Annotated in this window: 42 protein-coding genes and 2 tRNA genes; 11 read left to right on the top strand and 33 right to left on the bottom strand. The window is 60.1% G+C overall.

All coding sequences use genetic code 11. The annotated features are described in order from the left end of the window. Positions 1–201 precede the first annotated feature (201 nt). The 3 genes from AB5Z14_RS07180 to AB5Z14_RS07170 are packed head-to-tail and all read right to left on the bottom strand — an operon-like array spanning position 202 to position 3,450. The gene (locus AB5Z14_RS07180; protein ID WP_117800062.1) at positions 202–915 is read right to left on the bottom strand and encodes a DUF6580 family putative transport protein; all 714 of its coding nucleotides are present in this window, start codon (positions 913–915) and stop codon (positions 202–204) included. A gap of 4 nt (positions 916–919) precedes the next feature. Beyond that, the gene (locus AB5Z14_RS07175) at positions 920–2,563 is read right to left on the bottom strand and encodes an ABC transporter ATP-binding protein (RefSeq protein ID WP_368130890.1); all 1,644 of its coding nucleotides are present in this window, start codon (positions 2,561–2,563) and stop codon (positions 920–922) included. Then, positions 2,563–3,450, bottom strand: a complete 888-nt coding sequence (locus AB5Z14_RS07170) for an energy-coupling factor transporter transmembrane component T (RefSeq protein WP_368130889.1) — start codon at positions 3,448–3,450, stop codon at positions 2,563–2,565. Before AB5Z14_RS07170 ends, AB5Z14_RS07175 begins: the two co-directional genes overlap by 1 nt. Positions 3,451–3,649: 199 nt before the next feature. Here AB5Z14_RS07170 and glmU point away from each other — a divergent pair, with 199 nt between their 5' ends. The 5 genes from glmU to gltA all read left to right on the top strand — a co-directional run bounded on the left by glmU (position 3,650) and on the right by gltA (position 9,698). Beyond that, the gene (gene glmU, locus AB5Z14_RS07165; RefSeq protein ID WP_117640980.1) at positions 3,650–5,062 is read left to right on the top strand and encodes a bifunctional UDP-N-acetylglucosamine diphosphorylase/glucosamine-1-phosphate N-acetyltransferase GlmU; all 1,413 of its coding nucleotides are present in this window, start codon (positions 3,650–3,652) and stop codon (positions 5,060–5,062) included. A 196-nt stretch (positions 5,063–5,258) separates the two neighbouring features. Next, a complete protein-coding gene (locus AB5Z14_RS07160) occupies positions 5,259–6,245 on the top strand; it encodes a ribose-phosphate diphosphokinase (RefSeq protein WP_022094252.1) in 987 nt (328 codons plus the stop codon). 223 nt (positions 6,246–6,468) lie between these two features. Beyond that, positions 6,469–7,098: an aminoacyl-tRNA hydrolase gene (gene pth / locus AB5Z14_RS07155; RefSeq protein WP_368130888.1), complete on the top strand. Its 630-nt coding sequence runs from the start codon at positions 6,469–6,471 to the stop codon at positions 7,096–7,098. A gap of 360 nt (positions 7,099–7,458) precedes the next feature. Beyond that, positions 7,459–8,298, top strand: a complete 840-nt coding sequence (locus AB5Z14_RS07150; protein ID WP_006235793.1) for a sulfide/dihydroorotate dehydrogenase-like FAD/NAD-binding protein — start codon at positions 7,459–7,461, stop codon at positions 8,296–8,298. Beyond that, positions 8,289–9,698: an NADPH-dependent glutamate synthase gene (gltA, locus tag AB5Z14_RS07145; protein WP_089572633.1), complete on the top strand. Its 1,410-nt coding sequence runs from the start codon at positions 8,289–8,291 to the stop codon at positions 9,696–9,698. Before AB5Z14_RS07150 ends, gltA begins: the two co-directional genes overlap by 10 nt. 394 nt (positions 9,699–10,092) lie before the next feature. Here gltA and AB5Z14_RS07140 read toward each other — a convergent pair whose 3' ends face one another. Beyond that, positions 10,093–12,450 carry an LPXTG cell wall anchor domain-containing protein gene (locus AB5Z14_RS07140; protein WP_368130887.1) on the bottom strand — a complete coding sequence of 786 codons (2,358 nt, stop codon included), beginning with the start codon at positions 12,448–12,450 and terminating at the stop codon, positions 10,093–10,095. Between the two features lie 226 nt (positions 12,451–12,676). Between AB5Z14_RS07140 and AB5Z14_RS07135 the strand changes: the two genes are divergently transcribed. Next, positions 12,677–14,080, top strand: a complete 1,404-nt coding sequence (locus tag AB5Z14_RS07135) for a helix-turn-helix transcriptional regulator (protein ID WP_368130886.1) — start codon at positions 12,677–12,679, stop codon at positions 14,078–14,080. Between the two features lie 60 nt (positions 14,081–14,140). Here AB5Z14_RS07135 and AB5Z14_RS07130 read toward each other — a convergent pair whose 3' ends face one another. The 11 genes from AB5Z14_RS07130 to AB5Z14_RS07080 all read right to left on the bottom strand — a co-directional run bounded on the left by AB5Z14_RS07130 (position 14,141) and on the right by AB5Z14_RS07080 (position 24,378). Then, positions 14,141–14,764 carry a cytidylate kinase-like family protein gene (locus AB5Z14_RS07130; RefSeq protein ID WP_118335718.1) on the bottom strand — a complete coding sequence of 208 codons (624 nt, stop codon included), beginning with the start codon at positions 14,762–14,764 and terminating at the stop codon, positions 14,141–14,143. Between the two features lie 48 nt (positions 14,765–14,812). After that, positions 14,813–15,451 carry an amino acid ABC transporter permease gene (locus tag AB5Z14_RS07125; RefSeq protein WP_006235796.1) on the bottom strand — a complete coding sequence of 213 codons (639 nt, stop codon included), beginning with the start codon at positions 15,449–15,451 and terminating at the stop codon, positions 14,813–14,815. A gap of 3 nt (positions 15,452–15,454) precedes the next feature. Next, complete coding sequence (locus tag AB5Z14_RS07120; RefSeq protein ID WP_035136546.1) at positions 15,455–16,201, bottom strand: amino acid ABC transporter permease; 747 nt, start codon at positions 16,199–16,201, stop codon at positions 15,455–15,457. A gap of 24 nt (positions 16,202–16,225) precedes the next feature. After that, positions 16,226–17,101 carry a transporter substrate-binding domain-containing protein gene (locus AB5Z14_RS07115; RefSeq protein WP_368130885.1) on the bottom strand — a complete coding sequence of 292 codons (876 nt, stop codon included), beginning with the start codon at positions 17,099–17,101 and terminating at the stop codon, positions 16,226–16,228. A 9-nt stretch (positions 17,102–17,110) separates the two neighbouring features. Further along, positions 17,111–17,842 (bottom strand): amino acid ABC transporter ATP-binding protein, encoded by a 732-nt coding sequence (locus AB5Z14_RS07110; RefSeq protein WP_271741618.1) that lies wholly within the window; start codon positions 17,840–17,842, stop codon positions 17,111–17,113. A 350-nt stretch (positions 17,843–18,192) separates the two neighbouring features. Next, positions 18,193–18,636: a GatB/YqeY domain-containing protein gene (locus tag AB5Z14_RS07105; RefSeq protein WP_006235801.1), complete on the bottom strand. Its 444-nt coding sequence runs from the start codon at positions 18,634–18,636 to the stop codon at positions 18,193–18,195. Between the two features lie 54 nt (positions 18,637–18,690). Further along, on the bottom strand, positions 18,691–19,914 hold the full coding sequence (locus AB5Z14_RS07100; protein WP_368130884.1) for a peptidylprolyl isomerase: 1,224 nt from the start codon (positions 19,912–19,914) through the stop codon (positions 18,691–18,693). Positions 19,915–20,138: 224 nt separating this feature from the next. Next, positions 20,139–20,603: a PTS sugar transporter subunit IIA gene (locus AB5Z14_RS07095; RefSeq protein ID WP_368130883.1), complete on the bottom strand. Its 465-nt coding sequence runs from the start codon at positions 20,601–20,603 to the stop codon at positions 20,139–20,141. A 152-nt stretch (positions 20,604–20,755) separates the two neighbouring features. Further along, entirely contained in the window at positions 20,756–21,457 is a 702-nt protein-coding gene (purN, locus tag AB5Z14_RS07090) for a phosphoribosylglycinamide formyltransferase (RefSeq protein ID WP_368130882.1), read from the bottom strand. Beyond that, entirely contained in the window at positions 21,447–22,550 is a 1,104-nt protein-coding gene (gene purM, locus AB5Z14_RS07085; RefSeq protein ID WP_055251557.1) for a phosphoribosylformylglycinamidine cyclo-ligase, read from the bottom strand. Before purM ends, purN begins: the two co-directional genes overlap by 11 nt. A 157-nt stretch (positions 22,551–22,707) precedes the next feature. Next, positions 22,708–24,378: an amidophosphoribosyltransferase gene (locus AB5Z14_RS07080; RefSeq protein WP_148331751.1), complete on the bottom strand. Its 1,671-nt coding sequence runs from the start codon at positions 24,376–24,378 to the stop codon at positions 22,708–22,710. A 296-nt stretch (positions 24,379–24,674) separates the two neighbouring features. Here AB5Z14_RS07080 and AB5Z14_RS07075 point away from each other — a divergent pair, with 296 nt between their 5' ends. Continuing rightward, positions 24,675–25,904 carry a putative ABC transporter permease gene (locus tag AB5Z14_RS07075; RefSeq protein WP_148331752.1) on the top strand — a complete coding sequence of 410 codons (1,230 nt, stop codon included), beginning with the start codon at positions 24,675–24,677 and terminating at the stop codon, positions 25,902–25,904. Between the two features lie 90 nt (positions 25,905–25,994). Here AB5Z14_RS07075 and AB5Z14_RS07070 read toward each other — a convergent pair whose 3' ends face one another. From AB5Z14_RS07070 to rpsF, 15 genes are all read right to left on the bottom strand, one after another. Continuing rightward, positions 25,995–26,414, bottom strand: coding sequence for a molybdenum cofactor biosynthesis protein MoaE (locus AB5Z14_RS07070; protein ID WP_233542722.1), 420 nt, complete (start codon positions 26,412–26,414; stop codon positions 25,995–25,997). A 64-nt stretch (positions 26,415–26,478) separates the two neighbouring features. Beyond that, a complete protein-coding gene (locus AB5Z14_RS07065) occupies positions 26,479–27,477 on the bottom strand; it encodes a class B sortase (protein WP_368130881.1) in 999 nt (332 codons plus the stop codon). A 35-nt stretch (positions 27,478–27,512) separates the two neighbouring features. Then, positions 27,513–27,977: a 5-(carboxyamino)imidazole ribonucleotide mutase gene (gene purE / locus AB5Z14_RS07060; RefSeq protein ID WP_006235810.1), complete on the bottom strand. Its 465-nt coding sequence runs from the start codon at positions 27,975–27,977 to the stop codon at positions 27,513–27,515. A gap of 480 nt (positions 27,978–28,457) precedes the next feature. Then, entirely contained in the window at positions 28,458–31,772 is a 3,315-nt protein-coding gene (gene carB / locus AB5Z14_RS07055; RefSeq protein WP_368130880.1) for a carbamoyl-phosphate synthase large subunit, read from the bottom strand. A gap of 1 nt (position 31,773) precedes the next feature. Continuing rightward, complete coding sequence (carA, locus tag AB5Z14_RS07050; RefSeq protein ID WP_368130879.1) at positions 31,774–33,213, bottom strand: glutamine-hydrolyzing carbamoyl-phosphate synthase small subunit; 1,440 nt, start codon at positions 33,211–33,213, stop codon at positions 31,774–31,776. 207 nt (positions 33,214–33,420) lie between these two features. Continuing rightward, positions 33,421–34,380: a hypothetical protein gene (locus AB5Z14_RS07045; RefSeq protein WP_368130878.1), complete on the bottom strand. Its 960-nt coding sequence runs from the start codon at positions 34,378–34,380 to the stop codon at positions 33,421–33,423. Positions 34,381–34,399: 19 nt separating this feature from the next. Then, positions 34,400–36,172 carry an ABC transporter ATP-binding protein gene (locus AB5Z14_RS07040; protein ID WP_368130877.1) on the bottom strand — a complete coding sequence of 591 codons (1,773 nt, stop codon included), beginning with the start codon at positions 36,170–36,172 and terminating at the stop codon, positions 34,400–34,402. Between the two features lie 151 nt (positions 36,173–36,323). After that, complete coding sequence (locus tag AB5Z14_RS07035; protein ID WP_368130876.1) at positions 36,324–37,019, bottom strand: NUDIX domain-containing protein; 696 nt, start codon at positions 37,017–37,019, stop codon at positions 36,324–36,326. Positions 37,020–37,040: 21 nt separating this feature from the next. Beyond that, positions 37,041–38,345 (bottom strand): phosphoribosylamine--glycine ligase, encoded by a 1,305-nt coding sequence (gene purD, locus AB5Z14_RS07030; RefSeq protein WP_368130875.1) that lies wholly within the window; start codon positions 38,343–38,345, stop codon positions 37,041–37,043. Between the two features lie 121 nt (positions 38,346–38,466). Continuing rightward, a complete protein-coding gene (locus tag AB5Z14_RS07025; RefSeq protein ID WP_368130874.1) occupies positions 38,467–39,753 on the bottom strand; it encodes an adenylosuccinate synthase in 1,287 nt (428 codons plus the stop codon). Between the two features lie 93 nt (positions 39,754–39,846). Beyond that, entirely contained in the window at positions 39,847–41,244 is a 1,398-nt protein-coding gene (dnaB, locus tag AB5Z14_RS07020) for a replicative DNA helicase (protein ID WP_195362310.1), read from the bottom strand. A gap of 220 nt (positions 41,245–41,464) precedes the next feature. After that, entirely contained in the window at positions 41,465–42,004 is a 540-nt protein-coding gene (rplI, locus tag AB5Z14_RS07015; protein WP_346964947.1) for a 50S ribosomal protein L9, read from the bottom strand. Positions 42,005–42,019: 15 nt separating this feature from the next. Beyond that, positions 42,020–42,286: a 30S ribosomal protein S18 gene (gene rpsR, locus AB5Z14_RS07010; RefSeq protein ID WP_006235829.1), complete on the bottom strand. Its 267-nt coding sequence runs from the start codon at positions 42,284–42,286 to the stop codon at positions 42,020–42,022. Between the two features lie 72 nt (positions 42,287–42,358). After that, positions 42,359–42,811: a single-stranded DNA-binding protein gene (locus AB5Z14_RS07005; RefSeq protein WP_055310294.1), complete on the bottom strand. Its 453-nt coding sequence runs from the start codon at positions 42,809–42,811 to the stop codon at positions 42,359–42,361. Positions 42,812–42,859: 48 nt separating this feature from the next. Next, entirely contained in the window at positions 42,860–43,153 is a 294-nt protein-coding gene (gene rpsF, locus AB5Z14_RS07000; RefSeq protein ID WP_006235831.1) for a 30S ribosomal protein S6, read from the bottom strand. A 493-nt stretch (positions 43,154–43,646) separates the two neighbouring features. Here rpsF and AB5Z14_RS06995 point away from each other — a divergent pair. The 4 genes from AB5Z14_RS06995 (at position 43,647) to AB5Z14_RS06980 (ending at position 46,246) form a co-directional block, all read left to right on the top strand. Then, positions 43,647–43,737, top strand: a tRNA-Ser gene (locus AB5Z14_RS06995). A gap of 48 nt (positions 43,738–43,785) precedes the next feature. Then, positions 43,786–43,876, top strand: a tRNA-Ser gene (locus tag AB5Z14_RS06990). Between the two features lie 428 nt (positions 43,877–44,304). Beyond that, on the top strand, positions 44,305–44,994 hold the full coding sequence (locus AB5Z14_RS06985) for a trimeric intracellular cation channel family protein (RefSeq protein ID WP_368130873.1): 690 nt from the start codon (positions 44,305–44,307) through the stop codon (positions 44,992–44,994). A gap of 106 nt (positions 44,995–45,100) precedes the next feature. Beyond that, positions 45,101–46,246, top strand: coding sequence for a DUF8173 domain-containing protein (locus tag AB5Z14_RS06980; protein WP_368130872.1), 1,146 nt, complete (start codon positions 45,101–45,103; stop codon positions 46,244–46,246). Positions 46,247–46,398: 152 nt separating this feature from the next. Here AB5Z14_RS06980 and AB5Z14_RS06975 read toward each other — a convergent pair whose 3' ends face one another. From AB5Z14_RS06975 to AB5Z14_RS06965, 3 genes are all read right to left on the bottom strand, one after another. Continuing rightward, positions 46,399–48,165 (bottom strand): isopeptide-forming domain-containing fimbrial protein, encoded by a 1,767-nt coding sequence (locus tag AB5Z14_RS06975; RefSeq protein WP_368130871.1) that lies wholly within the window; start codon positions 48,163–48,165, stop codon positions 46,399–46,401. 126 nt (positions 48,166–48,291) lie between these two features. Continuing rightward, entirely contained in the window at positions 48,292–49,941 is a 1,650-nt protein-coding gene (locus AB5Z14_RS06970) for a SpaA isopeptide-forming pilin-related protein (protein ID WP_368130870.1), read from the bottom strand. Continuing rightward, entirely contained in the window at positions 49,934–53,653 is a 3,720-nt protein-coding gene (locus AB5Z14_RS06965; protein WP_368130869.1) for a Spy0128 family protein, read from the bottom strand. The genes AB5Z14_RS06970 and AB5Z14_RS06965 overlap by 8 nt, the downstream gene beginning before the upstream one ends. Between the last annotated feature and the right edge of the window lie 438 nt (positions 53,654–54,091).

Below are 54,091 nucleotides of genomic sequence, written 5' to 3'. Positions count from 1 at the left end.
GCTGCGACGCGGAAATCGCGCGCCGTTGCCGCGCCCCGCAGTGCCCGCTTCCCCCGAGAACAATTATCAGTGCAGGTAGACGGTGTGCCCTATTTCAAAAATAGCCGGCATGGTCTGCTTGTGCCGATCTGGCCCCGTAAACCGGCATAGTTTTGAAATGGCGCTTCGGCAGTATTGATTCCCGCCCCGGCGTAACCAACCCTACAGCCCGTATTTCACGACGACTCGGTTGATGCGGCGACACCAAGGCTTGTACAGGGCGACCAAAAACACGCAGGTCGCAAGGCCGTGCGTGATATCGAACGGTACGGCGGTGGCAAGACGCGCCATGGCACCCGCCCACGTGAGCGGTTGAACAAAACCGATAATGTCGTAGGCGTTGATCACAACGCCGTACAGCAAACCCGAAGCAAAGCCGTAGGTCAGCAGCGCCGGCATACGCACGGTGCCATCGGCGCGATCAAAAGCACCCGCATACGCCAGCGCACCGCCAACGTATCCCACGAGCCCCCAGGCATACATCTGCCACGGCGTCCACATGCCCTGTCCAAAAAAGAAATTGCTGGTCAGCGCCGCCAGCGCGCCAACCATAAAACCATTGCGGCGGCCAAGCGTCGCCCCCGCGATAATGGCGATGGCGCTCACCGGTTTAAAGTCGGGAATGGGGCCAAACAGAATGCGCCCCGCCGCAGCCAACGCCGCCAGAACCAGCGTTGGCATAATCTGGCGTAAGCCCGGGCGCGACGCCTCGTAGCCCGCAAAGAACAGCGCGAGCACCAGCGCCACCACGACAAGCATGGCAAGTGCCGCCTGTTCAACGCCCGCCAGCAACGCCGCAGCCATCACGGCTGGCACCGCCAGCAGCAGCGGGATCTCCAGTTTTGCGAGCAGGCGCGCGACGCGATAATCCGTCATCCCATCACGCCCTATAAAACACGTTGTCGGCAAAGAAGTCGGCCGGCGGCTCCATGCAGGCAATCTCACCGTCAAACATCATGGCAACGTCATCGGCAACCTGCTCGGCAAAATCCAGATCGTGCGTGGCCATGATGACGGTGCCACCAACCTTCGCATGGTCACGCAGGGCGCGGGCGATGATGCGGCGACTTGCCAGGTCTAGACCCTTGGTGGGCTCATCGAGCAATAGCAGTTCGGGGCCGATTAGCAGCAGTTTTGCCAATGCAAGCAGTTGACGCTGCCCGCCCGAAAGGTCATAGGGGTGGCGCTCCCCCAAGTCCGCGAGCCCCAGACTCGCCGCGCGCTCCCGCGCCATAGCCTCGTCGTACCCGCAGGCCGAAGCCCATTCCATCAGCTCGTCGCGCACCGTCTCGGCAACCAACAACGCCTTGGGATTCTGGGGCAGCAGCGCTGCCGAGGCCGCCCCGCGCACCATGCGGCCGCGCTGCAGCTTGGCGGTCTTCGCCAGCACCGAGAGCATCGTCGACTTACCGCATCCGTTGCCGCCCACGATCGCATGCACCGCACCGGCCGAAAACGCCACGTCGAGCCCGCGCAGCACCCAACCGCCCGCGCGATCGTAGCGAAACCAGCTCCCTGCCAGGGTGGCAGCCGACCCGCCGTGCATTTTTTGGAGTATTCTGCTCCCATCCGTGCGCGGGAAGGCTTCCGAGCCGTTCTCGAGCGACGTTTGCGCCACAAATTCGGACGATTTGTCCAATTCCGAACTTTTTTTCGCACTCGATACGTCCCCGGGCGGCTCCAGAGAGCCCAAATTGTCCTCACGCCTGCTGAATACTCCGTTTTTTGCACATCGGATGGCACCCCACCCCAACATGTCATCGGAAAACAGCGATTCTCGGCGTCCCAAAGAAGCCATATCCGCCACCTCGCGCACGCGACCGTCCTCAATCCGGTACGCACACGTCGCATACTCGAGCATTGGGCGCGGTTGATGCGTAGCCACAACAACCGTGCAGCCCAACTCACGGTTCACGCGAAACAGCGCGTGCAGAAAATTCTTCTCGGCAACGGGATCGAGCTGAGACGTGGGCTCGTCGAGTAGCAGCACACGCGGACGCAGCGCCAGGACGGCGGCAAGCGACAGCAGCTGCTTGCGGCCGCCCGAAAGCGTATCGGTATCGCGATGAAGCCAGTCCTCCAGACCAAAGAAATAGCTGGTCTCAGCTACGCGACGGCGCATCTCATCACGTGCTAGCCCCAAGTTTTCCAGGCCAAACGCCATCTCGTGCCACACGGTTTCGCACACGATCTGGTTCTCGGGATCCTGGAACACATAGCCCACGCGCTCCGCGGACGCCCGGACGTCCATGTCGGCAACGTTCTCGCCCAGCACGCGCGCATCACCAGTGCGCTCGCCCGCCGGCGCGATCTCGGGCTTGAGCAGCGACAGCAGCGTCGACTTGCCCGAACCGGTACCGCCAACAAGCAGCGCAAATGCACCTTGGGGAACACGCCAATCAAGCCCCTCGAGCACCGGTGCCCCGGCCCCGGGATAGGCAAAACTAAGGCCCTGCACCTCAATCGCCGGAATATCCGGGCCGCACGCCGCGCCCGACACCGGGCCCCTATCCAACCGAGCCATCAGCCAAACCTCTTCTCATCAATCGCGTGCGACGCGCAAGGCAGCATCATCCAGGCAGCGTACACGACATAGCCCAGCCACGGCGCCGGCACCGAGAGCTGCGGATAAAACGAATACTGCGTTGTCGCGGTCCATGCCACCGCCACCGCGGCGGCACCAAACAGCGCAAGCCCAACCAGCGCGGCAACGTCGCTGCGCCCCAGCCGATACCGCGCATACGTCGTACGACGCGTCGCGGCACCCCACCCGCGCGAGCGCATCGCGTCCGCGCGCTCCAGCGAATCTTCCATGCCCCAGCCCATCAACACGCTCGACGCCCGCAGGCGCGAGCGTACGGGGTCGGCCGGCGCGCGGCCCGGCACATCAATCGCATCCTGCACCGCCAGCACCGTACGACCGCGGCGCAAAAACTGCGGGATAAGCCTCATGCACATCGAGATCATGAGCGCAATCACCGGTGCAGCATTGCCCAGCAGCGCGAGCACCTTGTCGTATTCGAGCATCGACGCCGCCGCCTCAAACCACAGCACGCTCGCCACAAACAGCCCGCCCATGCACAGGCCGTATACCATGCTCTCCAGATACACCGCGCGCATGCCAATACGGAACAGCTCCGTCGAGCCCGAGGCGCTAAACAGCGGATTGAGCACCGCGACGATCAAAATCACCGGCAGCTGCCAGCGGAGCGCGCCCAGCGTGCGGGCAGCCCCACGCGTCGCAAATCCATACGCCAGCCCGCCCGCAAGTGACAGCGCAATCAGTACCGGCTGCATCGAGAACATAGTGAGCCCCAGCGTCAGCACTATATAGAGTGCCGGCACAGCCGGATGCGACATCGAGAATGCCGCGACGGGCTCGCCGCCAAACTCCTCTCGTATGTTGTCCACGGGCACCCCCGTCCCCTCGCTCAAACAACAGCTCCGCAGCACCGCCAACGCCGCACGCAAGCAGTGCAAACGCCACGCCGGCGGCGCAAGCCTCAACCGCCGCAAACCAATCGTTACGCGCTCGTCATATGCCTGCGGTATCATATTGCGCCGTGTATCGTTTCCAAACACACGTCTCTATAACGTAACAGGAGATCACATGGACGCAACCGCAATTATCCTCGCCGCCGGCGAGGGCACCCGCATGAAGTCGAACCACTGCAAGGTTTCGCACAAGATCCTGGGCAAGCCCATGGTCCAGTGGATCGTCGACGCTACCATCAAGGCCGGCTGCAGCCGCGTCGTGGTCGTCATCGGCAGCCACGCCGACGAGATGCGCGCCCTTATCGACGGCGCCTACGCCAACAGTGCCACCAAGGTCGAGTGCGTTGAGCAGACCGAGCGCCTGGGCACCGGCCACGCCGTGAAGGTCGCGCTCGAGGCCTGCGGCATCACGCAAGGCCCGGTCGTCGTACTCAACGGCGACCTGCCGCTCATCACCGCCGACACGGTCGCCAAGTTCGCACAGACCGTCGCTACCGGCGAGCTCGCCTGCACCGTCATGACCATGACCCCGCCCGACCCCTTCGGCTACGGCCGTATCAAGCTGGGTGCCGACGGCCAGATTGAGCGCATCATCGAGCAGAAGGACTGCACGCCTGAGCAGGCCGCCACGCTGCTTGAGTGCAACGCCGGCTGCTACGCCTTCGACGGCGCGCAGCTTGCCGCCCATATCGACGAGATCGGCAACGACAACGCGCAGTCTGAGTACTACCTGCCCGACATGCTCGAGATCCTCAAGGGTCACGGCCAGGCGGTCTCCATCTTCCACTGTGACGACTACCGCGACGGCCTGGGCGTCAACAGCCGCATCCAGCTCGCGCAGCTCACCGCCATCGCGCGCGACCGCATCAACGAGCACTGGATGGCCGAGGGCGTTACCTTCATCGACCCCACGCAGGCCTGGATCGGCCCCGATGCCGTTATCGGCCGCGACACCGTCGTCTGGCCGCAGACGCACCTGATCGGCCACGTCACCGTGGGCGAGGAGTGCCAGCTCGGCCCCAACAGCCGCCTCACCGACACCACCGTCGGCAGCGGCTGCACCATCGATGAGACCATCGCCATCGAGGCCGTCATCGAGAACGGCGTCGACTGCGGCCCGCGCGCCTACCTGCGCCCGGGCACCCACATGCTCGACGGCTCCAAGGCCGGCACGCACGTGGAGATCAAGAAGTCCACGATCGGCGAGGGCTCCAAGGTGCCGCACCTGTCCTACATCGGCGACACCACCATGGGCTCCGGCGTCAACGTGGGCGCGGGCTCCATCACCTGCAACTACGACGGCGTCCACAAGCACAAGACCGTCATCGGCAAGGATGCCTTCATTGGCTCCGACACCATGATGGTCGCGCCCGCCCAGATCGGCGACGGTGCACTCGTGGCCGCCGGCTCCGTCATCACCGAGCCGGTCCCGGCAGACGCGCTCGGCCTGGGCCGCGCCCGTCAGGTAAACATTGAGGGCTGGGCCGCCGATTATCGCCGCCGTCTGCACGAGGACGACGAGGTATAACGTTTTACCAAGCATCCAAGGAGCTGTTCCATGGGGGGGGGCGGCTCCTTTTTCTATCGTGACCTGCGCAACCGGATGAGTGGTCGGTTCGTGTCCGTTGGCGGTAAAGACGTTATCAGGACCCGATAAACCCCGCCGCGCGGTTACAATGCAACAAGGCATCTATATGGCATTCGATGTATAAAGGAGAAGGGTAATGCCGATTAATGATCCCGAGAAGTCGGAGAATATGCGCAAGTCCATCCGCGTGTATTCCGGTTCCTCCAACCGTCCCCTCGCTCAGAAGATCGCTGAGTACCTTGGGGTCGAGCTTTCGGGCCTTACGCTAAAGCAGTTCGCCAACGGTGAGATTTACGCCCGCTACGACGAGACCGTCCGCGGCGCCGACGTCTTCCTGATTCAGTCCGTGGCCGGCGGCAACGTCAACGACATGCTCATGGAGCTGCTCATCGCCACCGACGCTGCCAAGCGCGCATCCGCCCGCTCCATCACCGCCGTTATCACCCACTACGGCTATGCCCGCCAGGATCGCAAGGCCGGCCCGCGCGAGCCCATCACCGCCCGCCTCGTCGCCAACCTGCTCGAGCGCGCTGGTGTCAACCGCATCATCACCCTCGACCTGCACCAGGGCCAGATCCAGGGCTTCTTCGATATCCCGGTTAACCACCTGTCCGCACTGCCGCTGTTTGGCCAGTACTACAACGACATGCACTTCGACACCGACAACCTGGTTGTCGTCTCCCCCGACGTGGGCCGCGCCAAGGCCGCCAAGAAGCTGTCCGACATGCTCGGCTGCGACCTGGCCATCGCCCACAAGGGCCGTCCGCGCCACAACGCCGCCGAGGTCATGGGCATCATCGGTGACATCAAGGGCAAGACCTGCATCATCAACGACGACATGATCGACACCGCTGGCACCCTGTGCGCCAACGTCAAGGAGCTCAAGGCCATGGGCGCTGGCGACATCTACGTCTGCGCCACCCACGGCATCTTCTCCGGTCCGGCCATCGAGCGTCTGAACGACGCCCCGATCGTCGAGTGCCTCGTCACCGACGCCATTCCCGTCGAGGTCGGCGGCAAGATCAAGACCATCTCGGTCGCCGAGGAGTTCGCTCAGGCCATCTCCGCCGTTTACCACGAGGAGCCCGTCTCCACGCTCGTCGGCGGCGACTTCGCGCTGTAGTCGCATCGTCCTTGCAACCCGGCGCATCGCCGTCGGAACAGAAGAAACCCCCGCGCTCCCCCTTGCTTCGCAAAGGTCGCGCGGGGGTTTCTTCTGTTCCGACGGCTTGCTCTGCCGCAGCCGTGCTTTTGTCTGGTGGGATTTCGCTGAAACGAAGTCTCGCCTTCGGCGGGCGTGGTAGCCTTTGTCGTTGATTGAACTATTTACGTAACGGAGGACAAATATGGCAGCTGCACAGCCGCTTAAGATTCGCATGGTTGCCGGACTTGGCAACCCCGGCGATGAGTATGCCGAGACCCGCCACAACGCCGGTTTTAAGGCGATCGACGAGCTGGCCCGTCAGGCCGGCGTCACGTACTGGAAAAACCAGGCAGGCGCCGAGGTCGCGCTCATCAACATCAACGATCCCGAGGAAGAGGGCGGCAAGCGCCAGATTGTGCTGGTCAAGCCGCAGTCGTACATGAACACCTCGGGTGGCCCCATCTCCAAGCTCTGTCGCGAGTACAAAATCAAGGCCGAGGAGCTGCTCGTGATCCACGACGAGCTCGACATTCCCGCCGGCGACGTGCGTGTTAAGGCGGGCGGCGGCCACGCCGGCCACAACGGCCTGCGCTCCATCATCGACAAGATGGGCAGTCGCGACTTCAGCCGCATCCGCACCGGTATCGGCAACCCTCCCGGCAAGATGGCCGTGGCAGACTACGTGCTCAAGCAGCTGCGCACCCGCGAGGCCGAGGACTTCCAGGACACCTGTGCCCGCGCGGCCGACGCCGCCGGCCTGGCAATCGTGCACGGCGTGGTCTACGCCCGCGACCACGTCAACGGCTCCGCCTCCGCCAACGGCAAGCACTAAAACCTACCATTTAGGGACAGGTTTATTTTGGCAGGTTTTATATGCGAAAACGCCGCAGCGGCCGCATCGCAATAAGCCCTGTACCGCCATACATATGCAGCGCTCCAAAGGGTGCCGGCCTCACCGATGCGCGAGGCCGGCACCCTTTGCCGTTTTGCCTGATAAAACCTGCCAAAATAAACCTGTCCTTTTTGGTGCGTCACTTTTCCCGCCTGCCAAAGATACACGTAAGCGACATGCCCATGAGGGTATAATTTGCACCGTATGTCTGCACAACGCCTGTGCGCGTACGGTTTTATTCGGGCTGCCGTCCATTTCCGTGGAGGCACGGTTCGGCCGCCCTAACAAGAGAGGGGTTCTATGTATAAGATCCTGGAGAAGACGCAGTTCTCGGAGAAGGTGTTCAAGTTCCGCATCGAGGCGCCTGCAATCGCCAAACATGCGCACGCTGGACAGTTCCTCATGGTCCGCGCCAACGAGACGGGCGAGCGCGTCCCGTTTACCCTGGCCGGCTGGAACGGTGACGAGGGCTGGGTCGAGTTCATCTTCATGGTGATCGGCAAGACCACCGAGATGCTTTCCACCTACGAGGCCGGCGAGTCGCTGCGCGACGTCGTGGGCCCGCTGGGCGTTCCCACCGAGATGGCCGAGGGCCCCTGCGCCGTCATTGGCGGCGGCGTCGGCCTGGCAATTGCCTTCCCGGTCGCCAAGCACCTGGTCGAGACCGGCCACGAGGTGCACGCCATCATGGGCGCCCGCACCAAGGACCTCCTGCTCATGGAGGACCAGTTCCGCGAGCTCCTCGACGAGGACCACATCCACATCACCACTGACGACGGCTCCTACGGCGAGCAGGGCGTTGTCACCGCTCCGCTGGAGCGCCTGCTGCAGGACAAGGCCGTGAGCCAGGTCTTCTGCGTCGGCCCCGTTCCGATGATGAAGTTCTCGACCCTCACCGCCCAGAAGTACGACACCCCCATCACCGCGTCGCTCAACCCCATCATGGTTGACGGCACCGGCATGTGCGGCTGCTGCCGCGTCGAGGTGGGCGGCGTGACCAAGTTTGCTTGCGTCGACGGCCCCGACTTCGATGCCACCCTGGTCGACTGGGATGACCTTCGTGCCCGCCAGGCCGCTTACCGTTCCGAAGAGGGCGAGTCCCTCAAGGCCTATGAGGAAAAGAGCTGCGCATGCCACTAGTTAACGGTCGTTTCGTTGCCGATATGAAGTCGCCCCGCACCCCCGATAACGAGGAGCCGGCTGCCGAGCGCGCCTGCGACTTCCGCCCCGTCGACAAGGGCTTCACCGAGGAGATGGCGCTGGCCGAGGCCGAGCGCTGCCTCAACTGCAAGAAGCCGTTCTGTGTTGAGGGCTGCCCCGTCAACATCAACATTCCCCGCTTTATCGAGCAGATCCGCGCGAAGGACTTCGGCGGCGCTCTCGATACCATCCGCGAGGACTCCATGCTTCCCGCTATCTGCGGCCGCGTCTGCCCGCAGGAGAACCAGTGCGAGGGCAAGTGCATCCGTGGTAAGAAGTCCGAGCCCGTGGCCATCGGCCAGCTCGAGCGCTTCCTGGGTGACCGCCCCGAGCTCGCCTCCACGCCCAAGATGGCCCCCAAGAACGGCAAGAAGGTCGCCGTCGTCGGCTCCGGCCCGTCCGGCATCACCTGCGCCGGCGAGCTCGCCCGCAACGGCTTTGACGTCACCGTCTTTGAGGCCTTCTTCACCGGCGGCGGCGTGCTGGTCTACGGCATCCCCGAGTTCCGTCTGCCCAAGGCAGTCGTCAAGCGCGAGATCGACGGCCTGGAGGACATGGGCGTCAAGTTTGAGTACAACTCCGTCGTGGGCAACATGGCCACGGCCGAGGAGCTGTTCGAGCAGGGCTTCGACGCCATCTACGTGGCGACCGGCGCTGGCCTGCCCAAGTTCCTCAACGTCCCCGGCGAGAACCTGCCCAACGTCTTCTTCGCGAACGAGTACCTCACCCGCGTGAACCTGATGAAGGCCAACAAGTTCCCCGAGTACGACACCCCCACCAAGCACGGCAAGAACGTCGTTGTCTTTGGCGGCGGCAACGTGGCTATGGACGCCGTCCGTACCGCCAAGCGCCTTGGCGCCGAGCACGCCATCATCGCCTACCGTCGTACCGAGGACGAGATGCCCTGCCGTCGCGCCGAGCTGCACCATGCTAAGGCCGAGGGCGTCGAGGTTCTGCCGCTCGTCTCCCCGCTCGAGTTTGTCGCTGGCGAGGACGGCTCCGTGTGCGCCGTCAAGGTCCAGAAGATGGAACTCGGCGAGCCTGACGAGTCCGGCCGTCGTCGCCCGGTGCCCATCGAGGGCGCCATCGAGGAGATCCCCTGCGACGTCGCGATCTCGGCTATCGGCACCAACGCCAACCCCTTCGCTGCCAAGATCGGCGGCAAGATGGAGCTCAACAAGTGGGGCTACATCGTTGCCGACGAGGAGACCGGCCAGACCACCGATCCCCGCATCTGGGCCGGCGGCGACATCGTCACCGGTGCCGCTACGGTCATTCTGGCGATGGGCGCCGGCAAGAAGGCCGCCGCTTCAATCACCAAGAGCCTGCTGGGCGAGTAATCACCTACAGAGCTAGCCATTCAACGGCAAAGTCCCCGTCGAGCACGCGCCCGGCGGGGACTTTTTCTATGCCGACCGCCCAAACCACCACGATGGGGACAGGCACCTTTGTGGTGGTTGGGGGCCTGGCCGGTCGTTTTGTCTCGATCTGTAACACCTGGAGCCCGTTGAGCCTTGTAGTTGTTACAGATCGAGATATTGCTCCAGCCGCACCCGCTTTGTCTCAATCTGTAACAGTTAGAGGCCAAATTCCTCGCTACATGTTACAGATCGAGACGTTAGGTTGGCGGCCATTCGGTTCATCTAAATCTGTAACATCTAGGGCCGTTTTGGGCAGCCAGGTGTTACAGATCGAGATCTCGCAAAAGCCGAGGATGGGCGCCGTCACCAAAACCTAACGCTTGCGACGCTTGGTCGCGGCGATGCCGGCCGCGGCTACGGTTGCGCCGGCGATGCCTAGGGCGGCGACCGTCATCGCGGTGGTATCCCCCGTGGTAGCCAGGACAGCAGCGCCCTTCTTGGCCTGCGTGGTTTTCTCAACCGTCTTGATCGTGGCGGTTGTCGTGGCCGGCTTGGCCGCGGGCTTCACCCCAGGCTGCGGCGTCGGCTTGGAATCCGGCGTAGGCTGCGGGTCGGGAGTCGGCGTGGCTTCGGGCGTAAAGGTCAGATCGGTGTTGAGCCACAGGGTGTAGATCCAGCCGCTGTCCTCATCGGATACGCTATCCGCGACCTGGTAGCCGCACTCCTGGCCGTTGATCACCAGCTTGGTGTCGGGCGTAAAGTAGAAGCCGCGCGCGGACTTGAGGTAGATACCGTAGCGATAGGTCACGCCGGGCTTAAAGGCGTCGATGTGATTCGTGATGTTCTGATCCCAGAACTTCTGAGAGTTCACTTCGCTGCCATCGCTGCCCGTCCAGAACTCACACTGAGGAAGGGAGTTGGAACCCGTCGGAACGTTCGCCGTAAAGACCGGCTTATCGCCCGCCTTGAAGGTGGTCGTGGCGCCGTTGATCTCGATAACGTCGATGGCCCGCCATTCGTCGATCGGCTGCTCGCACAGCATATTGTCAGCGTTTGGCGCGAAGACGCCGTTGACGGTCTTGATGTGGTGCGCCCAATGACCGTTGACGTACATCATGCAGTCATCGGCCACGGTATTGTCGCCCTTGAGCCTCAGCTCAACGGAGTACATGTAGAACTTGCCCTCCTCGAAGTGGTCAATCTTCTTCATGCCCGGCGTGTACTTTGCGGGGTCGGAATACCAGAAGGCAACGGGCTTGAGCTCCGCAGGGTCGCTGCCATCCATCTCTTCCCAGCACTCATAGGCGATCTCATACTTATCGGCATCGGCGGCAGGAATCGTCGCGGTCGCACGCGGCGCCTCGCCGGGCGCGTAGTCGGTTTTCACATCGTTGACGTTTAGATTCTCAAGAGCTTCGTTTTCCGACGAAGCAGGCATCGTAATTGTTTTAATAGCAGGGACATACAGGAATTCTCCGCTTAGACTCGACTTTACGGTTTCCCCGTTTACGGTAACAACGGTTTCATCGCTGAAGGAATATCCGTCTTTTGGCTTCAGCATAAGAGAATACACGTACTCTTTCCCGCTTTTAAACTTTGTAATAGTCGGCAGGGAACCATGTGAGCCGTTATCGGAATACCAGGCAGCAACGGGTTCGTTGTTTTCAAATTCCTGCCAGCATTCATAAGCGATTTCGTATTTATCTGCATCGTAGTTAGGGACACCTGCCGTCGCCTGCGGACCAGTATCCAGCTGCCAATTGAAGTTCGTATTCTGAACATTGGCAAAGGAGATGGATTCCGATTCTGATTCCGCTGCCGGGATAACAAGGCACGCCCTCTCGTAGACATGGGTGCGGGTGTAGTAGTCATCCCGGATCTCGTTAATAGTGGGTTTCCCGGTCGCCTCGGTGTCTCCTTTAAAGGCGTCGTCCGGATCACCGATGATGATATTCCCGGGCTCTGTACCCGTATACGTAAGCTTGGATCCATCATAGGTGGTCGTCATCTTGGACTTATTCTCCTTGTACTCCGTAAAGTACTTCTGTTCCTCCTTCTGTCTCTGAATCTTGCTGATATCCAGGGTAAGCGTTGTTTTATTGCTCGCACTGTCATACGCCGCATGGACGATCAAGTCCCCCAGGCCGATAAAAGTCAAAGCGCTACCATCGAGAGCAGACTGGTCTCCATCTACAAGGGCAATCCCCTTCACATACTCAATCGTTTCTTCTTTCTTGATGTCGGTGTAATTGTTCCGCACCGTAATATTGACCCTAACGCCGCTGCCGCCAACAACATCGGTCACACCGCAGGGCATGATGGCGTCATTCGCCGGCGTGGCGGCGTTATCGCTGAGAGTGTTTTGCTCAGCGGGTGCCGCATCGCTAGATTCATCGGCGGTGCCAGCCGGAGTCGTCTGCTGAGGTTCAGCGACGGTTTGTACCGTCGGGGCAGCATCGGTTGCAGGCGCGGTCGAAGCAGCTGGTGCGGTCGTCGCAGCCGCATCCTCCGCAACCGCCGGCGTCACCGGAGCCGCGGCAACCTCGTCCGTCCCAGCGGCGGGATCGGCGCATTCGTTCGCCAGCGCCACGCTCGGCAGCAGCAGCTGGCCGACCATAAGCGCACACGCGCCGACGCACGCGATTTTGGCACCCACACAACGCCAGGCACCGTGAACCAGCGAGCAGGTACGCTCACGCTGAGTTTGCTTATCAAAGTGGCTTCCGTTCATAACGGCCTCCTTGGTCGATGGGCCATACCACCACAAAGGTGCCTGTCCCCTTTGTGGTGGTCCTGTACCACCAAGATGTGCCAAATGACTCCGCACGCCTAGGTTCGTAGATGCGAACCTAGGCCTCTAACTGCGGTTTAATTCAATATGATTTCGCCATCGCCACACTCGTCCCAAGGACGCTACAATCGAGGACACAATCATTCGTCCATCCAAAGGACCGTCCTTGAACCTAAGCAAGCCTAAAATCAACGCGCTTCTGGCACTCGCGCTTTTTACCTTCGCCTTTCTTTCCGTCGAGTTTCGCTTCGACATCAATGTCGGCCTGCTCGCGGGCGCCGAGCGCGTTGTGCTCGCACAGGGCTTTATCCTTGGTGCCAGCGTCATCGGCTTTATCGGATATGCACCACTGCTCGGTCTCGCCCAACGCAAAGGCCAGCCCCAGGCAGCCGTCAGCGCCGCCGTTCCCATCGCCATCCTGGGATTGACCCAAATCCAGTCCCCCACGGGTTCGCTTGTGCTCGAGATTCTGGGCTGCGTGGCATTCTTTGGGCTCGGTCTGCTGGGTGCCGCAGCGCACCACGCCTTTTCATTGGCATTCCAGGATGATCCCAAGCTCGCCACCGGTGCAGGAGCGGCCTATGCCGCGGGCATCCTGATGCAGTTCGCCATCAACCTGCTCAATTGCGGCGGCATCGCAGAGCTCATCGTCCTTGGCATAGCGACCATCGCCATCTCCGCACTCAGCGTCGTTCCCCAAAAGGCCGCCGAGAGCTCCAGCCGCGCCATCAATCCCTTTGTTGAGCCCTCGCACGCCCTCGCCAAGCAGGCATGCTGGAGCATCGCGCTCATCATGATTCTTGCCTGCTTGTTCTCGACCCTGGACAACGTGGTCACGCTCTCCAACGCCCACGGCACCATTGCCGTGCAAACATGGCCGCGCCTCTTTTTGGCGGCGAGCGGCCTTGCCGCCGGCATTATCTTTGATCTTGCCGAACGCCGATACATGGGACTCATCATGCTCGGCATCGCCGTACTCTCGACCATTTCCATCCTAGCCGTAGAGGCCGGGGCCGATCCCAACCTGGGCCTTATCGTCTTTTACCTGAGCTCGGGCTTTTTCGTCACGTTCTTCACCGCCACCTTTACACAGCTGGCACCGCGCATGCATGCGCCCGCCCTCTGGGCCGGCATGGGACGCGCCGCCAACAACATGTGCGCGTTCACTACATCGGGAATCTCGCTGACACTTGTGACCTCGGGCAATGTTGCTCTCATCATGATCGGTGCGCTCGTTTTGCTCGTCGCGGCTTGCGTGGCATTCGTTGCCGCCGGCCTGTTCCGTCTACCCCAGACCAAGCAGGAACGCGAACATCAACAGCTTGCCGAGGAAGCACTGGCAGCGCCGAGTATCGAAGAGCAACGCCAGGCCTTCATCGGCGACCACGGCCTCACCCCGCGCGAAGTGGACGTGCTGGTAGCCGTAACCCAGGATGAACGCCCACTCAAGCAGGTCGCCGAGGAACTCGGCATCTCGATGCGCATGGTGCAGCGCCACCTAAGCTCTATCTACCAAAAGACCGACACGCAGACGCGCGCCGGTCTCACCAAGGCCTTCCCCTCGGCCTAAAAACAAAAACCACCACAAAGGTGCCTGTGCCCCTTTGTGGTGGTTCTCGCTCGGCTGCGGTTAGCCCTCGAGCTGTGCCAGCTTGTAGCGGTAGGCCGCCGCGATGACGTCTTTGCAGCCTTCGCGGCCCAGCTTGGCGCGGTTGACGACGATATCCTTGCCGCTCGTCATCTTCCACTTTCCGGCACTGTAGCGCTTATAGAACGCCTCGCGCGCCTTCTGCTGCTGCTTGACCAGCTTGGCGCCCTTCTTTTTATTAAGGCCACGCTTCTTGCGCACAATCTCGACGCGGTCCTCAAAAGGAGCGGTCACCAACACGGCAATGTGGTTGGGGTTGTTACGCAGCAGGTAATCGGACAGGCGGCCTTCGATAATGCAGCTCTCGGTCTCGCCCAGGTCCAAAATCACCTGGCTCATCTTCTGGAACAACTTGTCCGAGTACGAACGCGCGTCGTAGCGGTCGGGCAGGAACGCCATGTTCTCCACGGCCAGACGCTCGTCGTAGGCGGCCATCTTGTCGAGCGACTCGCCCGCGCGCAGCGACGCACGTACCAGCAGCTCGTTATCGTACAGCGGAATCCCCAACTCGTCGGCAAGCATGCGGCCAATCTCGTGGCCCTCGGCGCCAAAGTCGCGCGCGATGGTAATGACCACAGGATTCTTCTTATTCTCCAGATCGCTCATCGCGATTCCTTTCTCTATGTGACAAAGGGGCTGTCCCTTTGCCACATTCTACGCTGCCACCATTCGCCTCTGATATGCGCGAACCAGCAGCGAGATACCAAAGTTGAGCACAAAGTACATCGCAAACACCAGGCCGTAGAGCATAAGAACCTGCGACAGGTCGATCGCGTGGGCCATCACGACGTTTGCCGTGTACATAAGCTCGGCCACGTTAATGCCCGAAAGATACGAGCTGTCCTTGATGACGGTCGTGCACTGGCTAAACAGCGCCGGGATGATCGTCTTAAACGTCTGCGGCAGAATGATGTAGCGCATGGTGGCAAAGAAGCCAAAACCCTGGCTCTGCGCTGCCTCAAACTGGCCGCGCGGAATCGAGTTGAGGCCGCCGCGCACGATCTCGGCCATAACGGCGCTGGTAAACAGCGTAAAGGCGATGGTCGAAATCACAATGTCCAAACCCTGCACCGTAAAGTAGATAAACAGAATCCACAGCAGGTTCGGCGTGCAACGGAACAGCTCGATATAGGCGCTCACCAAAATACGGAACGGGCGGGGCGCATAGCTCTTAACGAGCGCCAGCACCGTGCCAAAGATGAGCGAGAAAAAGATCGACAGCGCCGAGATCTCGATCGTCTTAACAAAGCCGCCCCAGATGTAGAGCAGGTTGGTCGCGTTGAAGATTTCCATGCGCTAGGCCTCCTCTACGTTGTCGAGTCCCAGCTCGGCCAGGCTCACGCCGCGCGGACGCTCCTTGGAGCGGCGCTCGAGCCACTGCACCAGCATGGCGAGCGGAAAGCAAATGATGAAGTACATAAGGCAGCAGACGATGTATCCCTGCAGGTAACCGTAGAGACTCACGAAGTTGTCGGAGCGATACATAAGGTCGCCGCCGGCCACGAGCGCCAGCACCGACGTGTTCTTGACCAGGTTGAGCGCCTGGTTGCACAGCGGCGGCAGGATGATCTTGAACGTCTGGGGCAGCACGATGTACCAGTAGGCCTGCGCGCGCGTGAAGCCCTGGCTCTGAGCCGCCTCCATCTGACCGCGCGGAACGGCCTCGATGCCGGTGCGGATGACCTCCGAGATGTAGGCCGCGTGATACAGGCCCACGCCCAGAAAGCCCAGCACGAACGGCGCGATACGCACCGGCTGGTCGGCACCGGTTATGGCCTGCAAAAACTGCGGGCCGGCCATGTACATAAAAAGCACCTGCACGGGCAGCGGGGTGTTCTGGTAAAACTCCACGTACACGCGACTGATAGCGCGCAGCACGCGCGAACGGGTGGTCGAGAACACGCCCAGCAGCGTGCCCAGCACCAGCGACAGCAGCAGACCGGCAACAACCACCTGCAACGTCACGCCAAAGCCCTCCCAGAAGGGCCCCATGTTTTGGAATGTCGTCGACCAGCGGTCGGCGTCAAACAATCCTTCGAGCATTTGATTCCTTCCTTGGACGAACGCTTACACAAGACCCCAGGTCTTGACCTCTTGATCGAGCCAGCCGTCGGCCAGGCGATCGCAAATCACCTGATCGACCACGGCCGAAAGGTCGCAACCCTTCTTGGTCGCCACGCCGTAGCCCTGCTCGCCAAACTTGACCTCGGGCTGCAGCAGCTCAACGGTCTCGTTCATGTAGCCGGCCAGCGTGGAGCGGTCCATGGCAAAGACGTCGATATTGCCGGCATCGAGCGAGCTCTTAATGATGGGATAGCCGCTAAAGGCCCTAAACTCAGGCTCGCAGTGAAAGCCGTTGTCCTTGATCATCTGCTCGATCAGGCCCTGCGTGGTGGCACCCTGGCTCACACCGATGACCTTGCCGTCCAGGTCCTCGATCGAGGTAAAGCCCGAGCGCTTCTTGACCATGAGTCCCACGTAGTCGGTGCGGTACGGCGTCGAGAAGTCCCAGCTCTTCTTGCGCTCGTCGGTGATGGTGTAGGTCGCCGCGACCACGTCGAGCTGACCGTTATCGATGAGCGGGCCACGCGTCTTGGGCGTTACGTCGGTAAACTCGACAAGCTCCTGGGCGCGGGCCTCCTTGTAGCTCACGCCAAAGACGGCAGCGGCAATCTGGTAGCACAGGTCGACCTCCATGCCCTCAAAGCGGCCCTTGGCGGTATCGTAATAGCCGTAGCCGGGAACGTCCTTCTTGACGCCGGCGTTCAGGTGTCCACGCGACTTGATGGCCGCGAGCTTGGAGCCCTTATCGGAGCCCTCGCCGCTGGTGGAGTTGCCGCAGCCGGTGAGCGCGGCGCCCGTCAATGCGAGCATGCCGGCCCCCGCCAGCTGCAAAAAGTGACGGCGCGATACGGCCGCCCTCGTCATATCCGTCATGTCCATCACCCGCGCCTAGTGCAAAATCTTGGACAGGAACTCGCGGCAGCGCGGGTTCTCGGGGTTATCGAAGAAGTGCTCGGGGGTGCCCTCCTCCAGGATGCGGCCGTCCTCCATAAAGATGACGCGGTCGGCCACCTGGCGCGCAAAGCCCATCTCGTGCGTCACGCAGATCATGGTGATGTCTTCCTGCGCGAGCTCGATCATAACGTCCAGGACCTCCTGGACCATCTCGGGGTCGAGCGCCGAGGTCGGCTCGTCAAACAGGATGATGGGCTGCTTGGTGCACAGGGCACGGGCGATGGCAATGCGCTGCTGCTGACCGCCCGAGAGGTTTTGCGGATACTCGCCGGCCTTATGCGCCATGCCGACGCGCTTGAGCGCGGCGATGGCGATCTGGGTCGCCTCTTCCTTACTCTTCTTTTGCAGCTTGATGGGTGCAAGCGTCAGGTTGCCGAGCACCGTCATATTGGGATACAGGTTGAACTGCTGAAACACCATGGAGCTGTACTTGCGAGCCATCTCCAGGTGATTCTTCTTGGTGAGCGGCGTACCGTCGATAATGACTTCGCCCGATGTGGGCTCCTCGAGATAATCGACACAACGGATGAGCGTCGACTTACCCGAACCGGACGGCCCGATCATTACGAGCTTCTCGCCGCGCTTGACGGTGAGGTTGATATCTTTAAGCACATGCAGGTCGCCAAAGTACTTGTTGAGATGCTTGATCTCGATCATGTCTGCCATGAATGTCCCTTCCCTGCGTTTATACGAATTGCACTATTGTACGGAAAGAACCACGTTTCCGCAGCCCACACTGCATCCCCGTAAAGAACCCGCAACCTTTCACCCACTCATTGGGGACAGACTTAAATGAGTGCCCCAATGAAGGTTACTCATTTAAGTCTGTCCCCAATGAGCGCTCAACCGCCCTTGTTGAGCATAAGTCAGCGAAAACCCGTACACGCGAGCAAGGTGACGTGAAATGAAAGGGCGCAGACCTTATGGTCGCGCCCTTGAAATTGAACGTCAGATTGCCGTGTGTACGGGTTTGCAGCGTCGAGCCGTTATGCGGTTTGGTAAAACCGCATAACAAATTACGCGAGTTTGGCTCCGACGATCTTTGCCGCGGCAGGCTTATCGAAGTTGCCGCCGGTGGCCTTGCCGAGCGCGCCCATGACCTGGCCCATCTGCTTCTTGGACGTGGCACCCAGCTCGGCGATGACCTGCTCGATCAGAGCCTCGAGCTCCTCGCCCGAAACCTGCGCGGGCAGCAGGCTCTCCAGAATCTTGACCTGCTCGGTCAGGTTGTCGGTACGCTCCTGGTCGGTACCGGCCTTAATAGACATCTCCAGCGTCTCGCTCGTCTGCTTAATCAGACGCTTGATCATGCTGTTGACGTCTTCCTCGGTCACATCGCGGCGCTCGTTGACCTCGATGTTCTTCACCTCGGCCTTGACCTGGCGAATGATGGACAGGCGAACCTTGTCCTTAGCCTTCATGGCCGCGATCATTTCCTTCTGCAGCTCTTCGTTGGTCATCTGCAAATCCTCCTCAATAGCGTGGGCGGTACTCGTGTGAGCACCGCCCCATGATTACTCAGTCGTCGACGAATCGTCGGTCGAACTCTTGGTGACGCCCTTCAGGCTGACGTTGTACGGCACGTCCTTGGGTATGGGGTTAACGGTAATGTCGGCGTCCTTCTTATACTGCTCCAGCCACTCGCTGTACGCGGTGCTGGCCGCCTGCGTCTTCACCACGTTGGAGACATACTTCTTAATGGCCTTGGGCACCTGCTTAATGTCATCGACCCGGTTATCAACGTGGAAGTAGTCGGTGCACTTGATGATGTGGTAACCGTACGTCGACTCGACCACATCGCTCACGTCGCCCTTGTTGAGGCCCTCGAGCGCCGTCTGGTAGCTGTCGACGAAGGTGGTGAGCTTGTCCCAGCCCACGTCGCCCTTCTTCTCCTTGGAACCGGTGTCGTCGGAGTACTGCTCCACGGCGTCCTCGAAGCTCAGCTCACCGGAGTTGATCTTGTCCAGGCACTCCTGCGCCTTGGCCTTGGCAGCGGCCTTGTCCTCGTCGGAGGCGTCGGAATCGACCTTGATCAGGATGTTCGACGAACGGCGGGCGTCGTTGTAGTTGGACAGGTTCTCGTTGATGTAATCGACGATCTCGCTGTCCTTGGGCTTGCTCGTGGGCGCCACGGCATCCTTGAGCTTCTGCTGCGCCAGACTCTCCTTGAGCGAATCCTTGTAGGTGTCCTCGGTGTAGCCGTAGGTTTTGAGGGTCTCCTTAAAGGTCTTGGCGCCGCCCGCGCTCTTGCACGCGTCCTTCCAAGCCTTCTCGACTTCCTCGTCCGAGACGGTCACGCCGTTCTCCTTCTGCGCCTGCTGAAGCAGAATCTGCTGCGTGTACGAGTCGATGAGCTGCTTGCGGTACTTCTTGGGCGTGAGGTCGTTGTCGACCAGGTACTGTGCCCAGTCTTCGTCCTTGGTGTAGCCGTAGGACGTGCGCATGCTCATGATCTGCTTGGTCACGGTGTCCTCGGTGAGGTTGGTGCCGTTGATGGTGGCAGCCACGCCGCCGGTCAGCTTGTAGCCCGTACCGGTGTCCTCGGTCTGCGACATTAGGCCGGAGCACGCCATGGCCGAGACGGAAAGCAGCATCGCCAGCACGCCGATGACCACCAAAACGATCTTGACGGTCTTGGACACATAGGTCTTGCGCTGCTTCTTACGAGAGCTGGAGGCGGCGCGATCCTGCTGCTCAGGCGTCGGCGCGGCCTCGGGGTTCTTTTTCTTATTTGCCATGTTTGGCCTTTCGCAAAACGAATCGAACAAACGCCATTGTGTCACAACGCAGCCCCCACGGCACACCTGGCGCAAAGGGGACAGGTTAATCTGCACCATTTTGGTGCAAAGGTGACAGATTTGGCAGTTGGCAGTTAGGGACGTTCCTTTTCTGCCGGCAGTTAGGGACAGTCCCCAAGTGCCGGCACATAAGGAACGTCCCTAAGTGCCGGCTTAGTCCGACCTTAGAAGTGGCGGCGGATGGCGTCGACCATGCCCTGGGGCGTGGTTTGGCCGAGCACATCGGCTGCGGCGTCGGCATCCATAAAGATATTCATGAGCGCCTGCAGCGCCTCGACCTGGCCGCCCGGCTCGGCTATCCCTAAGTTGATGATGATCTGCGCCGGCACGGGAGCACCCATACCCGCCATGGCGCTAAACGTCACGGGCGCGGCGGGCTTCGCTACCGCGATATAGGGCTTGGCCACAAATCCCGGGTCGGTATGCGGGATGGCAATGTTGGCAGCCGGCATGGCAAGCCCCGTGGGATAGGCATCCTCGCGCGTGCGGACGGCGTCAAGCCAGCCAGGCGCAATGTAGCCGCGCGGGGCAAGCTCGCCCTCAAGCTGCGCAAACACCTCATCCGGCGACACACACTCCCAATCAAAAAACACCAGCTCAGGCGTAAAAAGCGCTTCGTTATCCGCCATGCGCTCACCTCTCTCACCTAGTCACCTGCGACGTTCTTGAATGACTAGTCATTCAAGAACGTCGCAGGTGACTACCTAAAACAAAGGGCGGCCACTCGCGCCTTGGCGCCAATGACCACCCTGACTACTCGGCTAAATTGTACTGTGCGCCGCTAGCCGCGAGGCGCATCAATTGCGACCTTGCCGCTCTCCAGCACGTGAACGCGGCCGTCGGCGAGCATCTGCACGACCTCGGGATACAGCACGTGCTCGATCGCATGGATGTGCTCCTCGAGCGTGTCGACATCCCAACCCTCCTCAACAGCCAGCGCGCGCTGGGCGATGATGGGACCGTTGTCGTAGATCTCGTTGGCAAAGTGCACGGTCACGCCGGTCACCTTGACGCCGCGAGCAAACGCATCGTCAATCGCATGGGCGCCGGTAAAGCTCGGCAGCAGCGCCGGATGCAGATTGACCACGCGGTTGGGGAACGCTGCCAGCAGCGGCGTATGCACCATGCGCATGTAACCGGCCATGACCACGTACTCGCAGCCGCGCTCGAGCAGCTCGTGCGCGATGATCTCATCGGCAGCGATGGGGTCGGCGTACACATCCTTGGACAGCGTGAGCGTCTGGATGCCAGCACGCTCGGCACGCTGCAGTCCCTTGGCCGAAGGACGGCTCGACACCACAAGCTCAATCGATGCGTTGAGCTTGCCGGCGGCGATCAGGTCGATCAGCGCCTGCAGGTTGGTGCCCGAACCGCTGATGAGCACGCCGATCTTGAGCGGCGCGGCCGTATCGGTGCCGGTCGGACGGGTGTAGGGCACAAAGCCCAGGCCCTCGCCAGCAGCCATCTGCTCGTTAGCGCTCATCGGAGTACACGACCTTACCGGAACCCTCGACGCACTCGCCCACGCGGAACGGCTTCTCGCCGAGCGCAACCAGAGCCTCGGTCACAGCGGCCTCGTCCTCGGGGGCAACGATCAGGCACAGGCCAACGCCCATGTTGAAGGTCTTGCACGCCTCGTTGGGCGCGAGCTCGGCCTGGCGCGACACATAGGTGATAACGGGCGGAACGTCCCAGCCCATCTCGGCACCGTTGCGGGTGACCACGGCGTCGACGTCGTCGGCGAGCGCACGGTTGAGGTTCTCGGTAATGCCGCCGCCGGTGATGTGGGCGATGGCGTGAACGTTGGCGCCGCCACGCAGCAGCTCCAGAATCGGCTTGACGTAAATGCGCGTGGGAGCCAGCAGAGCGTCGGCAAGCGAAGCGCCACCGAGCTCCTCGAGCGGACGGCTCAGCTCCTCGGCCTTAGCGGCGGCCTCGGGCGTACCCGGCTTGATGCCGTCGACGCCGATGACCTTGCGCACGAGCGAGTAACCGTTGGAGTGCACGCCGGTAGAAGGCAGACCCAGGATCACGTCGCCGGGACGTACGTTCGCGGGATCGAGCATCTTGGGACGATCGACAACGCCCACGGTAAAGCCGGCGAGGTCGTAATCGGCAGGAGCCATGACGCCCGGGTGCTCGGCCATCTCGCCGCCCACGAGCGCGCAGCCCGCGAGCTTGCAGCCGTCGGCCACGCCCTTGATGATCTTTGCCATGTGCTCGGCCTCAATATGACCGATGGCAACATAGTCCAGGAAGAACAGCGGCTCGGCGCCCGAGGCCAGAATGTCGTTGACGCACATGGCGACCAGGTCCTGGCCCACCGTCTCGTGACGGTCCATGATCTGGGCGAGCACGAGCTTGGTGCCCACACCGTCGGTGCCGCTGATCAGGATCGGGTCTTCCATATCCTTGAGCGCGGCGGCCGAGAACAGGCCACCGAAGCCGCCAATGCCGCCGATAACCTCGGGGCGGTTGGTGTCCTTGACCATCTGCTTAATCGCGTCGACGGCGCGACCGCCCTCGGCGGTATCGACACCGGCGTCCTCGTACGTCACATGCTTGCTGTCGCTCATCTGAGCCTTCCTCTCCCACTACCGTGGCGCCGCCCGGGCGCCAAACGGTGCTCATAGTTGCGTTCATTTCGGCGCGCGCCATAACAACGCGCGCCGTCATATCAACAAAACAGCAGGTAAAACCTACCAAAATAAACCTGTCCCTTTTTGGCAGGTTTTAGGCCTCGCCGTGTTCCTCTTCCCAGCTGCGATCGTCGTATTTCTCGACCACGGCGTCGTCATCAAAGTGCAGCGGCTTGTCCAGGTTGCGGGGCTTAAAGCCCTCCATGAACTTGTCGCGGCCAAAGCTCTCGGGAATCGCCACGGGGTAGCGGCCGGTAAAGCACGCATCGCAGTAACCGCCCTTGGGCATGACCTTAAGCAGGCCCTCGACCGAAAGGAAGGCCAGCGAATCGGCGCCGATATACTCGCAAATCTCGTCGACCGTCTTGTTGGCGCTGATAAGCTGCGACTGCACGTCGGTATCGATACCGTAGAAGCACGGCCAGATGACCTCGGGCGAGTTGATGCGGATATGAATCTCCTTGGCGCCGGCGTTGCGCAGCATCTTGACGAGCTGCACCATGGTGGTGCCGCGCACGATGGAGTCGTCGATGACGACCAGGCGCTTGCCCTCGATGTTGTCACGCAGCGGGTTGAGCTTCATACGCACGCCCATGGCACGCAGCTCCTGCGTAGGCTCGATAAACGTACGGCCCACATAGCGGTTCTTGATGAGGCCCTCGCCAAAGGGAATGCCACTCTCGTGCGAATAGCCCTCCGCGGGCGGCAGGCCGGAGTCGGGCACGCCGATGACCAGGTCGGCCTCGACGGGCTCCTCATGTGCCAGCTGACGACCCATGTCGTAACGGCAGGCATAGACGCTCTTGCCGTTCATGATGGAGTCGGGGCGGGCAAAGTAGACCTGCTCAAAAATGCAGTTAGCAGGCTCTTCGGCGGCAGGCACGCCCTGCTCGGACACAAGGCCCTCGGCGCTGATGCGCAAAATCTCACCGGGACGGACGTCGCGGACGTACTCGGCGCCCACGATATCGAGCGCGCAGGTCTCGGAGGCAACGACCCAGCCGCCGGCGCGCGTGACATGGGTGGTGGCGTCGACCGTCGCGGCGCCGTCCTGCGACGGCAGCTGCGAAACGGATGCGGCATCGGCCTGGTCCAGGCCCTCATCCACCAGCTTGCCCAGCACGAGCGGGCGAATGCCGTGCGGATCGCGGAATGCGTAGAGCGCCTGCTCGTTGATGAGCGTCATGGCGTAGCCGCCGCGCACGAGCTCCATGGTCTTGCGAATGCCCTCGCGCAGATGGCCAGTACGCTGAGTAAAGTAGCCGATGAGTTTGGTCGCGACCTCGGAATCCGAGTTGGAGAGGAACGGTACGCCCAGCTCGATCAGCTGGCGACGCAGCTCGTCGGTGTTGACGAGGGTGCCGTTGTGCGCGAGCGCGATAATGACGCTATTGATGGTAGAGAGGTGCGGCTGAGAGGCTTCCCAGCTCTTGGCGCCGGCGGTGCCGTAGCGCACATGACCCACGGCCAGCTGACCGGAGAGCGTCGACAAGTCGGCATTGGAGAACACGCGGTCGAGCAGGCCCAGATCCTTGCGGACCATAACCGTACCGCCGTCACCAACGGCGATTCCCGCCGATTCTTGGCCGCGATGCTGCAGTGCACGCAGGCCAAAGTACGTCAGTCGAGCCACGTCGCGATCGGGCGCCCAGACACCAAAAACGCCGCATTCCTCATGCAGCTGGTCAGAGTCCGGATCATACGTCGACATGGCGTTCACCTGTCCCGCGGCACGCTCGGCCGCGCGGATGGTTTCTTGAGACATGGCATCCCCTCAGAGCCTCGTATTTTGGCGTTACCCGCCTTATTATACGCACGGCGCGACGCGCTCCCCCGCGCATGAGCAGCGCTTTTTAAAAGCCCACCGAGCTTATTATCCGTTTTGCGACCAAACATTTTATTGGGTAGTCCACTCTCAGGGGCAACGGCCTCGAAGACTTCCCGTGCGCCGTGTCTCGCCCGCGCTAGGGGCTACATTGTTGCAATTGGGACGTTCGTCCTGTCTTTTAGCTGGTCGTCGGCGTATCCTTGTAGGCTACTACAAGACGAGAAAGGTAGCGTATGGATCGAAATCAACTCGACCCCAGTGTCCCCAGCACCACGGAGGCCAAGAAGATCCCCCTTATCATCAAGGTCTACGCAGTCCTGTGCACCCTATCTGGCGTGGGCACGCTCCCGTCAGTCGCCGTCTTTATGTGGCAGGTCATCACCGCACTCATTAACGGCAACGTCGCCGCTAAGCTCGGTGATAACACCCTAGTCGCAGTCGGCCTTATCGTCGCCGGCATTATGCTCTCGGCGGCAAGCGCGATCATCTTGATCGTCTTTGGCCTGGACCTCATCAAGGACCAGCGGCGCAATGCCGCCCGCCTGTCTTACGTCCTCATCGCATTTACCGTCGTGGAGCTTTTAGTTGACGTGATGCTCCAGGGCATCGGACCCTTCCTGCTGCGCCCCGCCGTCCAGCTTGTCATCCTCATTGCGCTGTCGGCCACCGTCGACCCCACGCTACGCCAGGAGCGCGAACTGCAGCGCCGTCTGCAAGAGATGCTCGACCGCGATGCCGCCGCCGAGGGGATGCTCGGCCGCGACGAAACCGGCGAGGGCTACATCAAGCTCAACTACTTCAACCTGTTCTGGGTATTCTTCGTCTGCAGCGTGTTAGGTCTCATTCTCGAGGAAGTCTGGCATATGGTCGTCGTCGATCCCGGCGTCTATCAGGACCGTGCCGGTATGCTATTTGGCCCCTTTAGCCCCATCTACGGATTTGGCGCGGTGCTCATGACCATGGCGCTCAACCGCTTCTATAAAAAGAATCCTCTGATCATTTTCCTGGTAAGTGCCCTGATCGGCGGCGCTTTCGAGGTGTTTGTAGGCTGGTTTATGCAGACCTCATTTGGCGTGGTGTCGTGGAGCTATTCACACATTAGGCTATTCGGCATGCCCGATCCCATCGCGGTATTGACCGGGGGACGCACATGCACGCCGTTTGCCTGCATGTGGGGCCTGGGTGGCCTCATCTGGATCAAGGTCTTGCTGCCGCGCCTGCTTAAGCTCATCAATATGATTCCATGGAAACGCCGCTACTCTGCTACCGTCATCCTGACCGCCGTCATGTTGATCGACGGCGTCATGACGTTGCAATCGCTCGACTATTGGTATCAGCGCGTCAACGGAACCGTTCGAAATATTCCCGTCGCACAGTTCTATGACAAGCATTTCGATAACGAATATATGGAGAACCGTTTTCAGAGTATGACCATGAGCCCCAAGGATGCGACGCGCGTGTAGCGCTCACCGCGCCCAAAACGCAAAATGCCCGCCGGTATCACACGTACCGGTGGGCATTTTTATAAACGATACTTCTATCGACGCAAGCCTCTACGCCTCGCGCTCGACCTCACTCACGCATTCGTTCTTGATGGTGCCAACGAGCGCCTGCAGTGCATCGACCACGTGCGGGCGAATGTCCCCGCCGATAAGCACGAGCATGATGTCGTCACCTACGGCAAGCTCGCCGCTTGCCAGCCACACGCGCACATAGCCGATACCCGGCATCGCGCGCGTGGCCTCGATAGCAGACCGTACCTTTTCGGCGTCGTAGTCAAAGACCATGCCGCCCACCCTGTGGCCTGGCGCCACGCCATCGGTCTCGACTCCGCGCACCTCGGCCTTGGGCGTCGCGCGCACCACACCGTTATGCGTCAGATACATCCCACAGCCCGCCGCCGAAGCATCGGCCTTGGCCTCACGCAGCCAAGCATCAATCGAAGGCATCAATTTGCCACTCTCGAGCATCATTTCTCCCTTACCGTCGTCGAGTAGCCAATTTGGGACGGGGCCTTTTTAGCTACTCTCGAACAACTTATTCCTCGACCGGCGTGAGCACCATGACGGCGCGTGTGTTGCTCAGCGACAGCGAACGACAGGTCACAAGCGTTACAACCTTAGTTGCCGAAGCGGCACGATCGGTAGCATCACTCGCCACGGCGGAAGCGCCGTCGAGCATCTCGGACAGGTAGTTCTTGAGTCCGTCGTCGCCCTCAAAATTGGTCGTGCGCGCCTTGGCATACGTGTCCTCGACCACCTTGGTCGCCAGCGGACGCAGCTTATACGTCGCATCGCGCGTGATGTAGTACACAAACTCGATGCTATCGAACGTCGCCTGATCAGTGGTGTCCGAAATCACGTTGAACATCGATCCGTCGTTCATATGGTGGCCGTAGATCGTGGTCTGCTGGTCGACCATTCCCGGCGCGGTGTCATCGCTATCCAGGAAAATGGCACCGGACGCGTTAGCCGTTCCGTCGAACAGCGTGTTGAGGTATTTGGAGTTGTTGTTGGTCTGCACCACGGGATAGTTGATATTGGTTCCCGGCACGTAAATCCAACCCACAATCTCGGGGTTCGTCTGAGCAAGCGCATCAAAGTCGATAATCGGCACGCCGCTGGCGTCCTTATCGCTTACATATTGCTTCTCGATTTTCTGATACGAATCGCTCGCCTGCTTATAGCCAATCTGGGCATTAATAAAGATAGCGGCGGCGGCGACAATCAGGCCGATACCGATGATGATGAGCAGAATGGGAATAATGGAGCGGCGCTTTTTGCGCGGCGGCTCGGTGTAATCCGACGGCGCGGCATGCGATGAAGACCGGGGCGGCTTCTTAGCGGAGCTATAAGACGAAGGACGATATGCGGCCGGCGCGTCCTGTCGACGATACGTCGCCGGTGTCACGGGGCGCGGCGCGCGCGGCTGCTGAGGAGAGGATGTCCGACCCTGCTGCGCCGCATGGGCGGCACCCGGCTTCGACGGATCGGGAATCTGAGAAGCCTTGAATCGTTTTCCCTGATAATCGGACATGGCTCTCCTTATACTGCGGCGAAACGGCGGAACGCTTAGGCGTCAGCCATCTCCTGCTTCATCTTCTCGATAACCTTGCGGTACTCGGGGTCGCATGCGCCCAGAATCTGCGTGGCGTAAATGGCAGCGTTCTTGGCGCCGTTGATGGCAACGCAGGCCACGGGCACGCCGGAGGGCATCTGCACCATCGACAGCAAAGAGTCCATACCGCCCAGGTCACTCGTCTTCATAGGCACGCCGATAACCGGCAGCGGCGTAAAGGCAGCCACGACACCACCCAGGTGAGCGGCCTTGCCGGCGGCGGCGATAATCACCTTGATGCCGCGATCGGCGGCAGTCGAAGCCCACTCGTGGACCTTCGCCGGCGTGCGGTGTGCGCTCGCGATCACGAGCTCATAGGGCACACCCAGTGCCTCGAGCTCGGCGGTGCAGCCTTCCATAACGCCCAGATCGGACTTGGAACCCATGATGATCCCGACAACCGGCTTTTGATCTGCCATAAACATAGACCTCCTGTTGAGAGCGGTGACGCAGCGAATCCGCGACCCTTAACTACTGAGAGTAGTATAGCTGCTCCCGTCCCTGCGGTCTGTGGGTGCTCCGCGGCGGCCCGGTGTTTTCATCTTCACTCCGGTTGCTACGCAAAGTCGTTCAGATGAAAACACCGGGCCGCCGCAGAGCACCTTCGACCTACCGGGGATTGCCATGACGTACGTTGGCTGATTTGGTTTGGAATGGGAGGTTGACGAGGCTGAAAGGCCCCATACAAAACGTGGGATCCGCCGTTCGAACGAACGGTGGATCCCACGCTCACTTTTTATTCAGCCCTAGTCATCGCGCAAAGCCCCTTCTGCAGCACACGGTGCAACCAAGTCACCGCAGGCCGGGGCGGGGGAGCCGAGTTTCCCACTGAGCGACTCTGCTTGCAGCCGGAGCGAAGTGGGAAACTCGGCTCCCCCGCCCCGGCCGGACAGGTCAGTCTACACCGTGTACTGCGGCAGGTCCTGCAGGGCGATGACGTCCATGCCCATGTCGTTGGCGCTGCCGTGACCCTGCTGGTCCTCGCGCACCGCCTCGATGGCGCTCACGTACGTGTTGGCCGCGGACATCGCAGTCACGCAGGTCACGCCGCGGCGCACGGCCTCGGTGCGCAGCAGGTAGCCGTCGCCGCGCGAACCTGGGCCGTACGGCGTGTTGACGATCACCGCGATCTTGCCATCGGCGATCAGGTCGCCAATGTTGGGACGCTCGCCATCGTGCGGGCCGCTGATCTTCTCCACGACCTCGCAGGTCACGTTGCCGCCGCGCAGCACGCGCGCCGTGCCCTCGGTGGAGCAGATGTCAAAGCCCAGGTAGCGCAGGATGCGCGCGACCGAAAGGATGTGACGCTTGTCGCGGTCGCACACACTGATGAACACCTTGCCGCTGCTGGGATCGGGCAGCTTGTAGTCGATTGCCAGCTGCGTCTTGGCGTACGCCTCGGGATAGCTCTTGGCGATACCCATGACCTCTCCTGTCGACTTCATCTCGGGCCCCAGGATAACGTCGGCACCCGGGAAACGGCCCCAGGGCATAACGGCTTCCTTCATGCAGAACCAATCGAGCTGGCGCTCGTCACTCGGCAGGCCCAGGCTCGCGATAGAATCGCCCGCCATGATGCGCGCCGCGCACTTGGCCAGCGGCACGCCGGTGGCCTTGGAGATAAACGGCACGGTGCGGCTGGCACGCGGGTTAGCCTCGATCACGTAGACGGTCTCGCCCTTGATGGCGTACTGCACGTTGACGAGACCGCGCACGCCCAGCGCCATCGCGATACGGCGCGTGGTCTCGCGAAGCTTTGCCTGCAGGCTCTCGCTAAAGCTGAACGGCGGGATGCAGGTCGCAGAGTCACCGGAATGGATGCCGGCCTCCTCGATATGCTCCAGGATACCGCCGATATACACCTCTTCGCCGTCGCACAGGGCGTCAACATCGGACTCGATTGCACCCTCCAGGAAGCGGTCCAGATACACCGGGTAGTCGGGGCTAATGCGCGCAGCCTCGGCCATGTAATCGCGCAGATGCTCGGCATCGTAGGCGATCATCATGCCGCGGCCGCCCAGCACGTAGCTCGGACGCACCAGCAGCGGATAGCCGATGTGCGCGGCCACGGCCTCGGCCTCCTCAAACGAGGTCGCCTGGCCCGCCGGCGGGTACATGATGCCCAGCTTGTCGAGCAGGGCGGCGAAGCGCTCGCGGTCCTCGGCAAAGTCGATGGCATCGGGCTTGGTGCCCATAATGTTTACGCCGCTCTCCTCGAGCATGCGTGCCAGCTTAAGCGGGGTCTGGCCGCCGAGCGTCACCACGACGCCGTCAGGGCGCTCAACATCGATGACATCCATGACGTCCTCGTAGGTGAGCGGCTCAAAGTACAGGCGGTCGGAGGTGTCGTAGTCGGTCGAGACGGTCTCGGGGTTGCAGTTGACCATGATGGTCTCAAAGCCGCGGGCGGCCAGCGCGTAGCTCGCATGCACGCAGCAGTAATCGAACTCGATACCCTGGCCAATGCGGTTGGGACCGGCGCCCAGGATCATGGCCTTGGGCTTGTCCGCCGGCGTGGTCTCGTCGGGGGCAACGCACTTCTTGGCGTCCGGGCTCGTGCGGTAGATGTTCTCGTAGGTCTTGTAGTGGTACTCCGTGGCGCTCGAGAACTCGGCCGCGCAGGTGTCGACCGTCTTCATGCTGGGAACCACGCCCAGGCCCTTGCGGTAAGCGCGCACAAAGCGCTCGTCCGAGCCGGTCAGCGCGGCAATCTCAGCGTCGCTCGTGCCGTACTGCTTGAGCAGGCGCATCGCGTCGGCGTCGATATCCTCCACCCGCAGGCCGCGGATGCTCTCCTGAACCTGAACCATGTCGTTAATACGGTTGAGATACCACGGATCGATACCGCAGATGGAGTGGATACGCGCGACGTCCCAGCCGCGGCGCAGAGCCTCGACCACAAAGAAGATGCGGTGCTCGGTCGGGGTGGCCACGGCCTGAGCGAGCTCGTCGTCGCTCAGCTTGTCGGCACCCTCCTTGCCACCGGCGCAAATACCCTGGTGACCGTCCTCCAGCGAGCGCATGGCCTTGCCGAAGGCCTCCTCAAAGGTACGGCCGATCGCCATGATCTCGCCCACGGCCTTCATGCGCGTGGTGAGCGTGGGGTCGGTGCCCTTGAACTTCTCGAAGGCAAAGCGCGGCACCTTGACGACGCAGTAGTCGATCGTGGGCTCAAAGCAGGCGGGCGTGGCCTTGGTGATGTCGTTGACGATCTCGTCGAGCGTGTAGCCCACGGCCAGGCGTGCGGCGGCCTTGGCGATGGGGAAACCCGTGGCCTTGGAGGCCAGCGCGGACGAACGGCTCACGCGCGGGTTCATCTCGATGACGATGAGGCGGCCGGTCTGCGGATTCACGGCAAACTGCACGTTGGATCCGCCGGTCTCGACGCCGATCTTCTCAAGAATGGCGAGCGAGGCCACGCGCATGCGCTGGTACTCAAGATCGGAGAGGGTCTGCGCCGGCGCCACGGTAATGGAGTCGCCGGTGTGGACGCCCATGGGGTCGAGGTTCTCGATGGAGCACACGATGATGCCGTTGCCGGCGTGGTCGCGCATGACCTCCATCTCGTACTCTTTCCAGCCCTCGATGGACTCCTCGACCAGCACCTCGTGTGCGGGCGAAAGCTCAAGGCCCTGGCTTACGATGGAGACGAGCTCCTCGTGGGTGTGTGCGATGCCGCCGCCGGCGCCGCCGAGGGTAAAGCTCGGACGCAGCACGCAGGGATAGCCCACGCGCTCGGCGATAGCCTCGGCATCTGCCACGCTGTAGGCATAGCCCGAGCGCGCAACTTCCAGGCCAATCTCGGCCATGGCCTCATTAAAGAGTTTACGGTCCTCGCCGCGCTCGATAGCGGCCAGGTCGCAACCGATCATCTCGACGCCATACTTGTCGAGCGTGCCGTCTTTTGCCAGCTCGACGGCGGCGTTGAGGCCGGTCTGACCGCCCAGCGTGGGCAGCAGCGCGTCCGGGTGCTCCTTTTTAATCACGCGCTCGATAAACTCAGCGGTGATGGGCTCAACATAGGTGCGGTCGGCAAGACCCGGATCGGTCATGATGGTCGCCGGGTTGGAGTTGACGAGGATGACCTCAAAGCCGTCCTCTTTGAGCACCTTGCAGGCCTGGGCGCCGGAGTAGTCGAACTCGCACGCCTGACCAATGACGATGGGGCCCGAACCAATGACGAGGATGCGCTTGATGTCAGTACGTTTCGGCATGTTAGTTCTCCTCGGTCTCAGCGGTCTCGGACTCAGCGAAATTCCAGCCGGCAAGGCGGTCCTTCGCGGTGTCGATGTCCAGGTAGTTCTCCTCGCCGTCCATGAGTCGCGTAAAGGCGGTAAAGAGGTAGTGGGCATCGGTGGGGCCGGGCGAGGCCTCGGGGTGGTACTGGACCGAGAAGCACGGGGCGTCGAGCAGCTGGATGCCCTCGGCGGTGCCGTCATTGAGGTTCACGTGCGTCAGGCGAATGCGGCCGAAGCGCTCATTCATCACGACCGGCGCGATGCCGCGGCGCACCCAGGCGCGCAGATCGCCATCGGCCGCATGCTCGGTCTCGCCGCCAGAGAGCTCGGGAATCAGCTTGCCCAGGCTGGGGAACAGCAGGCCAAAGCCGTGGTTTTGCGCGGTAATCTCCACGCGACGGCTCACCAGGTTCATAACCGGCTGGTTGCCACCGCGGTGGCCGAACTTAAGCTTTTCCATCTGAGCGCCGCAGGCCAGGCTAATCATCTGGTGACCCAGGCAAATGCCAAAGACCGGCACCTTGCCGATCAGCTGCTGCACCTGCTCGTAGGTCTCCACCACGGCATCCGGGTCGCCAGGGCCGTTGGACAAAAAGACGCCGTCGGGGTTCATGTCGAGTACCTCACTCGCGGGCGTGTCCCACGGCACGACGGTAAGGTCGCAACCGGCGCGGACGAGGCCCTCCAGAATGCCGCGCTTCACGCCGCAGTCATAGGCGACCACTTTGTGGCGGGCAGGAGCGGCGGATGCGAGCGCAAAGTCATGCGTGGCGGGCAGGTCGGCGGCTGCAAACTCGTGAGGCTCGGGGCAGCTCACGGTCTTGACCAGGTTCTCGCCCACCAGCGTGGGTGCTGCGGCCAGACGCTCGGCAAGCTCGTCGACGTCAAAGATCTCGGTCGAGATGATGCCCATCTTGGAGCCGTTGTCGCGCAGGTGGCGCACCAAGGCACGGGTATCGACACCCTCGATGGCGACGATGCCGTGGGCGCGCAGATACTCCGGCACGCTGACGGCCGAGCGCCAGTTAGAAGGCGTGGCGCACATGTCGCGAACGATCACGCCGCGCATGGCCGGAGCGCTCGCGGGGCGAGTGGTATCGCCGGGGAAGGCCGACTGGACGTCGGTCTCGTCGATGCCGTAGTTGCCGATCTGCGGATAGGTCATGGTTACGATTTGGCCGGCATAGCTCGGGTCGGTCATGACCTCAAAATAGCCCTCGAGCGAGGTGTTGAAGCAGACTTCGCCGGTCGCGGTGCCCTCGGCGCCGCATGCACGTCCATAAAAAATGGTCCCATCCTCAAGATACAGGATGCAGGGACCGCAGGTGCCCTTGCTGGTTTTGGCCAGCATACGCTGGCAAAGCTCGCTGGGCGCGAAGGTGCGGGCAGCAATGCCCGCGGTATGGTTGTTCGCCATAATGCTCCTTCCCGGTCTCACAGGACCGGCTTAAAGGTGTGTAGTTAGGCCTCGCGGTATTGTAACCGCAAGCATGCGCTATGGCGTTAATTTCATCGAAATGTTTACGAAATGATAATTATGACTTTCTATGCATAATGATTTTTCTGGGACGGGGATGAAAAAATCATCCCGCGGGGCGCTTGGCTCACGCGGGATGATGGCGTCTTATTTGTCCTGCTCCAGCAGATCGGACGGTGTGCGGTCGGGTTTGCCGCCGCGGAAGATCTCGCGACCGTGCAGGCGGTGCTCCAGATTGCGCTCGGCATTCTCCTCGTCGATCTTGGTCTGGCTCACCACCGGATCCTCAATCAACGACGACACCGAGTTCACCTGCTTCTGAATGCGCTCGGCAATGGTGTCGTCCATGCTCACGATACGCATCTTCCAGTCGATATTCGTAGCGTTCGACGAGCTCTTGGTCCACACAAACGTCAGGATGGCGCTCTGGTGACCCTGCGCGGGAAACATGCCAAAGAAAGAATCGTGCTGAATCTTGCTGTCCTCATCAATGTAGGCGTGCACGTTATACACCACACGGTCAATCTTATCGTTGAGCAGGGCATTGGTCGCAAGCGCCGCCGCCTGAATCTGCCCGTTGGACAACAGCTCAAGCTCATTGGCAGACGACGTGTCCAGCACCGTTACCTCAACCGTACCCGTGCGCTCGTCCGCCTCGTCAACGGTAAACTCGAGCGGGAACTGCGTAAAGCCATTGCCCCACTCAAGGCCACCCTTCAGCGCCGTGGAAACGGTATCCACCGAAACGCTCTCGGACAGGTTGGCGGTATTCAGGCGGCGCATCACACCGTAGCCGATCTGCATGCCAACGATCAGCACCAGAATGCCGATGACCACCGCCATGGCGGTCTTCGTGATGGTATGGCTCACCTGCGAGCCCGAAGGGTCGTCCTCGGACAACGGGTCGATATGTTTCGCCTGACTCGCGCGATCCTCACTGCGCAGCTGAGCCAGCGCCGCCTTGTCACCGCGTTTGGACGCGGCCTCCTTCTCGCGCATGCGCTCGGTGCGCTTTTTGGCGAGCGTAGGATCCAAGACGCCGGATGCGTCGATTTCGGAGAATAACTCCGTCACTTCTTCCGGAGTCAAAGGGTTCTTATCAGCCATAAACTTCCTGTCATATCAATCAGTCGAGCTCGTGCGCACGCGCACCTTCGAACTGCATTCGATAGTAACGGGCATAGGTGCCGCCACGAGTGAGAAGCTCCTCGTGCGTGCCACGTTCCACAACGCGACCATGCTCAACGGTCGCAATCTCGTCGGCATGCTTAATGGTCGACAGACGATGGGCGATGATGATCGTGGTGCGGCCGCGCGCCAGACGCTCGAGCGACTCCTGCACCGCCTCCTCGCTCTCGTTATCCAGGGCACTCGTCGCCTCATCCAAGATAAGGATCTTAGGGTTCTTGAGGAACACGCGTGCGATGGCGACGCGCTGTTTCTGTCCGCCCGAAAGACGGCTGCCGCGCTCGCCCACCACCGTGTCGTAGCCCTGCGGCAGCGACTCGATAAAGGTGTCGATATTGGCGCGGCGAGCGGCCTCGGCGATTTCTTCTGCCGTGGCACCGGGCTTGCCGTAGGCGATGTTCTCGCCGATCGTGCCGTCGAAGAGGTAGACGTCCTGCTGCACCAGGCCGATAGCGCGGCGCAGGCTCTGCTGCGTCACATCGCGCACGTCCTGACCGTCAATGCTGATGGATCCAGCAGCCACGTCATAAAAGCGCGGCAGCAGCGAGCAGGTCGTGGACTTACCGCCGCCAGAGGGGCCGACCAGCGCGATGGTCTGACCGGGCTTGATGGACAGATCCATGTGGTCGATCACGGGGCGCTCATCGGCACCGGCCTCGCCCAGCTCAACATCCTCGTAGCTAAAGCACACGTCGCGATACTCAACAGCGCCGGCGGTCACCTGCAGGTCCGCGGCGCCCGGCTTATCCTGAATATCCGGCGCCGTCGAAAGCACCTCGTCCATACGCTTAAACCCGGCAATGGCCTTCTGGTACGTCTCCGCCGAGTTGACGAGCGTCTCGAGCGGTGTGCAGAACAGCGAGATGTAGAGCGCGAAGGTCGCCATATCGACCGCCTGCAGCTGGCCCTGCGCCACCAGCCAACCGCCGAGCAGCACCACGATCACGTAGAGCACGCCCGAAAGCAGACCATACGTCGCGGTATAGACGCCCATGGCGTGATACATGTTCTCTTTGGACGAAAGGTAGCGATCGTTGGAGGCGCGGAACTTAGCACGCTCGGTCTCCTCATTCGCGAAGCTCTTGACCACACGCATGCCCGCCAGCGAGTCCTGTAGCTGCGCATTGATGCCGCTGATCTTTTTGCGGTTGTCGCTAAAGACCTCGCGCATGCGCATGTTCTGCCAAAACATGATGACCGCGAACGCCGCCGTTACCACAGCCATGGCAAGCGCCAGCACCGGGGCAATAGTAAAGAGGATCACAAACGAGCCGACAATCTCGATGCCGCAGATGATAATCCACTCGGGCACGTGATGTGCCGCCTCGCAGATGTCGAACAGGTCGTTGACGACGCGGCTCATCATGTCGCCCGAGCTGTTGCGATCGAAGTACGCAAAGCTAAAGCGCTCGTACTGATCGAACAAGTCCTCGCGCATCTTGGACTCCATGCGCGCGCCCATCACGTGGCCCCAGTAGCTCACAAAGTAGCGGCAGGCGCAACGGATGGCATACATCAGCACCAGGCCCACCGCAATCATGCCGAGCGCCTGCATAATGGCAGCCTGACCTTGGGTAAAGAGCCCGCCGGTCAGATTGCGCAGAATGATAGGAAACGCCAGATCAATGGCGGCAAGCACCAGGGCGCAAACAGTATCAGCAACAAAAAGCCCCATCTGGGGCTTGTAATAAGACAAAAACCTCTTCAGCATGTAATCCTCAAAGAATTACCAGCAAGCAAGGCCCTGGGACAAAATAATCAGTAGTGCTTGTCCCAGGGTCGCCTGCGGCAACAAACTCGTTACGACTCTCACACCTGGGACATACACTACTGATTATTTTGTCCCAGGGTTACCCCGCTCGCTAAAGCTCTGCCCCGCCTAGCCTATGCGCGATGCTGTCGCAGGCAAGTGCGCCCACGACGGTCTTGGCATCCTCGATCTTGCCGTCGAGCACGGCGTCGATCAGCTCGTGCAGCGGCACTAGATCCACGTTGACGAACTCGTCGTCATCGGGGTTGGGCGCGTCGAACTCAAGCTTGGTAGCCAGGTAGATGTGAATGATCTCGTCACAGAAGCCACAGGTCGTGACGATCGACGTCAAAAAGCGAATGCGGCCGGCCCTAAAGCCCGTCTCCTCGTGCAGCTCGCGCCTGGCACAATCGAGCGGATCCTCGCCCGGGTCGAGCTTGCCGGCGGGAATCTCGACCGTCACGCGGTCGATGGCAGTGCGGTACTGACGTACCAGCACGATCTTGCCGCTCTCGGTCAGTGCCACAACGGCCGCCGCACCCGGATGGCGAATTACATCGCGGGCGCTGCGGTGGCCGTTGGGCAGCTCAACCTCAAGACGGTGGACGTCGAGGATCTTGCCCTTCCAGGCGCACTCCTCCGAAAGAATCTTCTCGTGCAGCTCGGCATCGTGCGGGTCGTCGTCGCCCAGCACCAGCATCGGCTCATCGACGACCTCGCCACCGGGCTCGCCCTCGGCGTGCCCATACGTGCGACCGTCCTGCTCGACGATCTGCGCGTCCACGAGCTCTTCGTTCTTCTCGTCCATCCGTCTCATTCCTCTCGGATTTTAGGCATCCCAGGCGTCGCGGCCACGCAGCGCGCGCAGGCCAATGTCATGACGCAGGGTCTTACCCTCAAAATCAATCTTCTCGCAGGCCTCGTAGACAAGGTTGCGAGCATTCTCGAACGTGTCGCCCAGAGCGGTCACGGCGAGCACGCGGCCACCGTTGGTCACGAGCTGGCCGTCCACTACGGCGGTGCCGGCGTGATATACGGTCACGTTCTCCATGGCCTCGGCGTCCTCGATACCGGTGATGACCTTGCCCTTCTCGTAGCTGCCGGGGTAGCCAGCGCTCGTCAGGACAACAGCCACGGCCCACTCGTCACGCCAATCGAGCTCAATCTGATCGAGCTCGCAGTTGGCGCAGGCCAGCATGACCTCGACCAAGTCGTTCTTAAGGCGCGGCAGCACGACCTGCGTCTCGGGGTCGCCAAAGCGGGCGTTGAACTCCAACACCTTGGGGCCGGCGGGGGTGAGCATAAAGCCACCATACAGGCAGCCGCGGTAGTCGATGCCCTCGGCGGCAAGCTCGGCCACGGTCTGCTCCATGACCTTCACCATGGTGGCGTGCTCCTCGTCGGTCACGATGGGCACCGGGCTGTAGACGCCCATGCCACCGGTGTTGGGGCCCTTGTCGCCCTCGAGTGCACGCTTGTGATCCTGCGAGGTGGCCATAGGACGCACGGTCTTGCCGTCGGTAAAGGCCAGCAGCGAGCACTCGGGGCCAACCAGCATCTCCTCAATGACAACGGTGTTGCCGGCATCGCCAAAGGTGCCGCCAAAGCACTCGCGCACGGCCTCCTCGGCCTGCTCGAGCTCAGTCGCCACGATAACGCCCTTGCCCGCAGCCAGGCCGTCAGCCTTCACGACCAGCGGGGCGCCCTGCTCGCGCACGTAGGCGAGAGCCGAAGCCTCGTCAGTAAACGAGCCGTAGGCAGCCGTCGGAATGCCAGCACGCTCCATGAGCTGCTTGGAAAATAGCTTGGAGCCCTCCATCTGGGCGCCCTCGGCACCCGGGCCAAAGCAGGGAATGCCCGCCGCGCGCACGGCATCGGCTACGCCCGCCACGAGCGGAGCCTCGGGGCCAATCACCACGAGTCCGCATCCGTGGCTCTGCGCAAACGCCGCCACGGCCGCAGGATCGCAATCGTCGAGAACCACGTTCTCGCCGCAGCTCGCGGTGCCGCCGTTACCCGGCGCAATGTAGAGCTTGCCGGCGCGCGGTGATGCTGCGAGCTTTGCTGCCAGAGCATGCTCGCGGCCGCCGCTGCCCAACAACAGGATGTCGATGGTTTGAGTGTCCGCCTTCAAGGGTGCCTCCTCTATGGATGAACGGCCCGCCAACCATGCGGACCCATTACAAAGCAAATATACCCCTCGGCCGCCCGCCTGGGCTGCAAAGGGGTATATCGCAATAACCGAATAGTGCCGATTACTTCCAGAATCGGTTGATGATCTGCTCGCGATCGGCGCCGACGCCAATGAACGTCACGCGGGTGTGTGCCAGATCCTCGATAAACGCCACGTAGTCCTGAGCCTCCTGCGGCAGCTCCTCAAAGCTGCGGCAACCGGTGATGTCGCACTTCCAGCCAGGGAGCTCCTCGTAGATGGGCTTGGCGTGCTCAAAACGAACCTGATGCTCGGGCACGCTCGTGTAGCGCTCGCCGTCGACGTCGTAGGCAACGCACGCCTTGATGGTGTCGAAGGCCGAAAGCACGTCGAGCTTGGTCAGGGCGATATCGGTGAGGCCGTTGACACGCGAGGCGTAGTTGGCGATGGGGCCATCGAACCAACCGCAGCGACGACGACGGCCGGTAGTCACGCCGTACTCATAGCCTTCCTCGGTCAGCGTATGGCCGGCCTCGGACTCATAGGAAAGCTCGGTGGGCATGGGGCCCGAACCGACGCGGGTAATGTAGGCCTTCATGACGCCCAGCACGCGGTCGACATTCTTCATACCGACGCCGGAGCCGGTGATGGCGCCGCCGGCGGTGCAGTTGGAAGATGTCACGTACGGATAAGTGCCGTGGTCGATGTCGAGCAGCGTTGCCTGGGCGCCCTCGAACAGCAGGTCCTTGCCCTCGTCGATCATGTTGTTGAGCAGCAGGCTCGTCTCGGTGATGTAGGGGCGCAGGCGCTCGGCCATGGGCAGGTACTCGTCGCAGATCTGGTCCACGGTGTAGGTGGGCAGGTGGTAGATGAGCTCGAGCTCGGGATTCACGCGGGCAAGAGCGGTCTCCAGCTTGTCGCGGAACAGCGCCTCGTCCAGCATGTCCTGCATGCGCAGGCCGATGCGGGCCATCTTGTCCTGGTAGCACGGACCGATGCCGCGCTTGGTGGTACCAATGTTCTTCTTGCCGAGCTTCTGCTCAAAAGCACCATCCAGATCGATGTGGTACGGCATGATGATGTGCGCGTTGCCACTAATCTTGAGGTTCTTGGTGGTGATGCCGTCGGCCTCGAACATGTCAATCTCCTCAAGGACAACCTTGGGGTTGACGACGCAGCCGTTACCGATCACCGACACATGGTCGGAATACATGATGCCGGAGGGCACCTGGTGCAGGCCGTACTTCTTGCCGTTGACGACGATGGTGTGGCCGGCGTTATTACCGCCCGAATAGCGCACGACGGCATCGAAGTCGCCGGCGACCAGATCGCAGATCTTACCCTTGCCCTCATCGCCCCACTGGGCACCGACCAAAACGGTTGACGGCATGTTTACTCCTTACATTCATGGACTGTCTACGCGCCACGCTGGCACGCAGAAGCACAAAACATTCCCAGTATACCCGTGCAACGGGCGCCTGTCCTACTCCTCGGTATGCGCCCCATCAAGCTCATAGAACTTGGTGGATGCCGGCAGGAACATCAGGTCGACGTCACCGATCGGGCCCGAACGGTTCTTGGCCACGACGATACGCGTAACGCCCTCGTCGGGTCGATCGTCACGCGAGGCCTCGGCCTCATCGGCGGAGCGGTCCAAGAACATAACGATGTCGGCGTCCTGCTCGATGGAGCCCGATTCACGCAGGTCGGACAGCTGCGGGCGCTTGCCGGTACGGGACTCGACCTGACGCGACAGCTGCGACAGTGCAATGAGCGGGATCTTGAGCTCCTTGGCCATGATCTTTAAACCACGCGACATCTCGGAGACCTCGACGGTACGACTCTCGGAGCGACGTCCCGGCGGAGGACTCACCAGCTGCAGGTAGTCCAGGATGATGATGGCCTTCTCCTTGTTGTGGAGCATGCGTCGGCTCTTGGCGCGGATCTCGGTCACCGTGGTGCCGGGCGTATCGTCAATCAAAATGTCGAGCTTAGACAAGGTCTGCGTGGCCTCGTTGATATTGGCCCACTGCTCGGGGCTAATGCGGCCCGTACGGAAGTCGCTGATCGAAATCATGGCGTAGGCGCAAATCAGGCGCTGGGCAATTTCCTTGCCCGACATCTCCAGCGAAAAGAAGCCGACGGTATAGCCCGCAGCGGCGGCATTCAGCGCCAGGTTCAGAGCGAACGACGTCTTACCCACGGCAGGGCGGGCGCCGATAATGATGAGCTGGCCCTCGCGGAAACCCATAAGCATGCGGTCGAGCGACGGGAAGCCGGTGGGCACGCCCGCGGCCTGTCCACCGGCCTTACATACTTCCTCGGCCTCGTTATAGGCCTCGACCATAAACTCGGTCAGTGTCTTATAGCTCGACTTGACCTCGCGCGCCGTGACCTTAAGCAGCTTGCTCTCGGCCAGCTCCACGACCTCTTTGGTGTCGGTAGGGGCGTTATAGGCCAGCGCGTTGATCTCGTTGGTGGCACCGATCAGCTCGCGCAGCATCGAGTCGCGACGGACGATGGCGGCATGGTGCTGCCAGTTCACGAGCGACAGGGTCTGACCCATCAGCTCCAAAATGTAGGCCTCGCCGCCCACGGCATCAAGCTTGTTGATGCTGCGCAGGTAATCGATCAGCGAGATAGAGTCGATGGGAATGCGGCTGTTGTACATATCGACCATCGCGGTATAGATGGTCTTATGAATGGGCCGGTAGAAGTCATCGGGCTGCAGCTCGACCTGGGCCTCCTCGACCACCTCGGGCGACAGCAGCATGGCGGCCAGTACATTGGCCTCTGCATCTTGGTTTTGAGGGAGACCCAACTTAGAGCCACGGTCCTCGACCGTCAGCCCCGTCTCCCTTTCGTCATATGCCATGAGCATCCTCATTCATATCGCTTGCGAGCATCCATAGTATCAGCCACAGCCTCAAAACGGGCCGCGCCCCGGCAATCATCACCGAACGAAACGGATGAACGGTCCCGCATTTGGGACTTCACCACAACGCCTGCCATGGCACTCGCATCGCGCTAAAAAGCAAAAAGGGCGCCCTGGTCTCCCAGAGCGCCCTTCTTAGAACAAGATTGTTGCGTTGCAGCAAATGCTACTCGGCAGCAGCCTCAGTCTCGACCTCGGCGGTCTCGGCCTCGGCGGCCTCAGCGGCCTCCTCGACCTCAGCCTCGGCAGCGAGCTCCTCGGCGGTAACGCCAACGAGAACGACAACCTCGGCCTTGATCTCGCGGTACAGCGAGATGGCAACGGTGTGGGCACCGGCAACCTTGATGGGCTTACCGAGCTCGACGCGCTTGCGGTCGATGTCCATACCGAGCTGAGCCTTGATGGCGTCAGCGATCATAGCGGCGGTAACGGAGCCAAAGAGGATGCCCTCGTCGCCGACCTTGACGTCAACGGTGACCGTCTTGCCCTCGAAGGCAGCCTTGGTCTCGTTGGCGGTAGCCAGACGGACGGCCTCGCGCTTGGCGATGTTGTTGCGACGCTCGTCAAGCTGCTTGAGGTTGCCCTTGGTGGCGGCAACAGCGAGCTTCTTGGGGAACAGGAAGTTCTCAGCGTAACCCTGAGCGACCTCTACGACGTCACCCTCGCCGCCCTTGCCCTTGATCTCATCGAGAAGAATAACCTTCATGATGCGTCTCCCTTCTTAGCCGCGGTCGCGGTTGCCACGAGAGGAAACCACGGGGACGGTGTACGGCAGGAGAGCCATCTCGCGGGCGCGCTTGATGGCGTTGGCGATGTCATGCTGATGCTGCGTGCAAGCGCCAGTGACGCGACGGGGCTTGATCTTGCCACGGTCGGTCATGTACTTACGGAGAAGCTGAGTGTCCTTATAGTCGATGAACTCAGTGTTCTCCTTGCAGAACTGGCAGTACTTACGACGCGGCTGACGTGCAGAAAAATCATTAGCCATGTCAAAATACCTTTCATTTGGCAACTTCGGCGAACCGAAGCGGCCTCTCACTCAAAAATAGGTGAACAGCCCTTAAAACGGGATGTCCTCATCGTAGACGTCGACCGCGGGCGGCGTAGCCACCGGTGCGGCAGGACGTGCTGCGGGCGCGGGAGCTGCGGGGGCGTAACCGCCCTGATCGTAGCCACCCTGGCCACCACGGGAACTCATAAACTCGATCTCATCGACGATGACCTCAAGCTTGCTCCGGCGCTGGCCATCGCGCTCCCAAGAGCTGTAGCGCAGCTTGCCCTCGATCGCGACCTTGTTTCCCTTTGCCAGGAAACGGCTCACGGCCTCGGCGCGCGTGCCGAACATAGTGCAGTCGACAAAGTTGGGATAGTCCTCCCACTCGCCAGTCTGCGGGTTGCGGCGGCGATCGTTCACGGCGACGCCAAAGGACAGAACCTGGGTTCCGCCGGCGGTGGCGCGCAGCTCGGGATCACGCGTGAGGTTACCGGTGATGTTCACTCGATTGATGCTCATAACTCACTACTTCCTCTTGGGGCACAAGCCCAGTCCAAAACGACAGTCTTACTCCTGGTCGTCGCGACGGACGATCATGTGGCGGACCACAGCGTCGGTGATGCGCAGGACGCGATCAAGCTCGGCGATCTGGGTAGGATCTGCGTGGAAGTTGATGAGGGTGTAGTCACCATCGGTGAGGTCGTTGATCTCGTAGGCGAGCTTGCGCTTGCCCCACTCGTCAACGGAGTCGACCTTGCCAGCGCCCTCGGCGATCGTGGTATCGATACGCTTCATAACAGCGAGACGAGTCTCGGGGTCGAGCGACGGGTCAACAAAGAACAGCAGTTCATAAGCCTTCATATTGTCACCTCCTCTGGGCAAATGTGGCTTCAGGTCGTGAAGGTGCGCCTGAAGCAGGAAAAGACTTGGTAATAATATCTTTCAACCTCCCAGGCTGCAAGAACATGCAGCTACAACCTCATGACCTCCACATATGTCCATACTCACACGGCACTTCATGCGTCTTCCAACCAAATGCCGACCAAATGCTTGACGAATCTGTGGACATGCTACGGCGCTGCGGGGACAAACCAACCAAACCGCAGGTCAGCAATTGCAAGGCTGTGGTCGAGAAATGCATACCAGTGGTTCACAACACCGTTCAAAGATTTTTAAAATTGCTGCCACGTCGTTTATAAATACCCATTTTGATCAATTTGCCGCATGCAGCTCTGCTGGTCAGAGCCCGTTTTTGGCCTTCTAGATCCCATCACGAAGCCAAACGTTTCAAAAAATGCCAACTTTTCTGTTTGCACTTTGCGATTCCTCGTGTATACTGACTTTCGCATTTAACGGAGAGTTGTCCGAGTGGCCGAAGGAGCACGATTGGAAATCGTGTAGGCGTCAAAAGCGTCTCCAGGGTTCAAATCCCTGACTCTCCGCCAGTTAATTCCAAAGCAGGCCTTCGAGCCTGCTTTGTTTTTACCCCACGCGGAGGGGTGGCAGAGTGGTTGAATGCGGCGGTCTCGAAAACCGTTTGGCCTGTATAAGGTCACGAGGGTTCGAATCCCTCCTCCTCCGCCATTTTGGTTGAGAAAGCTCCCAGCAATGGGAGCTTTTTTGTTATCGGGTCATGTTCAAGCAAATACGGCGGAGGAGGAGGGATTCGAACCCGCAGGGCGCGAAGCGTAAAGAAAACGCGCCAGTGGCGCGTTTTTAGCGCAGCGCGGTCGGCGTAAGCCGACCGGATAAATTTTGAGCAAAGCTCAAAATTTGGACATCCCTCCTATTCAACCCGCACCCTCATCGCTTTCGAACTCGGCCCCAAATCCAAAACGTGTACACCACCCTCCAAAGATGTCAAATAATGTCGTTTTTGGAGGCTGACGTACATGTTTTGCCTTGCGCCAAGACCCAGTCTTAACCGCTTACCGAGGAATGGGACCGTAACGACCGACAACCATGTACTATGTACGGGCATTGTCTAAACCCACAACCCAAAGGACCCCATCTTGCCCGTCGTCGCCGCTATGACCGTTACTGCACACGCCTCGGATGCCATGGTCGCCATCCCGTTTTGGCTCGAGATGTTCGCCGTCGTCGCGGCCTCGATCTCGGGCGTGTTGGTCGCGCGCGAGCACAAGCTCGACCTGGTGGGCGCGGTCGCGCTGGCCGTCGTCTGCGGCCTCGGCGGCGGTCTTTTGCGCGATATGACGCTCCAGGTGGGCAACGTCTACATTCTCAACCAGCCCATGGCGCTGCCGCTCTCCATCGCCACGGCGGCCATCATCTACATCTTCCCGGCAATCGTCGATAAGCCCGACAAGCTCATCCCCTTGCTCGATATCATCTCGGTCGGCATCTACGCCGCCACCGGCGCGGACAAGGCGCTGGTCTACGGATTTGCACCGGCCGTTTGTATCATGATGGGCTTCTTCACCGCAGTGGGTGGCGGCATGCTGCGCGATAGCTTTATGGGCGTGGTGCCGGGTATTTTCCAGCGCACAAATTTCTACGCCATCGCGGCCATCGCCGGATCGGCGAGCTATGTGTGCCTCGTTATGAGCGGCCTCGTCAGCAACATCACCGCGTTGATCGTATGCGTCGCGGTGACCATGGGGCTGCGCTGGCTGTCGCTGCGCTTTGATATCAAAAGCCCCACCGAGGAAGACATCGCGCGCTTTTTGCGCCGCAAAAAGTAGGTGGCACGGGTTCATCCTTCGAAATGCAACCGAGAGGTTCTTTTAGAGCGCCCGCGCGTTGGGTACCCTGTTAGGTACATGTCGAGCACCTAACGAAGGATCTATCATGCCTTGCAATCAATTCCCGCCGGCGCACCGTCACAAAGCACGGAGCCACCTCTTTGTCGGCCTCGCCCTTATCGCGCTGGCACTTGCCGTCCTTCCCGCCGCAGCTTTTGCCGGCACGGATACCGCCGGCAATGTTCTTGCGACCGACAGTGACTCCAATCCGTCCGGCGTCGAAGGCGATCTGTACTGGGCAGGCCAGAGCCTCGATCTGGACGACGCTTCCATCGACCGCGACATTATTGCAGTGGGCGAGAGTCTCTCCATCCGCGACTGCACCGTGGGCGGCGCCATTCGCCTGGCAGCACGCACCATCGATATCGCCAAGACCACGGTTGACGGCAGCGTGACCGTCGCGGGGCAGCACGTCGTTCTCAACGCCGATAGCACTGCCAGCTGTTTCTACGCGATGGGCGAGACGGTCGCCCTGCGCGGTTCCGTCAAGTCGGCAGCGCTCGCGGGCGATACCGTGACTATCGACGGCACCGTCGATGGCGATGTTGAGGTTTGGGCCGACAAGCTCATCTTGGGCAAGAACGCCCGCATCACCGGCACCGTGAACGCGCACGTTTCCGAGGATCCCGAGCGCGTAGCAGGGGCCGAGGTCGGCGCGCTCAAGATTGACCGCACTGAGAACGAGGACACCTCCACCGTCAACGATGTCATCGGCGGCATCGTCGCCGCGGCGCTTTCCACCTGCTTTGTCGCCTTGCTGCTCGAGCTCGTCTTTCCGCGCGCGACCGCTAGCGCTGCTGGAATGCTCCACCAGCGCCCCACGCCGCTGTGGGTGAGCGGTCTTCTGGGCACGGTGGCTGTCGTCCCCGCCGTCCTGCTGTTGATTATCTCGATCGCAGGTCTGTCGCTCGCTGGAGCCCTCATGTGCGGCGTTATCGGCATCGCGCTCGTCTCTGCAGCCTTCGCGGGCTGCGCCATCGCGCGTATGGTCGGACACAGCCAGAACCGCTACGCCATGGCAGCCGTCGGCGGCATAATCGTTGGCGTGCTCACGGCAATCCCTCTCGTCGGCGACTTCATCAGCGGCGTAGCTTTCGTCTTCACGCTCGGTTACATCATCCAGATCATCTGGCGCAACGCCCACCTCAAACCGCAACAGCCCGCCAACATGCCAGGACTCCCCACCGCCTAAGCCGTCCAAACCACCACAAAGGGGCCAGGCACCTTTGCGGTGGTGCAAAGGGGACAGGTTACTTTGCACCACCAAACGAAGCGGGGCACCCGATCGAATGCGATCGGGTGCCCCGCTTTTTCATGTCTCGTGTTGACGGTCGAGACGAACGGCTACTCCTCAGAGCCCTCGTCGCGCTTACGGCTACGGATAAGATGTGCCACGCCAATGCACAGTACCGCACCACCAGCGATCCAAGTGAACGTCACGCCGTTGAGACCAGTGAGCGGGAGGTTGATCAGTTTAGTGTTGCCCACGGTGATGTTGTAGTAGCCTTCATCATCTATCTCCGAGTTGGGCTTCGCCGTCAGGCTGTTATCACCGGCGACCTCGTCGGTGAGGCCAGCAATGACCTTGCCATCTTGATTGTTAGTATTAAGCTCATGAGTGAGATTGGTAAGGCCTGCATCCGGATCATCGGCTTTCATGGTCGGCTTGATCTCGAAAGCGAAGTGGTCAACCGCGGTGTAACCGTCGGGAGCAGAAGTTTCCGTTACGGTATATATACCGGCGTCAAGACCGGTGACTTTGATGACGCCGCCGGTGGTTGTAAAATACCACGGGTTTTCGTCAAGAGACCCGTCTTTCTGCACGTATAAATTATCGAGCGCGGCATCCTCCATCCCAGTAGCCTGGATGGTGAACTTAGCGCCGTCGAGGGCCTTCTCTGTGCCCAAGTCGACCTTGTTGATCTTGAGGCCGTAGGTGTAGTCCCTGACAGTGTCGGGCACGGTTTGACCATAGTCAGTGGTCATGGGGTTGTTGGAGTAGTAAAGCGTGGCGGTGTTGGGGTTGCCCAGCCCGTTATTATTCTTGCCGACGACCGCATTGCCATTGATTTGTGCCGCATAGGAGACAACGATGCAAGAATCATTGGTGATGGTCACGCCAGGGATAGTTTTAAGGTTGTCACAGGTCCATGTCGTCGTAACGCTACCGTCAGATGAATCGGCCCCAGAAGACTCCTTGATAAAGTGCGTCGTAATGTCTTTTCCCGTATTGTTCTTATGGTTCGGATCAGCTTTAGCCTCCGCACCCGAAGCGTACAGATAAACCTTGGCGCTATTCTCCTGCAGCGTCAGGCCCTTGGAAATTTGGTCGGAGAACTTATAGTAATACGTATCGTACGTGTCATAGTTGTCAGCAATGGTGCCATAGAGGTTGTAAGTAACATTCTGGCCGATATGGGAATCGGCAGCATCGTGTTCTGCGCCACCCCTATCGCTCGCGATCTTCTTCTCGACGGTGGGGATTTTCTTTTTCGGCGTAATATTCACTGAATCCGTGCCGTTCACGAGCTTAAAGATGGGCGAGGTGAAGGCATCGGTCGATTGCTTGACTGCCGAGCCGTCAGCGGGCTTATAGACACCATTGGTGAGGAACAGCCAGTAGCCAGCACCGAGTCCGGTAAGCTCGCTGCTACCTTGCGCGGTCGTTTCCCAAGTCAAGTTGCTTTCGTTAAGCTTCTTTGCAATTATATTTAAAACGTTATCATTTGCGATGCGTGAATCAGTTCCGTCCACGCCAGCATTCGTGTTCAGCCATTCGGCAGCATCCTGAGCATTCTTGCTGGTATAAGCAACGTTATTGTGAGCTTTGCTCCATCCGTCGATTGCACCTACGACGGCTTCCTGAATCGCCGTCTGCTGCGTACCAGAACCCGCCCACTGGATATTAGCGGCAGTGGAGCCGCTCACATTAGCCGTGAAGATTTGAATGCCCTTATAAGTCGTAGTCGAAGAATAAGCGTCCTCGAACGTCACAGTCGAGCCGACCTCAGCAAACGCCATGGTCACAGGTGCCATCACTCCGCCGAAGCTCAATGCTGCAGTGAGGCCTGCCGTCACCGCCAGGCGGGCGATGTTCTTGGTTGTCTTCATGTTTGGTCCTCTTTCTTGGAGGGTTCTCTAGTAACTTCGTCAAAACCAATGATCATCAGGTCGATAGACCTGCGCGTCACTCGCTACGGAGGCAGCACGCCATTGAGCAAGGGGGGGGGGGGACAATTATTTATCACGGCGACCTCCTCCCCGCTTGATGACGAGCGCGGCGACAATAGCCGCCACTCCGATGGCAACCAAAGCCGCCACTAGCACCAACGTTCTATCTCCCGTCGAGGGCATAAAGCCTCGACTTGCTTCTTTGCTTGGAGTGTTGAGCACCGACAGCTCAATCGAACCTGTCCCGGCATCGGCGGCATCGACCCGCAGAGGGCTTTCGGCCGATACGGTCACCTTGGGCTTCGCGGCGGCCACCTGCTTGACGTCCAGGCCATCGGCCGCAACCGTCACCGTCCGCTTGCCCTCAAAGGCGGTGTAGCCCTTGGGCGCCGCGACCTCCTCAACGATATAGACGCCCGCGTCCACGCCGTTCAGCTCCACGCGACCGTCTTTGCCAGACACGACATACGCATCGGCATCCGTCGTCCACGTACCGTCGGCCGCCAGCGTGCGGCCACGGTCATCAGTGATGCGCAACTTGGCACCAGCGAGAGGATTGTCGTCCGTGCTCGAGCGCTTGATAAGGTTGAGCCCCCAGGTGTAGGCCGTTGCGTCGTCACTCGGCGTGCGGGTGAAGCCGGCGTCGCCGGACTGGTCGGCGAAGGGAGAGCGCGGGTAGCGCAGGTAGACCTCGTTGGGGTTGCCCTTCGCGATGCCGTGGTTGCATGCGCTGTTGAGAGGCGCGTTGTACACGGCGACCACGCGGGCACCCGCGGCGAAGGCGTCGGCCCCGCCGAGCGCGGCGATCAGGTCGCCGGTGCGCACGGTGAAGGTTCCGTCCGCGGCCACCTTGGTGACGCACTGGGCCGTGATGTCGGTCCAGCCCTTGGCGGGCTCGGTTCCGGCGCGCCCGTCCTTGCCGGTCGAGACGGCGTCGAAGCCGCCGTCCGCGCCCGCCGCCACGTACACGCGCATGCTCGCGGCGACCTTGGAGGGGTCGAGCCCCGCACTCATGGTGTCGACGAACTGCACCGTATAGGCGTCGTAGGCCGTGAGGCCCGCCGGGACCGTGGCCGAAAGGCGCCAGTACAGGTCGTCGGCGACCGTGGCGTCGGCGGCCTTGCTCCAGGCGGCGGTGCTGTCCTCCATCACGTGCTTGGCCACCTTGGGCGTCGCGGCCTTGGGCTTGACGGTGACGGGGCTGCCGCCGACCAGGGCCATGATCGGCGCGGTGCCGGCCTCGTTCTGGGCGATGGCGCCGTCATCGGCGACGATGAGCCAGTATCCGCTGGTCAGCTCGGCCGCTGTGCCCGCGTTAAGGGGCACGAACACAGCGCCCGCTTTGACAATCGCGCGGGCAAGCTTTGCCGTCAGCGCAGTCGTCATATGCCCGTCAGCATTCATCCATTCGGCGGCCGCTTGTGCCGTCGATGCCGAGCCATCGAGCCCTGCATCATGGAGCACAGGGAGAACAGCTTGGCGAACGGCGTCATTTGTCCACGTTATGTCAGTTGCGACCTTTTGGTCGGCATCGGCGTCGTCAATAACGGTCGCCGAAAAGAGCTGATATGCGTCATACCGCGTCGCAACTTTACCGTCCACCGTAATGGATCCGGTGTCGGTGGCACGGGCCGCCGCAGGAGCAATCGCGAAAGAGGAGACGACAGCCACGACCATCACCACGACGGTCAGCATATGACGGAGCTGCTTACTCATTGCGACCACCTCGATCCAGATCACGATGGCGACGAGCATGCATCCATGTCGCCGCGAAGCACAGCATCGAAGCGCCAGCCAGATACGTCATAGTCAAGCCAGCCCCGCCTGCCTCGGGAAGCGTAGTCGAGTACTTGTTGGTAAAGGTCGGCGGGGTCGTGGACCCATTGTCATAGGTGACTTCGGTGTCGAGTTGATCCGTACCGTTGATTACGTTAACCGTGACGTTCTGCACAGTCGTGTCGTAAGTGATGTGATCCTTCACATGCTTGACAGCGCCCTCGGGCTCGACCTCGGAGATGGCGTAGTGGTACTCACCCGCCTTATTGAACTCAACGGTAAAGGAGACGTTTCCTCCAGCGTCGTTAGTCGCCGTCTGGAGCACCTTATTGTCGGTATCTTTGAGTTCGAATGAGAATTGCCCCTTCTTGAAGGCTCCGCCCACAAGTACCTTCTTTGCCTGTATCGTTGCCGTGCCTTTAAGGGGTGAGTCGTACACCCAAATCTCTGCATCCGACTTTATCTCCGCGTCGGCACCAAGCAGAGACCTCGCCGTGTTCATGGCTTGCTCGTATTGGCCATCGTCCTCACCGCCCTTGAGCAGAATCCACGTTGGTTGGGCGATATGATAGCCAGCAGGCGCCGCCGTCTCCTCAAGGTAGTAAAGCGTGCAGGAAGCCATGGCGGTCGAACTCGTTCCAAAAGTCACGTTTCCATTAGAGTCGGTCGTTGCGGTGGAAAAAACCTTCTTTGCATCCTCAACACCGGCACCGCCCTGTACCTCATCCATGTCGATCGCATAGAGTGTGAACGTAGCCCCGGCCAACGGTGCGGTAACGTCCTTTTCATCCACTTTGTGGACCACAATGCCGTACCCCGTTCCGCCTCCGGATGCGCCGGCATCTATGTCATATTCACGCTCGTGTTTTACATAACCGTCTGCAACACCTTCAAGCTCTGCCTCATTAGAGAGGGACACTTTGCTAGACTCGCCAGACGAGATGACGTCATATTCGATTTTCAGGTACTTCTGGTCGGGAAGCTTCAACGTCAATCGCTGCTGCTTTCCGGCGCCCTCATCAACCAAATCGGGAGCTGTCTTGTATTGTTCTTTCGCCAACTCGTGCCAAGTGCCATTGTCACGCTCAGACACGCTAAGCGACGAAGGCACAAACGTGCATTTGGAGTCCATCACATCGAACAGATCAAGATAGTCGGTTCCACTTTTTAGATCCAATGCCGATTCATTAACAAAAATGGTGTAGTGAATTCGCTTGCTATTACTTACCGATGTACCGGTCTTTGACAATACATTGTTCTTGATCTGTACCGTATCAGAGCCCGCCTTAAATTCTTTATCACCCGAGCTTGCGCTTGCCGAGTTCGTGAGCTCACCGAGATTCTCTGACGTATCGACCACCGACCTTTTGACGGCAGTTGAATACGTCAGCTTTGCATATCCCGTGTTATTGCCTAGCTTTTCCGTTGGAATCGAAAACGTAACCGTCTGGCGATTGACGGCAGGCGTCAGCAAGACATCCGAAACCTCGGTTTTCTCCCTCTCATGCTCCCATCCGTACACCGCCGTACCGTAGGGATTTGAATACAAAGAATATTTAGCCGTGCCGGGAAAATAGGCCATTCCCTCAGGAAGCTTATCTTTGACAACGACATCGTTGCCATTAAGCTTGCCCGCGCCATAATACTCGCCGGCAGGCGTCTTGGCTCGATTGGCATAGACAGTCCAGTCGACAATCCACGCACCTTTGTCGTTCGAGCCATCCACTGGCTTCCAGTCAAAGGTCTCATCCCACCGTGCCTGCGAGCCGTCTTCGTTTGTTTTTACGCTCTTCTCAATCGAAGGCACCGTTTCTTTTTCAACATAGTAAAAAACGAAATCAGAATAGCCGCTAAACCCGTCGACAGAGGCGAAGTTGGAGTACCAACCAGGAAGTGCGTCGGTCACCGTTTTATACGTAATAACGACTTCAGGGGACTTATCCAGTGCGTCTTTGACTTTATCCGTAATAAATATTCGGATATTGCAATTATGCTTGTTGCTGCCCTGTGACGGATCTGCGCCTCCCTCAAACTTCCAGTCGGTATTTTGGTCCAATTTTGTATCCCCGATGGCAACTACATGCGATTGACCGCCAGTAGTATCCGGCCCCATAGTCTGCTTCCAAGCCGCCAGCATGGTATCTTTGATAAGAACGGATGTTGGGTTTTTCGCATTCACGTAATCCCGGAGCTCTACGCGCAATTGCCAGGTTGCCTTTCCGGTCTGTGACGCCTCATCCTGATTAAGCAGCGTCTTGCTAATAGTTTTGCCCGTCCAAGGACGGATGTAGTATGCAGTACTATCCCCAGAGGGCTGATCTGAACCTTCTTTTTTCACACATGCCGTGTTGCTAACTTTTTCGTAGGAATCCTTATCTTTCAGCTTGGTTTGATAGACGATGCAATAGGTCGCATACCGATCGCCCTCTTTTGGATTAAACGTATAGTTAAATGAATCCCCCGACTCGCTCAGGGTTCCCTCATCAATCTTTTGATTTTCATCGGCGGTCTCTCCCTTGTAGACCGTGTAGTTGCCAATATAATCCTGCTTGCCATCGAGCTCGTCAGTAAAGGTGTAGCCAGACATATCGGCCTTGAGGGATCCTTTATTGAGTACAACCTTCCAGGTGATGACAGACGATGTTCCGGAGCCAGCCTCTTTTTGAATCATGTCATATTGAAACGGCTTCGACTCCCCTTCAATCGTAAGAGATTGTTGAGGATTTGTTTTTCCCCAGGTTGCTTGCACACTATTCCTACCTTGCGTAGGCGTGCCATTAGGAAGAGACAAGTTCTTGCTAACTGTCGTTTCGTAGGTAACGGTATGGTTGCCCTGAGAAAGGTTACCTAGCGACAACGTTGCAGTTCGCTCTTCGATGCTCACGGACGAACCAAGAGGATTTCCATCGAGCTTGAAGCTGCTTTGGTCAAAGTCCAGGTAGTCGCCGAGCGTATCGACCAGTTTTACATCCGTTGCGTGCGACTTGACACTCAGATTAATAGTCCAAGTTATCTTGGCATTTCCAGTACTACTATCTTGGGAAAAGACACCTGATTTGTTTCCCTCAACTGCGCCATCTTGAATCTTGATCGGCACAGCTTCGCCAACGCCCGGAAAATCAAGTTTGACTTTTGACCCATCATCCACATCTTTGTTTTCGAACTCGAATTTAACCTTTACGTAGAGCGAAGATGGATTGGCGTTGAGATAGCTGGGGTCGTAGTTAAAAATAACCTCGTTCTTTTCGATACGCCAAGTTCCCATCCTTTGCGCATTCTCGGTATCGTCAGTCATCAAGACGCCGCCCGTGTTGTCCTTTACGACAATCGACTCAGGAAAGGTATAAATCGCCTTAGGTCTCTCAGACTTAGGTCCAAAATTCTCTTTAAATCGAGCTTCCATAAAACCGTAAATTGTATCGGCCGTCGTAATCGAGGGCGAGCCTTCTTTGCCAAGAGGATGTTGGCAATCCTTATCGGCATACAGCCCAACCGTAACGTCCGCCGTATCCTCGCCGATCACAATCGGCGCAGGCGTCGTCACGTCCTCGGCGCGCACGGGAGCTGCGCCGTGAAAAACTGCGGCGGTAAGGCTAATCAAAATGAAAAGCAGGGCCGCCATACCCAGCGACCGTGAGCGGTGTGCGTCCATAGTTGTCCCCTAATTCCTACAACACGTTGTGGAATACGGCGAATCGTCGGATCGAACACAAACCCCAACATCAACGAGAACCTACCTAGCGCATTGCAAGAACCCATTGGGGAGCACCTTCTAAGACGGTTCGTCTATGCCACAATGCATAAAATACAATATAGATACCAGTCATGTAAACCGCAGGTAAAGAGGTCTTTTAATTTAATACCAGTTGATATTTACCTGTTAACGGTTTTGCATTAAAGCAGTTATATTCTATGGAATTCTGTATATGTTTAAACAACTTAACTTTGCCTGAAAAGCCGCTCGGGGGATAACCTCCTCCACCGTGGTGCAAAGTAACCTGTCCCCTTGCACCAAATCAGAACCACCCTTAAAAAGGGTGGTTTGCTCTTAGGGTATAACCCACGGGCCCCGGGCTCGCGTCTAAAGGCG

Origin of the sequence: Collinsella aerofaciens, from assembly GCF_040910265.1 — a bacterium.
Classification (GTDB): domain Bacteria; phylum Actinomycetota; class Coriobacteriia; order Coriobacteriales; family Coriobacteriaceae; genus Collinsella; species Collinsella aerofaciens_BK.
Note: the sequence above shows the minus strand (reverse complement) of the source record. Positions and strands in the feature narration are given on the sequence as shown.

Bases quoted from the DNA above. Each gene is read 5' to 3' on its own strand.
- rplI (WP_346964947.1), bottom strand. From the start codon at position 42,004: ATGAAGGTTATTCTTCTCGATGAGATCAAGGGCAAGGGCGGCGAGGGT.
- gltA (WP_089572633.1), top strand. From the start codon at position 8,289: ATGCCACTAGTTAACGGTCGTTTCGTTGCCGATATGAAGTCGCCCCGC.
- AB5Z14_RS07080 (WP_148331751.1), bottom strand. From the start codon at position 24,378: ATGTCTCAAGAAACCATCCGCGCGGCCGAGCGTGCCGCGGGACAGGTG.
- AB5Z14_RS06970 (WP_368130870.1), bottom strand. From the start codon at position 49,941: ATGAGTAAGCAGCTCCGTCATATGCTGACCGTCGTGGTGATGGTCGTG.
- AB5Z14_RS07130 (WP_118335718.1), bottom strand. From the start codon at position 14,764: ATGAGCGATCTGGAGAATAAGAAGAATCCTGTGGTCATTACCATCGCG.
- AB5Z14_RS07110 (WP_271741618.1), bottom strand. From the start codon at position 17,842: ATGGCAGACATGATCGAGATCAAGCATCTCAACAAGTACTTTGGCGAC.
- AB5Z14_RS07180 (WP_117800062.1), bottom strand. From the start codon at position 915: ATGACGGATTATCGCGTCGCGCGCCTGCTCGCAAAACTGGAGATCCCG.
- AB5Z14_RS06975 (WP_368130871.1), bottom strand. From the start codon at position 48,165: ATGAAGACAACCAAGAACATCGCCCGCCTGGCGGTGACGGCAGGCCTC.
- AB5Z14_RS07075 (WP_148331752.1), top strand. From the start codon at position 24,675: ATGGATCGAAATCAACTCGACCCCAGTGTCCCCAGCACCACGGAGGCC.
- AB5Z14_RS07120 (WP_035136546.1), bottom strand. From the start codon at position 16,201: ATGCTCGAAGGATTGTTTGACGCCGACCGCTGGTCGACGACATTCCAA.
- purE (WP_006235810.1), bottom strand. From the start codon at position 27,977: ATGGCAGATCAAAAGCCGGTTGTCGGGATCATCATGGGTTCCAAGTCC.
- purN (WP_368130882.1), bottom strand. From the start codon at position 21,457: ATGAGCGCTAACGAGCAGATGGCTGCTGGCGAGGGCCTGGGCTTTGTG.
- AB5Z14_RS06965 (WP_368130869.1), bottom strand. From the start codon at position 53,653: ATGGACGCACACCGCTCACGGTCGCTGGGTATGGCGGCCCTGCTTTTC.
- AB5Z14_RS07070 (WP_233542722.1), bottom strand. From the start codon at position 26,414: ATGATGCTCGAGAGTGGCAAATTGATGCCTTCGATTGATGCTTGGCTG.
- AB5Z14_RS07040 (WP_368130877.1), bottom strand. From the start codon at position 36,172: ATGCTGAAGAGGTTTTTGTCTTATTACAAGCCCCAGATGGGGCTTTTT.
- AB5Z14_RS07025 (WP_368130874.1), bottom strand. From the start codon at position 39,753: ATGCCGTCAACCGTTTTGGTCGGTGCCCAGTGGGGCGATGAGGGCAAG.
- AB5Z14_RS07125 (WP_006235796.1), bottom strand. From the start codon at position 15,451: ATGGAAATCTTCAACGCGACCAACCTGCTCTACATCTGGGGCGGCTTT.
- AB5Z14_RS07175 (WP_368130890.1), bottom strand. From the start codon at position 2,563: ATGGCTCGGTTGGATAGGGGCCCGGTGTCGGGCGCGGCGTGCGGCCCG.
- AB5Z14_RS07045 (WP_368130878.1), bottom strand. From the start codon at position 34,380: ATGGCTGATAAGAACCCTTTGACTCCGGAAGAAGTGACGGAGTTATTC.
- pth (WP_368130888.1), top strand. From the start codon at position 6,469: ATGGCAGCTGCACAGCCGCTTAAGATTCGCATGGTTGCCGGACTTGGC.
- AB5Z14_RS07150 (WP_006235793.1), top strand. From the start codon at position 7,459: ATGTATAAGATCCTGGAGAAGACGCAGTTCTCGGAGAAGGTGTTCAAG.
- AB5Z14_RS07100 (WP_368130884.1), bottom strand. From the start codon at position 19,914: ATGGCAAATAAGAAAAAGAACCCCGAGGCCGCGCCGACGCCTGAGCAG.
- carA (WP_368130879.1), bottom strand. From the start codon at position 33,213: ATGGCGAACAACCATACCGCGGGCATTGCTGCCCGCACCTTCGCGCCC.
- AB5Z14_RS07095 (WP_368130883.1), bottom strand. From the start codon at position 20,603: ATGGCGGATAACGAAGCGCTTTTTACGCCTGAGCTGGTGTTTTTTGAT.
- AB5Z14_RS06980 (WP_368130872.1), top strand. From the start codon at position 45,101: ATGCCTTGCAATCAATTCCCGCCGGCGCACCGTCACAAAGCACGGAGC.
- AB5Z14_RS07065 (WP_368130881.1), bottom strand. From the start codon at position 27,477: ATGTCCGATTATCAGGGAAAACGATTCAAGGCTTCTCAGATTCCCGAT.
- glmU (WP_117640980.1), top strand. From the start codon at position 3,650: ATGGACGCAACCGCAATTATCCTCGCCGCCGGCGAGGGCACCCGCATG.
- AB5Z14_RS07005 (WP_055310294.1), bottom strand. From the start codon at position 42,811: ATGAGCATCAATCGAGTGAACATCACCGGTAACCTCACGCGTGATCCC.
- dnaB (WP_195362310.1), bottom strand. From the start codon at position 41,244: ATGCTCATGGCATATGACGAAAGGGAGACGGGGCTGACGGTCGAGGAC.
- AB5Z14_RS07035 (WP_368130876.1), bottom strand. From the start codon at position 37,019: ATGGACGAGAAGAACGAAGAGCTCGTGGACGCGCAGATCGTCGAGCAG.
- rpsF (WP_006235831.1), bottom strand. From the start codon at position 43,153: ATGAAGGCTTATGAACTGCTGTTCTTTGTTGACCCGTCGCTCGACCCC.
- AB5Z14_RS07160 (WP_022094252.1), top strand. From the start codon at position 5,259: ATGCCGATTAATGATCCCGAGAAGTCGGAGAATATGCGCAAGTCCATC.
- AB5Z14_RS07115 (WP_368130885.1), bottom strand. From the start codon at position 17,101: ATGGACATGACGGATATGACGAGGGCGGCCGTATCGCGCCGTCACTTT.
- AB5Z14_RS07105 (WP_006235801.1), bottom strand. From the start codon at position 18,636: ATGACCAACGAAGAGCTGCAGAAGGAAATGATCGCGGCCATGAAGGCT.
- carB (WP_368130880.1), bottom strand. From the start codon at position 31,772: ATGCCGAAACGTACTGACATCAAGCGCATCCTCGTCATTGGTTCGGGC.
- AB5Z14_RS07140 (WP_368130887.1), bottom strand. From the start codon at position 12,450: ATGAACGGAAGCCACTTTGATAAGCAAACTCAGCGTGAGCGTACCTGC.
- rpsR (WP_006235829.1), bottom strand. From the start codon at position 42,286: ATGGCTAATGATTTTTCTGCACGTCAGCCGCGTCGTAAGTACTGCCAG.
- purM (WP_055251557.1), bottom strand. From the start codon at position 22,550: ATGAGCGACAGCAAGCATGTGACGTACGAGGACGCCGGTGTCGATACC.